The 54,864-nt window shown below is 65.9% G+C and carries 55 protein-coding genes and 3 riboswitches (1 of these 58 cut by a window edge); of the genes, 39 read left to right on the top strand and 16 right to left on the bottom strand.

The features are described from left to right. The 3 genes in view from EWH21_RS08355 to nadE are tightly spaced (at most 10 nt apart) and all read left to right on the top strand, a layout consistent with a single transcriptional unit that may run on beyond the window. Positions 1-209, top strand: the final stretch of a protein-coding gene (locus tag EWH21_RS08355; protein ID WP_047586569.1) for a nicotinamidase. It extends 436 nt beyond the left edge of the window; the window shows 209 of its 645 coding nt (coding positions 437-645); its start codon lies off the left edge, out of view; the stop codon is at positions 207-209. Next, the gene (gene pncB, locus EWH21_RS08350) at positions 206-1,405 is read left to right on the top strand and encodes a nicotinate phosphoribosyltransferase (RefSeq protein ID WP_037049097.1); all 1,200 of its coding nucleotides are present in this window, start codon (positions 206-208) and stop codon (positions 1,403-1,405) included. Before EWH21_RS08355 ends, pncB begins: the two co-directional genes overlap by 4 nt. Before the next feature lie 10 nt (positions 1,406-1,415). Next, positions 1,416-2,243: an ammonia-dependent NAD(+) synthetase gene (gene nadE, locus EWH21_RS08345; RefSeq protein ID WP_179553759.1), complete on the top strand. Its 828-nt coding sequence runs from the start codon at positions 1,416-1,418 to the stop codon at positions 2,241-2,243. A 56-nt stretch (positions 2,244-2,299) separates the two neighbouring features. Here nadE and dcd read toward each other — a convergent pair whose 3' ends face one another. Then, positions 2,300-2,866: a dCTP deaminase gene (dcd, locus tag EWH21_RS08340; RefSeq protein ID WP_013714599.1), complete on the bottom strand. Its 567-nt coding sequence runs from the start codon at positions 2,864-2,866 to the stop codon at positions 2,300-2,302. A gap of 301 nt (positions 2,867-3,167) precedes the next feature. Between dcd and EWH21_RS08335 the strand changes: the two genes are divergently transcribed. After that, positions 3,168-3,380, top strand: coding sequence for a cold-shock protein (locus EWH21_RS08335; RefSeq protein WP_037049100.1), 213 nt, complete (start codon positions 3,168-3,170; stop codon positions 3,378-3,380). A 362-nt stretch (positions 3,381-3,742) separates the two neighbouring features. Here the strand turns inward: EWH21_RS08335 and apbC are convergent, their stop codons facing one another. Continuing rightward, the gene (gene apbC / locus EWH21_RS08330) at positions 3,743-4,831 is read right to left on the bottom strand and encodes an iron-sulfur cluster carrier protein ApbC (RefSeq protein WP_277700272.1); all 1,089 of its coding nucleotides are present in this window, start codon (positions 4,829-4,831) and stop codon (positions 3,743-3,745) included. Between the two features lie 171 nt (positions 4,832-5,002). On the opposite strand from apbC, the gene metG reads away from it, so the two are divergent. The 10 genes from metG (at position 5,003) to EWH21_RS08280 (ending at position 15,302) form a co-directional block, all read left to right on the top strand. Continuing rightward, positions 5,003-7,039, top strand: coding sequence for a methionine--tRNA ligase (metG, locus tag EWH21_RS08325; protein WP_179553757.1), 2,037 nt, complete (start codon positions 5,003-5,005; stop codon positions 7,037-7,039). Positions 7,040-7,060: 21 nt separating this feature from the next. After that, complete coding sequence (locus EWH21_RS08320; protein WP_277700271.1) at positions 7,061-7,828, top strand: DUF4349 domain-containing protein; 768 nt, start codon at positions 7,061-7,063, stop codon at positions 7,826-7,828. A gap of 124 nt (positions 7,829-7,952) precedes the next feature. After that, positions 7,953-8,537 carry an electron transport complex subunit RsxA gene (gene rsxA, locus EWH21_RS08315; protein WP_037049106.1) on the top strand — a complete coding sequence of 195 codons (585 nt, stop codon included), beginning with the start codon at positions 7,953-7,955 and terminating at the stop codon, positions 8,535-8,537. Beyond that, positions 8,534-9,109, top strand: a complete 576-nt coding sequence (gene rsxB, locus EWH21_RS08310) for an electron transport complex subunit RsxB (RefSeq protein ID WP_134676336.1) — start codon at positions 8,534-8,536, stop codon at positions 9,107-9,109. Before rsxA ends, rsxB begins: the two co-directional genes overlap by 4 nt. Beyond that, entirely contained in the window at positions 9,106-11,757 is a 2,652-nt protein-coding gene (gene rsxC / locus EWH21_RS08305; RefSeq protein ID WP_277700270.1) for an electron transport complex subunit RsxC, read from the top strand. The genes rsxB and rsxC overlap by 4 nt, the downstream gene beginning before the upstream one ends. A gap of 143 nt (positions 11,758-11,900) precedes the next feature. Further along, a complete protein-coding gene (locus tag EWH21_RS08300; RefSeq protein WP_179553755.1) occupies positions 11,901-12,932 on the top strand; it encodes an RnfABCDGE type electron transport complex subunit D in 1,032 nt (343 codons plus the stop codon). Between the two features lie 2 nt (positions 12,933-12,934). Beyond that, a complete protein-coding gene (gene rsxG / locus EWH21_RS08295; RefSeq protein ID WP_037055496.1) occupies positions 12,935-13,570 on the top strand; it encodes an electron transport complex subunit RsxG in 636 nt (211 codons plus the stop codon). Beyond that, positions 13,567-14,274 carry an electron transport complex subunit E gene (locus EWH21_RS08290; protein WP_037055495.1) on the top strand — a complete coding sequence of 236 codons (708 nt, stop codon included), beginning with the start codon at positions 13,567-13,569 and terminating at the stop codon, positions 14,272-14,274. Before rsxG ends, EWH21_RS08290 begins: the two co-directional genes overlap by 4 nt. Positions 14,275-14,371: 97 nt before the next feature. Next, positions 14,372-15,010: an endonuclease III gene (nth, locus tag EWH21_RS08285; RefSeq protein WP_277700269.1), complete on the top strand. Its 639-nt coding sequence runs from the start codon at positions 14,372-14,374 to the stop codon at positions 15,008-15,010. A 112-nt stretch (positions 15,011-15,122) separates the two neighbouring features. Beyond that, positions 15,123-15,302 (top strand): hypothetical protein, encoded by a 180-nt coding sequence (locus EWH21_RS08280; RefSeq protein ID WP_004423730.1) that lies wholly within the window; start codon positions 15,123-15,125, stop codon positions 15,300-15,302. 52 nt (positions 15,303-15,354) lie between these two features. On the opposite strand, the gene gloA is transcribed toward EWH21_RS08280, so the two are convergent. From gloA to EWH21_RS08265, 3 genes are all read right to left on the bottom strand, one after another. Then, the gene (gene gloA / locus EWH21_RS08275; protein WP_037055490.1) at positions 15,355-15,747 is read right to left on the bottom strand and encodes a lactoylglutathione lyase; all 393 of its coding nucleotides are present in this window, start codon (positions 15,745-15,747) and stop codon (positions 15,355-15,357) included. A gap of 92 nt (positions 15,748-15,839) precedes the next feature. Next, positions 15,840-17,057 (bottom strand): argininosuccinate synthase, encoded by a 1,218-nt coding sequence (locus EWH21_RS08270; protein ID WP_037055488.1) that lies wholly within the window; start codon positions 17,055-17,057, stop codon positions 15,840-15,842. A gap of 178 nt (positions 17,058-17,235) precedes the next feature. After that, a complete protein-coding gene (locus EWH21_RS08265) occupies positions 17,236-18,129 on the bottom strand; it encodes an OmpA family protein (RefSeq protein WP_196250576.1) in 894 nt (297 codons plus the stop codon). Positions 18,130-18,323: 194 nt separating this feature from the next. Here EWH21_RS08265 and pyrC point away from each other — a divergent pair, with 194 nt between their 5' ends. The 3 genes from pyrC (at position 18,324) to EWH21_RS08250 (ending at position 20,441) form a co-directional block, all read left to right on the top strand. Beyond that, positions 18,324-19,370 (top strand): dihydroorotase, encoded by a 1,047-nt coding sequence (gene pyrC, locus EWH21_RS08260; RefSeq protein WP_277700268.1) that lies wholly within the window; start codon positions 18,324-18,326, stop codon positions 19,368-19,370. Continuing rightward, complete coding sequence (gene rnt, locus EWH21_RS08255) at positions 19,367-20,041, top strand: ribonuclease T (protein ID WP_047584482.1); 675 nt, start codon at positions 19,367-19,369, stop codon at positions 20,039-20,041. The genes pyrC and rnt overlap by 4 nt, the downstream gene beginning before the upstream one ends. 181 nt (positions 20,042-20,222) lie before the next feature. After that, positions 20,223-20,441 (top strand): bacterioferritin-associated ferredoxin, encoded by a 219-nt coding sequence (locus tag EWH21_RS08250; RefSeq protein ID WP_037055480.1) that lies wholly within the window; start codon positions 20,223-20,225, stop codon positions 20,439-20,441. Positions 20,442-20,548: 107 nt separating this feature from the next. On the opposite strand, the gene EWH21_RS08245 is transcribed toward EWH21_RS08250, so the two are convergent. Next, on the bottom strand, positions 20,549-20,917 hold the full coding sequence (locus tag EWH21_RS08245) for a DUF5064 family protein (RefSeq protein WP_047584483.1): 369 nt from the start codon (positions 20,915-20,917) through the stop codon (positions 20,549-20,551). Positions 20,918-21,008: 91 nt separating this feature from the next. Further along, positions 21,009-21,326 (bottom strand): DUF2288 domain-containing protein, encoded by a 318-nt coding sequence (locus tag EWH21_RS08240; protein ID WP_037055475.1) that lies wholly within the window; start codon positions 21,324-21,326, stop codon positions 21,009-21,011. A gap of 294 nt (positions 21,327-21,620) precedes the next feature. Here EWH21_RS08240 and EWH21_RS08235 point away from each other — a divergent pair, with 294 nt between their 5' ends. The 6 genes from EWH21_RS08235 (at position 21,621) to EWH21_RS08210 (ending at position 27,553) form a co-directional block, all read left to right on the top strand. Then, positions 21,621-22,742, top strand: a complete 1,122-nt coding sequence (locus tag EWH21_RS08235) for a branched-chain amino acid ABC transporter substrate-binding protein (protein WP_037055470.1) — start codon at positions 21,621-21,623, stop codon at positions 22,740-22,742. Between the two features lie 117 nt (positions 22,743-22,859). Beyond that, complete coding sequence (gene livH / locus EWH21_RS08230) at positions 22,860-23,783, top strand: high-affinity branched-chain amino acid ABC transporter permease LivH (protein ID WP_037055468.1); 924 nt, start codon at positions 22,860-22,862, stop codon at positions 23,781-23,783. Then, positions 23,780-25,048 carry a high-affinity branched-chain amino acid ABC transporter permease LivM gene (locus EWH21_RS08225; protein WP_277700267.1) on the top strand — a complete coding sequence of 423 codons (1,269 nt, stop codon included), beginning with the start codon at positions 23,780-23,782 and terminating at the stop codon, positions 25,046-25,048. The genes livH and EWH21_RS08225 overlap by 4 nt, the downstream gene beginning before the upstream one ends. Next, the gene (gene livG / locus EWH21_RS08220) at positions 25,045-25,812 is read left to right on the top strand and encodes a high-affinity branched-chain amino acid ABC transporter ATP-binding protein LivG (RefSeq protein ID WP_037055463.1); all 768 of its coding nucleotides are present in this window, start codon (positions 25,045-25,047) and stop codon (positions 25,810-25,812) included. Before EWH21_RS08225 ends, livG begins: the two co-directional genes overlap by 4 nt. 3 nt (positions 25,813-25,815) lie before the next feature. Further along, positions 25,816-26,517, top strand: a complete 702-nt coding sequence (locus EWH21_RS08215) for an ATP-binding cassette domain-containing protein (protein WP_037055462.1) — start codon at positions 25,816-25,818, stop codon at positions 26,515-26,517. A gap of 175 nt (positions 26,518-26,692) precedes the next feature. Then, a complete protein-coding gene (locus EWH21_RS08210) occupies positions 26,693-27,553 on the top strand; it encodes a DUF6279 family lipoprotein (RefSeq protein WP_277700266.1) in 861 nt (286 codons plus the stop codon). Positions 27,554-27,569: 16 nt separating this feature from the next. On the opposite strand, the gene ung is transcribed toward EWH21_RS08210, so the two are convergent. Continuing rightward, the gene (gene ung / locus EWH21_RS08205) at positions 27,570-28,259 is read right to left on the bottom strand and encodes a uracil-DNA glycosylase (protein WP_037055458.1); all 690 of its coding nucleotides are present in this window, start codon (positions 28,257-28,259) and stop codon (positions 27,570-27,572) included. A 140-nt stretch (positions 28,260-28,399) separates the two neighbouring features. Here ung and EWH21_RS08200 point away from each other — a divergent pair, with 140 nt between their 5' ends. After that, on the top strand, positions 28,400-29,212 hold the full coding sequence (locus tag EWH21_RS08200; RefSeq protein ID WP_277700265.1) for an HDOD domain-containing protein: 813 nt from the start codon (positions 28,400-28,402) through the stop codon (positions 29,210-29,212). Positions 29,213-29,308: 96 nt separating this feature from the next. Next, a complete protein-coding gene (locus tag EWH21_RS08195; protein ID WP_277700264.1) occupies positions 29,309-29,722 on the top strand; it encodes a PaaI family thioesterase in 414 nt (137 codons plus the stop codon). Between the two features lie 10 nt (positions 29,723-29,732). Here EWH21_RS08195 and EWH21_RS08190 read toward each other — a convergent pair whose 3' ends face one another. Next, positions 29,733-30,614 carry an AraC family transcriptional regulator gene (locus tag EWH21_RS08190; RefSeq protein WP_150608673.1) on the bottom strand — a complete coding sequence of 294 codons (882 nt, stop codon included), beginning with the start codon at positions 30,612-30,614 and terminating at the stop codon, positions 29,733-29,735. A gap of 124 nt (positions 30,615-30,738) precedes the next feature. On the opposite strand from EWH21_RS08190, the gene EWH21_RS08185 reads away from it, so the two are divergent. The 6 genes from EWH21_RS08185 (at position 30,739) to mmsB (ending at position 37,778) form a co-directional block, all read left to right on the top strand. Then, positions 30,739-32,235, top strand: coding sequence for a CoA-acylating methylmalonate-semialdehyde dehydrogenase (locus tag EWH21_RS08185; protein WP_152488213.1), 1,497 nt, complete (start codon positions 30,739-30,741; stop codon positions 32,233-32,235). 97 nt (positions 32,236-32,332) lie between these two features. After that, positions 32,333-33,580: an ABC transporter substrate-binding protein gene (locus EWH21_RS08180; RefSeq protein ID WP_047584491.1), complete on the top strand. Its 1,248-nt coding sequence runs from the start codon at positions 32,333-32,335 to the stop codon at positions 33,578-33,580. Positions 33,581-33,586: 6 nt separating this feature from the next. Beyond that, positions 33,587-34,750, top strand: a complete 1,164-nt coding sequence (locus EWH21_RS08175) for an isobutyryl-CoA dehydrogenase (RefSeq protein WP_277700263.1) — start codon at positions 33,587-33,589, stop codon at positions 34,748-34,750. A gap of 18 nt (positions 34,751-34,768) precedes the next feature. Continuing rightward, on the top strand, positions 34,769-35,587 hold the full coding sequence (locus EWH21_RS08170) for an enoyl-CoA hydratase (protein WP_047584493.1): 819 nt from the start codon (positions 34,769-34,771) through the stop codon (positions 35,585-35,587). 100 nt (positions 35,588-35,687) lie between these two features. Then, on the top strand, positions 35,688-36,791 hold the full coding sequence (locus EWH21_RS08165) for an enoyl-CoA hydratase/isomerase family protein (protein ID WP_277700262.1): 1,104 nt from the start codon (positions 35,688-35,690) through the stop codon (positions 36,789-36,791). A 102-nt stretch (positions 36,792-36,893) separates the two neighbouring features. Continuing rightward, positions 36,894-37,778: a 3-hydroxyisobutyrate dehydrogenase gene (gene mmsB, locus EWH21_RS08160; RefSeq protein WP_277700261.1), complete on the top strand. Its 885-nt coding sequence runs from the start codon at positions 36,894-36,896 to the stop codon at positions 37,776-37,778. A 99-nt stretch (positions 37,779-37,877) separates the two neighbouring features. On the opposite strand, the gene EWH21_RS08155 is transcribed toward mmsB, so the two are convergent. Together EWH21_RS08155 and EWH21_RS08150 are read right to left on the bottom strand one after the other, a co-directional pair. After that, on the bottom strand, positions 37,878-38,123 hold the full coding sequence (locus tag EWH21_RS08155; RefSeq protein ID WP_037055439.1) for a DUF1145 domain-containing protein: 246 nt from the start codon (positions 38,121-38,123) through the stop codon (positions 37,878-37,880). 124 nt (positions 38,124-38,247) lie between these two features. Beyond that, on the bottom strand, positions 38,248-40,035 hold the full coding sequence (locus EWH21_RS08150) for an alkyl sulfatase dimerization domain-containing protein (RefSeq protein ID WP_047584507.1): 1,788 nt from the start codon (positions 40,033-40,035) through the stop codon (positions 38,248-38,250). 96 nt (positions 40,036-40,131) lie between these two features. Here EWH21_RS08150 and EWH21_RS08145 point away from each other — a divergent pair, with 96 nt between their 5' ends. After that, a complete protein-coding gene (locus tag EWH21_RS08145; RefSeq protein WP_047584497.1) occupies positions 40,132-41,052 on the top strand; it encodes a LysR family transcriptional regulator in 921 nt (306 codons plus the stop codon). A 6-nt stretch (positions 41,053-41,058) separates the two neighbouring features. Here the strand turns inward: EWH21_RS08145 and EWH21_RS08140 are convergent, their stop codons facing one another. The 3 genes from EWH21_RS08140 to EWH21_RS08130 are packed head-to-tail and all read right to left on the bottom strand — an operon-like array spanning position 41,059 to position 41,862. Beyond that, a complete protein-coding gene (locus EWH21_RS08140; RefSeq protein ID WP_277700260.1) occupies positions 41,059-41,487 on the bottom strand; it encodes a hypothetical protein in 429 nt (142 codons plus the stop codon). A 43-nt stretch (positions 41,488-41,530) separates the two neighbouring features. Next, positions 41,531-41,683: a hypothetical protein gene (locus tag EWH21_RS08135; protein WP_172979134.1), complete on the bottom strand. Its 153-nt coding sequence runs from the start codon at positions 41,681-41,683 to the stop codon at positions 41,531-41,533. After that, positions 41,683-41,862, bottom strand: a complete 180-nt coding sequence (locus EWH21_RS08130; RefSeq protein ID WP_037055432.1) for a hypothetical protein — start codon at positions 41,860-41,862, stop codon at positions 41,683-41,685. The genes EWH21_RS08135 and EWH21_RS08130 overlap by 1 nt, the downstream gene beginning before the upstream one ends. 203 nt (positions 41,863-42,065) lie before the next feature. After that, positions 42,066-42,182, top strand: a riboswitch (guanidine-I (ykkC/yxkD leader). Positions 42,183-42,234: 52 nt separating this feature from the next. On the opposite strand from EWH21_RS08130, the gene EWH21_RS08125 reads away from it, so the two are divergent. The 3 genes from EWH21_RS08125 (at position 42,235) to EWH21_RS08115 (ending at position 45,419) form a co-directional block, all read left to right on the top strand. Beyond that, positions 42,235-43,296: a putative urea ABC transporter substrate-binding protein gene (locus EWH21_RS08125; protein ID WP_277700259.1), complete on the top strand. Its 1,062-nt coding sequence runs from the start codon at positions 42,235-42,237 to the stop codon at positions 43,294-43,296. Between the two features lie 173 nt (positions 43,297-43,469). Continuing rightward, positions 43,470-43,570: riboswitch (guanidine-I (ykkC/yxkD leader) on the top strand. Between the two features lie 179 nt (positions 43,571-43,749). Next, positions 43,750-44,565 (top strand): ABC transporter permease, encoded by an 816-nt coding sequence (locus EWH21_RS08120; protein ID WP_277700258.1) that lies wholly within the window; start codon positions 43,750-43,752, stop codon positions 44,563-44,565. 41 nt (positions 44,566-44,606) lie between these two features. Further along, positions 44,607-45,419, top strand: coding sequence for an ABC transporter ATP-binding protein (locus tag EWH21_RS08115; protein ID WP_277700597.1), 813 nt, complete (start codon positions 44,607-44,609; stop codon positions 45,417-45,419). 611 nt (positions 45,420-46,030) lie between these two features. Here EWH21_RS08115 and EWH21_RS08110 read toward each other — a convergent pair. Together EWH21_RS08110 and EWH21_RS08105 are read right to left on the bottom strand one after the other, a co-directional pair. Continuing rightward, positions 46,031-46,966, bottom strand: coding sequence for a hypothetical protein (locus EWH21_RS08110; protein WP_277700257.1), 936 nt, complete (start codon positions 46,964-46,966; stop codon positions 46,031-46,033). After that, the gene (locus EWH21_RS08105) at positions 46,963-47,988 is read right to left on the bottom strand and encodes a 2-oxoglutarate and iron-dependent oxygenase domain-containing protein (protein WP_277700256.1); all 1,026 of its coding nucleotides are present in this window, start codon (positions 47,986-47,988) and stop codon (positions 46,963-46,965) included. The genes EWH21_RS08110 and EWH21_RS08105 overlap by 4 nt, the downstream gene beginning before the upstream one ends. 333 nt (positions 47,989-48,321) lie before the next feature. Further along, positions 48,322-48,421, top strand: a riboswitch (guanidine-I (ykkC/yxkD leader). Positions 48,422-48,488: 67 nt separating this feature from the next. On the opposite strand from EWH21_RS08105, the gene EWH21_RS08100 reads away from it, so the two are divergent. The 4 genes from EWH21_RS08100 to uca all read left to right on the top strand — a co-directional run bounded on the left by EWH21_RS08100 (position 48,489) and on the right by uca (position 54,821). Beyond that, complete coding sequence (locus tag EWH21_RS08100) at positions 48,489-49,556, top strand: putative urea ABC transporter substrate-binding protein (RefSeq protein ID WP_277700255.1); 1,068 nt, start codon at positions 48,489-48,491, stop codon at positions 49,554-49,556. Positions 49,557-49,627: 71 nt separating this feature from the next. Beyond that, on the top strand, positions 49,628-50,356 hold the full coding sequence (locus EWH21_RS08095) for an urea amidolyase associated protein UAAP1 (RefSeq protein ID WP_277700254.1): 729 nt from the start codon (positions 49,628-49,630) through the stop codon (positions 50,354-50,356). A gap of 10 nt (positions 50,357-50,366) precedes the next feature. Then, on the top strand, positions 50,367-51,002 hold the full coding sequence (locus EWH21_RS08090; RefSeq protein ID WP_152488204.1) for an urea amidolyase associated protein UAAP2: 636 nt from the start codon (positions 50,367-50,369) through the stop codon (positions 51,000-51,002). Between the two features lie 192 nt (positions 51,003-51,194). Further along, on the top strand, positions 51,195-54,821 hold the full coding sequence (gene uca / locus EWH21_RS08085) for an urea carboxylase (RefSeq protein WP_277700253.1): 3,627 nt from the start codon (positions 51,195-51,197) through the stop codon (positions 54,819-54,821). The last annotated feature ends 43 nt before the right edge of the window (positions 54,822-54,864 follow it).

The following is a 54,864-nucleotide window of genomic DNA, read 5'->3' as shown; positions in this document are numbered from 1 at the left end:
GCGGCCTGGCGCTGGACTACTGCGTCAAGACCACCGCTCTGCAACTGCGCCGTGCAGGCTTCGAGGTGATCGTCTACCTGCCCGCCTGCCGCGCCATCGCCGAAGAAACGGCCGTGCCGGCCTGCCGCGCGATGAACGACGCCGGCATTACCCTCGCCGCCAGCCAGGAAGAGCTGGATGCGATCCTGACTCTGGAGACCCAAGGATGAGCGACAGCATTTTCGCCGACCGTATCGTGCAGAACCTGCTCGATACCGACCTGTACAAGCTGACGATGATGCAGGCGGTGTTGCACAACTACCCCAATGCCGAGGTGGAATGGGAGTTCCGCTGCCGCAACAGTGAAGACCTGACCCCCTACCTGGCCGAGATTCGCTACCAGTTCGAGCGCCTCAGCGAGTTGAGCCTGACGGTCGACCAGCTGGCCTTCCTCGAGCGCATCCCGTTCATCAAGCCGGACTTCATCCGCTTCCTCAGCTTGTTCCGCTTCAACCTGCGCTACGTGCACACCAGCATCGAAGACGGCCAGTTGAGCATCCGCCTGCGCGGCCCCTGGCTGCACGTGATCCTCTTCGAAGTGCCGTTGCTGGCCATCATCAGCGAAGTGCGCAACCGCTATCGCTACCGCGAAGTGGTGCTGGAGCAGGCCGCCGAGCGCCTCTACGAGAAAATCGACTGGTTGCGCAGCGAGGCCAGTGACGACGAGCTGGCCGGCTTCCAGCTCGCCGACTTCGGCACCCGCCGGCGCTTCTCCTACCGTGCGCAGGAGCAGGCCGTGCGCATCCTCAAGCGCGACTTCCCCGGGCGCTTCGTCGGCACCAGCAACCTGCACCTGGCCCGCGAGTTCGAACTCAAGCCCATCGGCACCATGGCCCACGAATGGCTGATGGCCCACCAGCAGCTCGGCCCGCGCCTGATCGACAGCCAGAGCGCCGCACTGGACTGCTGGGTCCGCGAGTACCGGGGCCAGCTGGGCATCGCCCTGACCGACTGCATCACCATGGACGCCTTCCTGGCCGACTTCGATCTGTACTTCGCCAAGCTGTTCGACGGCCTGCGCCACGACTCGGGCGACCCGCTGGTCTGGGCGGAAAAGGCCATCGCCCACTACGAGAAGCTCGGCATCGATCCGCTGAGCAAGACCCTGGTGTTCTCCGACGGGCTCGACCTGGAGAAGTCGCTGCGCCTCTACCGTGCACTTTCCGGGCGAATCCACGTAAGCTTCGGGGTCGGCACCAACCTGACCTGCGACATCCCCGGCGTCGAGCCGATGAACATCGTGATCAAGATGATCGCCTGCAACGGCCAACCCGTGGCGAAGATTTCCGACACGCCCGGCAAGACCCAATGCCGCGACGAGAATTTCGTCAGCTACCTGAAACACGTCTTTCGCGTGACCCAGTGAGGACCCAGACATGAGCAACCGCCAAGCCGAAATCGCCGCCGCCCTCGACGTGGTGCCGCCGTTCGCCGACGACGCCGCGCTGAACGCGGAAATCGAGCGACGCAAGACCTTCATCAAGCACGTGCTCAAGCAATCCGGCCTCAAGGTGCTGGTGCTGGGTATCAGCGGTGGCGTCGACTCCCTCACCGCCGGGCGCCTGGCGCAGCTTGCAGTCGAGGAACTGCGCACGGAAACCGGTGACAGCGCCTACCGCTTCATCGCCGTGCGCCTGCCGCACAACGCTCAGCACGATGAGCACGATGCTCAGGACTCGCTGAAATTCATCCGCGCCGACGAGGACGACACCGTGAACATCGCCGGGGCGGTCAACGGCCTCGGCGAGCAGGTCACCCACCTGCAGAAGCTGAGCGACGCCCGCCGCGACTTCGTCGTCGGCAACGTCAAGGCGCGCATCCGCATGGTCGCCCAATTCGCCATCGCCAACGCCAACAACGGCCTGGTGATCGGCACTGACCACGCAGCCGAGGCGGTGATGGGCTTCTTCACCAAGTTCGGCGATGGCGCTTGCGACCTTGCCCCGCTGTCCGGCCTGGTGAAAAACCAGGTACGCGCCATCGCCAGGCACCTGGGGGCGCCGCAACACCTGGTGATGAAGACCCCGACCGCCGACCTGGAAGAACTGCGCCCGGGCAAGCCGGACGAGGAAGCGCATGGCGTGACCTATGCCGAGATCGACGCCTTCCTGCATGGCGAGGCCGTCAGTGACGAGGCCTATGCCACCATCGTGCGCACCTACGACAACACCCGCCACAAGCGTGAGCTGCCTCTGGTGCCCTGAGCAACGGGCAGAAAAAAGCCGGGCAAGCGCCCGGCTTTTTCATGCCTGCGAAAACATCAGGCCTTGGGCAGTGTCACCCCGGTCTGGCCCTGGTACTTGCCACCACGGTCACGGTAGGAGACCTCGCAGGCCTCATCGGACTGCAGGAAAAGCATCTGCGCCACGCCTTCGTTGGCGTAGATCTTGGCCGGCAGGTTGGTGGTGTTGGAGAACTCCAGGGTCACGTGGCCTTCCCATTCCGGCTCCAGCGGCGTGACGTTGACGATGATGCCGCAGCGCGCGTAGGTGCTCTTGCCCAGGCAGATGGTCAGCACGTCACGCGGGATGCGGAAGTACTCGACGGTGCGGGCCAGGGCGAAGGAGTTCGGCGGGATGATGCAGACGTCGCTCTTGATGTCGACGAAGCTCTTCTCGTCGAAGTTCTTCGGGTCTACCACGGCGGAGTGAATGTTGGTGAACACCTTGAATTCATCCGCGCAGCGCACGTCGTAGCCGTAGCTGGAGACACCGTAGGAGATCACCCGGCTGGCGTCGGCGCCACGCACCTGGCGCTCGACGAAGGGCTCGATCATGCCGTGTTCCTGGGCCATGCGGCGAATCCACTTGTCCGATTTGATGCTCATGGCGAAGGGTCCTGAGTGGGCGATTACGAAAAAGTGAGCGCATCTTACCGATGCGCGCGCCACGCATCAAAGATTGCCCGCCGAGCGCTTGGTCATTATTTGCAAAAAAAGCTGCATCGACCATTCGCACTTGGCGATAAAAACACGTATGGTGTGCCCACTGTGCTGCATGTGTCACCGCGAATCGCTACTAGATGCCTAGATTTCGATCCAAACATCGTCCGACTCCTAGTACTCGTTGCACTCAGTCCCGGCCTGGGCTTTTCCAGGGCTGCTATTACTTTTGTTAGGAGACATCAACATGTCCAATCGTCAGACTGGCACCGTCAAGTGGTTCAACGATGAGAAAGGCTACGGCTTCATCACTCCGCAATCCGGTGACGACCTGTTCGTTCACTTCAAAGCCATCCAGGCCGACGGCTTCAAGACCCTGAAGGAAGGCCAGCAGGTTTCCTTCGTGGCTACCCGTGGCCAGAAAGGCATGCAAGCTGAAGAAGTTCAGATCGTTGGTTGATCTGCGCTTTTGAGCTGCTGAAAAAGCCCCGCCTAGTGCGGGGCTTTTTTGTGCCTGTTTGTACGCCCTGTGGGAGCGGATCGATGCGCGAGATTCGCGGCTGAAGCCGCTCCTACAAAAGCGGCAGCCCAGGGTGGCTGGGGCGAAGCCAATGGAGCGTCGGCGCTACCCTCTCCCGCTTGCGGGAGAGGGGCTGGGGGAGAGGGTGATGCTGGCGGCACCGCACTGCGGAAGTACCTACAGTGTTGTCCCCAGCGCCCCCGAACGGATGCGCCGACAAGCACGAGAGCCAAAACCGCTGCGCCGAGCGCCCTCTCCCATGAATGGGAGAGGGTCAGCAGATGGCCGCTGCGCAGCCGCTCTCAATCATCACTGATTTCGATGCTCGGCATGCTCGGCTTGCCGGCCTGGGCGATGCGCGCGCCCACCTTGCGTGCCAGCTCCTGATAGATCATGGCGATCTGACTTTCCGGATCGGCCACCGTGGTCGGCTTGCCGTCGTCGGCCTGCATGCGGATGGCCATCGACAGCGGCAGCGATGCCAGCAGCTCGACGCCGTACTGCGCGGCCAGCTTCTCGCCGCCGCCTTCGCCGAACAGATGCTCGGCATGGCCGCAGTTGGAGCAGATGTGCACGGCCATGTTCTCCACCACGCCGAGCACCGGGATGTGCACCTTGCGGAACATTTCCACGCCCTTGCGCGCATCCAGCAGGGCCAGGTCCTGCGGCGTGGTGACGATCACGCTGCCGGCCACCGGCACCTTCTGCGCCAGGGTCAGCTGGATGTCGCCGGTGCCCGGCGGCATGTCCACCACCAGGTAGTCGAGCTCGTTCCAGGCGGTCTGGGTGATCAGCTGCAGCAGCGCACCGCTGACCATCGGCCCGCGCCAGACCATCGGCGTGTTGTCGTCGGTGAGAAAGGCCATGGACATCACCTGCACGCCATGGGCTTCGAGCGGCACGAACCACTTCTGCTCCTTGACCAGCGGCCGGGTGCCCTCGGCGATGCCGAACATGATGCCCTGGCTCGGGCCATAGATGTCCGCATCGAGAATACCGACCCGCGCCCCTTCGCGGGCCAGCGCCAGCGCCAGGTTGGCGGCGGTGGTGGACTTGCCCACGCCGCCCTTGCCCGAGGCCACCGCGATCACGTTCTTCACCCCTTGCAGGGCCGGCACCTGGGCCTGCCCCTGGTGCGAGTCGATCACGCAATCGACCTGCACGCGCGCACTGTCGACGGCGTCGAGGTTCTCCAGCGCCATCTGCAGCATCTGCGCCCAGCCGTTCTTGAACAGGCCGGCGGCGTAACCGAGTTCCAGGCGCACGGAGACCCGCCCGCCCTGGATGTCGACCTCATGCAGACAGCCGGCGCTGACCGGGTCCTGATCGAGGTGGGGGTCGGTGAACTGACGCAGACAGGCTTCGACCGCTTCGCGGGTGACGGCACTCATGCAAGAACTCCAGAAGGCAGGCAGGAAATCAGAGCGTCATCTTAACAGCAGCCACGGGCCGCGAGCGTCACGCCGCGAGCAACAACGACGCTCGTTGTCGCTGGTGGCTTGCAGACTGTCGCTGCTTTATAGTTGCTGACTTCCCTCGTTTTACCAGTGCAGCCGATCACCATGACCGAAGCCCGCAAGATCCTCGTTACCAGCGCCCTCCCCTATGCCAACGGTTCGATCCACCTCGGCCACATGCTCGAGTACGTACAGACCGACATGTGGGTGCGCTACCAGAAACTGCGCGGCAACCAGGCCATCTACGTCTGTGCCGACGACGCCCACGGCTCGGCCATCATGCTGCGCGCTGAGAAGGAAGGCATCACGCCCGAGCAACTGATCGACGGCGTGCGCGCCGAGCACATGGCCGATTTCGCCGAGTTCGGCGTGGCCTTCGACAACTACCACTCGACCCATTCGGAAGAGAACCGCGAGCTGTCGTCCTCGATCTACCTGGCGCTGCGCGACAAGGGCCACATCGCCACGCGCGCGGTCACCCAGTACTTCGACCCCGAGAAGGGCATGTTCCTCGCCGACCGCTTCATCAAGGGCACCTGTCCGAAGTGCGGCACCGAGGACCAGTACGGCGACAACTGCGAGAAGTGCGGCGCCACCTACTCGCCGACCGAGCTGAAGAACCCGAAGTCGGCCATCTCCGGCGCCACCCCGGTGCTCAAGGAGTCGCAGCACTTCTTCTTCAAGCTGCCGGACTTCGAAGCCATGCTCAAGCAGTGGACCCGCTCCGGCGCCCTGCAGGAGGCGGTCGCCAACAAGATCGCCGAATGGCTCGACGGCGGCCTGCAGGAGTGGGACATCAGCCGCGATGCGCCCTACTTCGGCTTCGAGATTCCCGATGAGCCGGGCAAGTACTTCTACGTCTGGCTGGATGCGCCGATCGGCTACATGGCCAGCTTCAAGAACCTCTGCTCGCGCCGCCCGGAACTGGACTTCGACGCCTTCTGGGGCAAGGACTCCAGCGCCGAGCTGTATCACTTCATCGGCAAGGACATCGTCAACTTCCACGCCCTGTTCTGGCCAGCCATGCTCGAAGGCGCCGGCTACCGCAAGCCGACCGCCGTCAACGTGCACGGCTACCTGACCGTCAACGGGCAGAAGATGTCCAAGTCGCGCGGCACCTTCATCAAGGCGCGCACCTACCTGGACCACCTGAACCCGGAATACCTGCGCTACTACTACGCCAGCAAGCTGAGCCGTGGCGTCGATGACCTCGACCTGAACCTCGAGGACTTCGTGCAGAAGGTCAACTCCGACCTGGTCGGCAAGGTGGTCAACATCGCCAGCCGCTGCGCCGGCTTCATCCACAAGGGCAACGGCGGCCTGCTGGTCGCCGCCGACCCCGAGCCGGAGCTGTGGAACGCCTTCCGCGCCGCCGCGCCGAGCATCGCCGAGGCCTACGAGGCGCGCGACTTCTCCCGCGCCATGCGCGAGATCATGGCGCTGGCCGACCGCGCCAACGCCTGGATCGCCGACAAGGCCCCCTGGGCCCTGAACAAGGTGGAAGGCAAGCAGGCCGAGGTGCAGGAAATCTGCGCCCTGGGCATCAACCTGTTCCGCCAGCTGGTGATCATGCTCAAGCCGGTGCTGCCGCAACTGGCCGCCGATGCCGAGGCCTTCCTCAATGTCGCCCCGCAGACCTGGGCCGACCTGGCGCTGCCGCTGGCCAACCACCAATTGAACCCGTTCAACCCGCTGCTGACCCGTATCGAACAAGCGAAGATCGACGCCATGACCGAAGCCTCCAAGGAAGATCTGGCCGCCGAAGCCGCCAAACCACAGGGCAACGGCGAGCTGGCCAAGGACCCGCTGGCGGCCGAGATCAACTTCGATGCCTTCGCCGCCGTCGACCTGCGCATCGCGCTGATCGAGAAGTGCGAATTCGTCGAGGGCGCCGACAAGCTGCTGCGCCTGTCGCTGGATATCGGTGACGAGAAGCGCAACGTGTTCTCCGGCATCAAGTCCGCCTACCCGGACCCGAGCAAGCTGGAAGGCCGCCTGACCCTGTACGTCGCCAACCTGGCGCCGCGCAAGATGAAGTTCGGCATCAGCGAAGGCATGGTCCTGGCGGCCGGCCCCGGCGGTGAAGATATCTACCTGCTCAGCCCGGACAGCGGCGCCAAGCCGGGCCAGCGCGTCAAGTAATTCACACGCCAGGAGGCCTCGATGAAACCATGGATGGTGGCAACGCTTGCGTTCGTCCTGGCGGCTTGTTCAGACCCGTCGGGCCTGCCGCAGGGCGGCGCCCTGCAGGGCGAACGCAACAAGGCCGACAGCTACCTGGCCTATGAACACCATGTGGCCATCGAACTGCCCGCCGAGCGTATCGGCGAGCGTATCGCGGCTACCCGCGAGGCGTGCCTGAGCGAGCGCTTCGGCGCCTGCAGCCTGATCACGGCGCAACAGAGCAGCGGCCAGGCGCCGCGTGGCGAACTGACCCTGCGCATCGTCCCCGATGGCGTCGAGGCCATCACCCTGCTCGCCAGCGCAGACGGTGAACTGACCAGCCGCACCACCCACGCCGAGGACCTGGCCCAGGCGGTTGCCGACAACCGTCGCCAGCACGAGCAGTTGCTGCGCCAGCAGCGCACCCTGCAGCAGTTCGAGAAACGCGACGACCTCGCCGTCGCCGACCTGCTCGCCCTGGCCCGTGAACAGGCCGCCCTGGAAGTGCAGCTGCAGGCCATCGCCCAGGACGCCGCCCAGCAGCAACGGCGCCTGGACACCAACCTGCTGACCCTGCGCTTCAGCAGCCCCTACGAGCGTTCGCCCCTGGGGCGCATTGGCGAAGCGTTCTCGCGCCTGCAGGACAACCTCGCCGAAGGCACCGCCAACCTGATCGAGTTCATCGGCTACAGCCTGCCATTCCTCATCGTGCTGTTCCCCCTGGCCCTCGGCCTGCGCAAACTGTGGCGACGCCTCACCCGTCACTGAGTCCAGCTGTGACGAATGGTCGCCAAGTGCAGGCGATTCGCCGCATGCGGCTTGTATGGCCAGGGCTGCTTCCCGATAATAGGCGCCCTTTTCCTAAGGCCTTTGCGCATTCGACGGCAACCCGATGACCGAACTCGTCCTGATCATGGTCAGCGCCATCCTGGTCAACAACTTCGTGCTGGTGCAGTTCCTCGGCCTGTGCCCGTTCATGGGCGTGTCGAAGAAGATCGAAACCGCCATCGGCCTGTCGCTGGCCACCACCTTCGTGCTGACGCTGGCGGCCATGTGCAGCTACCTGGTGCAGCAATACGTGCTGAAACCGCTGGACCTGGAGTTCCTGCGCACCATCAGCTTCATCCTGGTGATTGCCGTGACCGTGCAGTTCACCGAGATGGTGGTGAACAAGACCAGCCCCCTGCTGTACCGCGTGCTGGGTATCTTCCTGCCGCTGATCACCACCAACTGCATCGTGCTCGGCGTGGCCCTGCTCAACGCCAACAAGAGCGAGTTCACCTTCATCACCGCCACCGTCAACGGCTTCGCCGCCGGCCTGGGCTTCTCCCTGGTGCTGGTGCTGTTCGCCGCCATGCGTGAGCGCATCGCCATCGCCGACGTGCCCAAGTCCTTCCAGGGTGCAGCCATCGGCATGATCACCGCCGGCCTGATGTCGCTGGCGTTCATGGGCTTCTCCGGGCTGATCAAGCTATGAGCCTGGTCCTGGTCGCGATCGCCGCGCTGCTCGCGCTGTGCCTGATCGCCGGCGCCATCCTCGGCTTCGCCGCCGTGCGCTTTCGCGTCGAGGGCGACCCCATCGCCGAGCAGATCAACGCCCTGCTGCCGCAGACTCAGTGCGGCCAGTGCGGCTACCCCGGCTGCAAGCCCTACGCCGAGGCCATCGCCGGCGGCGACAAGATCAACAAGTGCCCGCCCGGTGGCGAGGCGACCATCGCCGCCCTGGCCGACCTGCTCGACGTCGAGCCGGAGCCACTGGACGCGGTGGAAGGCGAGAAGCCGCAGATGGTCGCCTTCATCCGTGAGGCGGAGTGCATCGGCTGCACCAAGTGCATCCAGGCCTGCCCGGTGGACGCCATCGTCGGCGCGGCGCGGCAGATGCATACGGTGATCGTCAGCGAGTGCACCGGCTGCGACCTGTGCGTCGAGCCCTGCCCGGTGGACTGCATCGACATGCTCGAAGTCGGCAGCACGGTGCAGAGCTGGAAATGGGACAAGCCACTGGCGCCCGGCCAGCTGATTGCCAGTGACCGGGAGCAGGCCGCATGAGCGCCGTACTGAAAGACCCCATGAAGATCTGGGACATCCCCGGCGGCATCCATCCGGCCGAGCACAAGGACCTGTCCAACCGCACGCCGGTCCAGGCGCTGCCCCTGCCCAAGCGCCTGGTGCTGCCGCTCGGCCAGCATATCGGCGCCGCCGCCGAGCCCTGCGTGGCGGTCGGTCAGCGCGTGCGCAAGGGCGAGAAGATCGCCGAGGCCAACGGCTTCGTCAGCGTGCCGCTGCACGCACCGACCTCCGGCACCATCGCCTGCATCGGTGAGCAGCCCTACCCACATGCCTCCGGCATGCTGGCGCCGGCCATCGTCATCGACAGCGACGGCCTGGATGAGTGGCTGCCACTGACGCCCCCCGCCGACTACCGCAGCCTGGAGCCCGGCGAACTGCTGACGCTGATCCGCGAGGCCGGCATCAACGGCCTGGGCGGCGCCGGCTTCCCCACGGCGGTCAAGCTCACTGCGCGGCCGACGCAGAAGATCCACACGCTGATCATCAACGGCACCGAGTGCGAACCCTACATCACCGCCGATGACGTGCTGATGCGCGAGCGCGCCGCCGAACTGGTGGCCGGTATCGCCGTGCTGGCCCACCTGATCCAGCCGGAGCAGGTGCTGATTGGCATCGAGGACAACAAGCCCGAAGCCGCCGCCGCAGTGCAGGCCGCCTGCGCCGGGCACGATTTCCAGGTACGGGTGTTCCCCACCAAGTACCCGTCCGGCGGCGAGAAGCAGCTGATCCAGATCCTCACCGGCGTCGAGGTGCCCAGCGGTGGGCTGCCGGCCGATATCGGCATCCTCTGCCAGAACGTCGGCACCTGTGTGGCCATCCATGACGCCGTGCTGCTGGGCAAACCACTGATCTCGCGCATCACCACGCTCACCGGCGCCGCGCTGGCGCGGCCCGGCAACGTCGAGGCGCTGATCGGCACGCCTGTCCGCGAGCTGCTGGCCTTCGCCGGGCTCGACCAGGGCAGGCTCAATCGCCTGATCATGGGCGGACCGATGATGGGCTTCACCCTGCCCAGCCTCGACGTGCCGCTGATCAAGACCAGCAACTGCCTGCTCGCCAGCACCGCCGAGGAACTGCCGGCGCCAGCGCCCGCCATGCCCTGCATTCGCTGTGGCGAGTGTGCCGAGGCCTGTCCGGCCAGCCTGCTGCCGCAGCAGCTGCATTTCTTCGCCCTGGGCCAGGAACACGAGCAGCTCAAGGCGCACAACCTGTTCGACTGCATCGAATGCGGCGCCTGCGCCTACGTCTGCCCGTCGAGCATCCCGCTGGTGCAGTACTACCGCGTGGCCAAGGCGGAGATTCGCGAGCTGGAGCAGAAGCAGCTCAAGGCCGAACACTCCAAGCAGCGCTTCGAGCAACGCCAGGAACGCCTGCGCCGTGCCGAGGAGCAGAAGGAAGCCGAACGCAAGGCCCGCGCCGAGAAAGCCGCGCGCGCCAAGGCGGCGCAGGCCGAAGCACCTCCGGCAGCAGCGGCCTCGCCAGCGGATGAAGCGCTGAAGAAACTCAAGATCGAAGCCAGCATGGCCCAGGTCGCGCTGAAGAAGGCGGAAAAGCAACTGGCCGCCCACGACACCGCCGAGCTGCAGGCGCAGGTCGCCGAGCTGCGCCGTGCCGCCGAGGCCGCGCAGCAAGCGCTGGCCGAGGCCCAGGCTGCCGCCCCCGCGCCCGCACCGAAAGCCGCTGGCGACGAGGCGCTGAAGAAAGCCAAGATCGAAGCCGCGATGCTCAAGGCCCAGCTGCGCAAGCTGGAAAAGCTCGACAGCCCGGACGACGAACAGCAGGCCGAAATCGCCCGCGTGCGCCAGCAGCTGGAAGCTGCCGAGAAGGCCCTGGCCGCACTGGACAGCGAGAAGCCCGCTGTCGCTGCCAAACCCGCCGGCGACGAGGCGCTGAAGAAGGCCAAGATCGAAGCGGCCATGCTCAAGGCCCAGCTGCGCAAGCTGGAGAAGCTCGACAGCCCGGACGACGAGCAGCAAGCCGAGATCGCCCGCGTGCGCCAGCAGCTGGAAGCCGCCGAGAAGGCCCTGACCGAACTGGACAGCCCAAAGCCTGCCGCAGCCGCCAAGCCCGCCGGCGACGATGCGCTGAAAAAAGCCAAGATCGAAGCCGCCATGCTCAAGGCCCAGCTGCGCAAGTTGGAGAAGCTCGACAGCCCGGACGACGAACAGCAGGCCGAGATCGCCCGCGTGCGCCAGCAGCTGGAAGCCGCCGAGAAGGCCCTTACCGAACTGGACAGCCCAAAGCCTGCCGCAACCGCCAAGCCCGCCGGCGACGAGGCGCTGAAAAAAGCCAAGATCGAGCTGGCGATGAAGCGCGCCGAACTGAAGAAAGCCGAGAAGGCCGGCAGCGACGAAAGCGCGCTGCAACCACTGCGCGATGCCCTGGCCGCAGCCGAGCAGGCCCTGCATGCCGCCGAGGAAAACTCGGACAAACCGGCACCGCAGCTGGTACGCACCGAGCGCCCCGGCGTGGATGCCGAGCAGAAGGCGCTGAAGACCGAAGTCGCCTTCGCCCGCGCCGACCTGCGCAAGCTCGAACGTGACGACAGCGCCGCAGCCGATGCACTGGAGCAGGCTCGCAGCCGCCTGGCCGAGGCCGAACGCAAGCTGGCCGAATACCAGACGTAACGATCGCCCCGGACTATCTCAGGGGCGGGCAGCACAACGACAAAGCCCAGAGCATCCGGGCAACACAGACCACCGTAGCCCGGATGCAATCCGGGGAATGAATACCTACTGCGATCAACACGGACGCAGTAACAGGAGCGCCGATGGCCCTGCCCCGCATCACATCGCCCCACGCCACGGGCAGCAACCGTACCCAGCAGGTCATGCTGCAGGTGCTGCTGGCCACCGTGCCGGGCATCTTCGCCCTGACCTGGCTGTTCGGCATCGGCACCCTGTTCAATCTGGTCTGGGCCAGCCTCTGCGCACTGGGCTTCGAAGCCGCGCTGCTGGCCGCACGCAAGCGCCCGCTGGCGTTCTTCCTCAAGGACTACAGCGCCCTGGTCACCGCCGTGCTGCTGGCCGTGGCCCTGCCGCCCTACTCGCCCTGGTGGCTGACGCTGGTCGCCTGCGGCTTCGCTATCGGCTTCGGCAAGCAGCTCTACGGCGGCCTCGGGCAGAACCCGTTCAACCCGGCCATGGTCGGCTACGTGGTGGTGCTGATTTCCTTCCCCGTCGACATGACCAGCTGGCCCGCACCGCACGGCGTCGCCGCGCTGGACGGGATCAAGCACATCCTTGGCCTGGCCAGCCTGCCCGACGGCTGGGCGCAGGCCACCGCACTCGACGCCCTGAAGGTCAACAAGAGCCTGACCATCGACGAACTGTACGCCAGCAACCTGGCCTTCGGTCGCTTCGGCGGTGCGGGCAGCGAGGCGGTCAACCTGGCCTTCCTCGCCGGCGGCCTGTACCTGCTGCACAAGCGCCTGTTCACCTGGCACGCACCGGTGGGCATGCTCGCTGCGCTGTTCGTCATGAGCCTGCTGTTCTGGAACGGCAGCGGCTCCGACTCCAATGGCTCGCCGCTGTTCCACCTGCTCACCGGCGCGACCATGCTCGGCGCCTTCTTCATCGTCACCGACCCGGTGTCCGGCGCCACCAGCAATCGTGGCCGGCTGGTGTTCGGCATCGGCGTCGGCGTGCTGGTCTACGTGATCCGCACCTGGGGCGGCTACCCGGATGCGGTGGCCTTCGCGGTGCTGCTGATGAACCTCGCGGCCCCGACCATCGACTACTACACGCGGCCGCGCAGCTACGGCCATCGCAAGCCCAACAGCGGCTTCAAGCTGGGAGAATGAGCATGCTGCCGGAAATCAGCCGCTCGATGCTGAAGAACGCCCTGGTGCTTGGCCTGTTCGCCATCGCCACGGTGGGCAGCGTCGCCTTGCTGCAACAAGGCACCGCCGAGCGCATCGCCAACGCCGAGCGCGAGGCGCAAGTGCGCGCCCTCGCCGAAATCCTGCCGGCCGGCAGCTACGACAACCACCTGCTGGACAATCGCATCGAACTCGACGCGCCGGAACTGGGCCACCGCAGCCCGCAGTCGGCCTACCTGGCGTTCAAGGACGGCCAGCCCAGTGCACTGATCCTGCCGGTCACCGCGCCGGACGGCTACAGTGGCGCCATCCACCTGCTGGTGGGCATCTACGCCGACGGTCGCCTGGCCGGCGTGCGTGTGCTCAGCCATAAGGAAACCCCCGGCCTGGGCGACCGCATCGAGCTGGCCAAGAGCGACTGGATACTCGGCTTCGCCGGCAAGTCCCTGAGCGATCCCGACGAGGAAGGCTGGGCGGTGAAGAAGGATCGCGGCGACTTCGACCAGTTCGCCGGTGCCACCATCACCCCGCGTGCCGTGGTCAAGGCCGTGCACGGCGCCCTGCGCTACTTCGCCAGCCATCGCGCCCAGCTGCTGGGCCTGACGGAGGATGAACGATGACCAGCTATCGCGACATCACCCTCAACGGCCTGTGGAAGAACAACCCGGCGCTGGTGCAGCTGCTCGGCCTCTGCCCGCTGCTCGGGGTGAGCAACTCCACGGTCAACGCCCTCGGCCTGGCACTGGCCAGCGCCGTGGTGCTGATCTGCTCCAACACCGCCGTGTCGCTGGTACGTGGCGTGGTCAACACCGCCGTGCGCCTGCCGGCCTTCGTCATGATCATCGCCGCACTGACCACCTGCATCGAACTGCTGATGCAGGCCTACACCTACGAGCTGTACCAGATCCTCGGCATCTTCATCCCGCTGATCACCACCAACTGCGTGATCCTCGGCCGCGCCGACGGTTTCGCCGCCAAGCACGACCCGGCCCGCGCCGCCTATGACGGCCTGATGATGGGTCTGGGCTTCGGCGTGGTGCTGGTGCTGATCGGCTCGATACGCGAGCTGCTCGGCACGGGCGCCCTGTTCGCCAACATGCACCTGCTGTTCGGCCCGGTCGCCGCCGACTGGAAGCTCACCCTGGTGCAGGACTACCGCGGTTTCCTGCTGGCCATCCTGCCGCCGGGCGCCTTCATCGTCCTGGGCCTGCTGATCGCCGGCAAGAACCGCATCGACCAGATCGCCGCCGAACGGGCCAGGGCCGCTGCGCCCGAGGCGCCGGCACAGAGCCGCCGCGTGCGGGTCACCGGAGTCATCGAATGATGGCGCCCAGGTGAGCGACAAACCCTAGCCCGGATGCAATCCGGGAATGCCGAAACCACCCCGGATTGCATCCGGGCTACGCCAGAATCCCTGAGCCATGAACGCAGCCAAACGCCTGGAAATCTTCCGTCGCCTGCACGAGGACAACCCCGAGCCGAAGACCGAGCTTGCCTACAGCAACTCCTTCGAGCTGCTGGTGGCGGTGACGCTCTCGGCCCAGGCCACCGACGTCAGCGTCAACAAGGCCACGGCCAAGCTGTTCCCGGTGGCCAACACACCGGAGGCAATCTACGCCCTCGGCGTCGAGGGCCTGTCCGAGTACATCAAGACCATCGGCCTGTACAACAGCAAGGCGAAGAACGTCATCGAGGCCTGCCGCATCCTCATCGAGAAGCACGGCAGCCAGGTACCGGACAACCGCGAGGACCTCGAAGCCCTGCCCGGCGTGGGCCGCAAGACCGCCAACGTGGTGCTCAACACCGCCTTTCGTCAGTTGGCCATGGCCGTGGACACGCACATCTTCCGCGTCAGCAACCGCACCGGCATCGCCCCGGGCAAGAATGTGCTGGAGGTGGAGAAGAAGCTGCTCAAGTTCGTGCCCAGGGATTATCTGCTCGACGCCCACCACTGGCTGATCCTGCATGGGCGCTACGTCTGCACCGCGCGCAAACCGCGCTGTGGCGCCTGCCGCATCGAAGACCTGTGCGAGTACAAGGCCAAGACCTCGGACGATTGATCGACCATAGAATCCGGCGATCTTCTGATTGAAAAAATCTTTTTTACCCGCTCAATTTTTGCCGCTATAAGGTGCGCAAATGGCCCCTGGTAATGGGCCTGGAGTGGAATAGATGAGCACAGACAAAGAAGACCTCGAACTGGACGAAGACTTTGTCGCGGACGATGCAGACGATGCCGAGCCTGCGGTGGAAGTTGCCAAGACCAACCTGACCAAACGCCGCATCATCGACAACTTCCTCGAAGAGCGCCGCCTGCACAAACAGCTGGCCGAATACGACTTCGATATCTGAAGCCGCACGAAAAAGCCCCGCAGACGCGGGGCTTTTCTCATCGACGCAGCAATCAGTCGCGACGCGAGGGCGAGAGCAGCTCGACCTTGTAGCCGTCCGGGTCCTCGACGAAGGCCAGGATGCTCGTCCCATGCTTCATCGGCCCCGGCTCACGGGTGATCTTGCCGCCGCGCGAGCGGATGTCCTCACAGGCCTTGTAGACATCTTCCACTTCCAGGGCGATGTGGCCGTAGCCGCTACCCAGTTCGTAGCTGTCGACGCCCCAGTTGTGGGTCAGTTCGATCACGCTGTTGTGCGCCTCGTCGCCGTAGCCGACGAACGCCAGGGTGAACTGGCCGTCCGGATAGTCCTTGCGGCGCAGCAGGGTCATGCCCAGCACTTCGGTATAGAAGGCGATGGACTTGTCCAGGTCGCCGACACGCAGCATGGTGTGCAGCAGTCTCATGGCTGTTCTCCTCATCGGCCCGCTGTTGCCGGGCCCAGAATGACGAACCCCGGCGCGTGGCCGGGGTCGTTTGACACGCTGCAAGCAGTCTATCAGAGCAGCTTGCGGCCCTTGCCTGCGGCGATGCGCATGCGCAGGGCGTTGAGCTTGATGAAGCCCGCCGCGTCCTGCTGGTTGTAGGCGCCGCCGTCTTCCTCGAAGGTCGCGATGTTGGCGTCGAACAGCGAGTCGTCGGACTTGCGGCCGGTGACGATGACGTTGCCCTTGTACAGCTTCAGGCGGACAACGCCGTTCACGTTGGCCTGCGAGGCGTCGATCATCTGCTGCAGCATGACGCGCTCCGGGCTCCACCAGAAACCGTTGTAGATCAGGCTGGCGTACTTCGGCATCAGCTCGTCTTTCAGGTGCGCCACTTCACGGTCGAGGGTGATCGACTCGATGGCGCGGTGCGCCTTGAGCATGATGGTGCCGCCGGGGGTCTCGTAGCAGCCACGGGACTTCATGCCGACGAAACGGTTCTCGACGATGTCCAGACGGCCGATGCCGTTCTCGCCACCGATGCGGTTCAGCTCGGCCAGCACCTGCGCCGGGCTCATGTCCTTGCCGTCGATGGCAACGATGTCACCGCCGCGGTAGGTCAGCTCGATGTAGGTGGGGACGTCCGGCGCCGCTTCCGGCGACTTGGTCCAGCGCCACATGTCTTCTTCGTGCTCGGTCCAGGTGTCTTCCAGCACGCCGCCCTCGTAGGAGATGTGCAGCAGGTTGGCGTCCATGGAGTACGGCGACTTCTTCTTGCCGTGGCGCTCGATCGGGATGGCGTGCTTCTCGGCGTAGTCCATCAGCTTCTCGCGCGACAGCAGGTCCCACTCGCGCCACGGCGCGATGACCTTGACGCCCGGCTTCAGCGCGTAGGCGCCCAGCTCGAAACGCACCTGGTCGTTGCCCTTGCCGGTTGCGCCGTGGGAGATGGCGTCGGCACCGGTCTCGTTGGCGATCTCGATCAGGCGCTTGGCGATCAGCGGACGGGCGATGGACGTACCCAGCAGGTACTCGCCTTCGTAAATGGTGTTGGCACGGAACATCGGGTAGACGAAGTCGCGGACGAACTCTTCGCGCAGGTCGTCGATGTAGATTTCCTTGACGCCCAGCGCCTGTGCCTTGGCACGGGCCGGCTCGACCTCTTCGCCCTGACCGAGGTCGGCGGTGAAGGTCACCACTTCACAGTTGTAGGTATCTTGCAGCCACTTGAGGATCACCGAGGTGTCCAGGCCACCGGAATAGGCCAGAACTACCTTTTTGACGTCCGCCATGCCATCACTCCACGGGTTGTACGGTAAAACCCGTGATTCTACTGACCCTGCCGGTCAATTTACAGAGGCGCGACAGCTTGTGATGACGAAGCGACGAGGATAAGCGGTCATTTTCCGGCCGTGGACGCCGGCGGCCACCCTCGAGCGGACTCGCGGCCCCGCCGTGGTGCCGCATGTCTCAGGAGGGCGTGCTGCCCGCAGGGTCGGCAGCCGGACTCGCCGGCGTGGTCTGTGGCGCCGCTTCCGGCACGGGCACGCGGTCCAGGCGCAGGGTCGCCCGGCGATTCCTGGCACGGTTGGCCTCGCTGTTGTTCGGCACCAGCGGATAGCGCTCGCCGTGGAAGCGCACGGTAATCTGCTCGGCCGGGATGCCACCAGCCTTGAGATAGTCCTGCACGGCCAGCGCGCGACGGCGCGAGAGATCGCGATTGGTCAGGCGATTGCCGGTGTTATCGGCGTGGCCGTCGATCTGGAAGCTGTTGATGCTGGGGTCGGCCTTGACGAACTCGAGAACGATGTCGAGCTTGGCCCTGGCCATCGGATCCAGGTCGATGCCGCCGCCGGGGAAACCGATCTGCGCCTGGCGGATCTGGTCGAAGTTGACCGGCAGCAACTTGGCCGTACAGGCCTGGTAGTCATCGTAGGCCTGGTGAAACTTCACCGGCAGCAGGCGTACCTCCAGGCGCTCCCCGCCATTGAAGGTACGGTGGCGCACCACTGGGCTGCGCCCTTCCAGCAGGCCGCTGAGCAGGCGCGCTCCCTGCTCCTGCGAGGTGTTGAACGGCACCTCGCCCTGGCCGACGCTGACCACGCCCAGGTTGATGTCCTCGCGTCCGGGCTGCCACGGCGCCGCAGCCGCCAGCAGGGTCGCCGAGCCGGCGCCCATCCAGTGTTCACGCGCCTTCAGGCGGAACGTCACCTGCTCACCGGCGCGGCGCACGAACTCGCCGCTGCCGAAGTTGCTGATCGGCTGGCTCAGGCGGCACTCGAACTGATCACCCTCGACCTTCCACTCCACCTTCTCCAGCCGGGTCTGGAAGCTGATGGCATGCGCCGGCAGGCACAGAGGCATGCCAGCCAGCAGGCTGATCAGGATGAAATAGGGCGCACGCACGGCAGGCTCCAGGGCGGTTCACGGCATTCTCTGCTGATATCGGTCAGCCGCGCGAAAACTTGACCCCCGCTCGTGATTGTCGCGTCGGCGCAAGCGCGAACAGCTGCTTTTCAGGTACCATGCGGCCACGTTTTACCCGCCTGGAAGCCTCCATGTCCGACCGTCTGACTCTTCTGCGTCCCGATGACTGGCACATCCACCTGCGCGACGGCGCGGTGCTGCCACACACCGTCGGCGATGCCGCGCGCACTTTCGGCCGCGCCATCATCATGCCCAACCTGGTACCGCCGGTGCGCAATACCGCCGAGGCCGACGCCTACCGCCAGCGCATTCTGGCCGCACGCCCGGCCGGCAGCCGTTTCGAGCCGCTGATGGTGCTCTACCTCACCGACAACACCAGCCCCGAAGACGTGCGCGCGGCCAAGGCCAGCGGGTTCGTGCATGCGGCCAAGCTCTACCCGGCCGGCGCCACCACCAACTCCGACTCGGGCGTGACCAGCATCGACAAGATCTTCCCGGCCCTGGAAGCCATGGCCGAAGTCGGCATGCTGCTGCTGGTGCACGGCGAAGTGACCCGCGCCGAGATCGACGTGTTCGACCGCGAGAAGATCTTCATCGACGAGCACCTGAGTCGCGTGGTCGAGCGTTTCCCGACGCTCAAGGTGGTGTTCGAGCACATCACCACCCGTGACGCCGTGCAGTTCGTCGAGGCCGCCTCGGCCAACGTCGGCGCCACCATCACCGCGCACCACCTGCTGTACAACCGCAACCACATGCTGGTCGGTGGCATTCGCCCGCACTTCTATTGCCTGCCGATCCTCAAGCGCAACGTGCACCAGGAAGCCCTGCTCGACGCCGCCACCGGCGGCAACGCCAAGTTCTTCCTCGGTACCGACTCGGCGCCGCACGCCAAGCATGCCAAGGAAGCCGCCTGCGGCTGTGCCGGCTGCTACACCGCCTACGCCGCCATCGAGCTGTATGCCGAGGCCTTCGAACAGCGTGGCGCGCTGGACAAGCTGGAGGCGTTCGCCAGCTTCCACGGCCCGGACTTCTACGGCATGCCGCGCAACAGCGACCGCATCACCCTGGTGCGCGAGGAATGGACCGTACCGGCCAGCCTGCCGCTCGGCGAGAACAGCGTAGTGCCCCTGCGCGCCGGCGAAACCCTGCGCTGGAAGCTGCTGGAGGCCCAGGCATGAGCGAAGACAACTACGACGACGAACTGGACCCGAGCCTGCCGGCCGGCCCACGCTCGCCGATGGCAGCGCGCTTTCGTGGCTACCTGCCGGTCGTGGTGGACGTGGAGACCGGTGGTTTCAACAGCGCCACCGACGCGCTGCTGGAAATCGCCGCCACCACCATCGCCATGGACGAGACGGGTTTCCTCTACCCGGATCACACCCACTTCTTCCGCATCGAGCCCTTCGAGGGCGCCAACATCGAACAGGCGGCCCTGGAGTTCACCGGCATCAAGCTCGATCACCCGCTGCGCATGGCGGTGAGCGAGGACCATGCCCTGGGGGAAATCTTCAAGGGCATTCGCAAGTCGATCAAATCGGCCGGCTGCAAGCGCGCGATCCTGGTCGGGCACAACAGCAGCTTCGACCTCGGCTTCCTCAATGCCGCCGTGACGCGCTGCGGCATCAAGCGCAACCCGTTCCACCCCTTCTCCAGTTTCGACACCGCCACGCTGGCCGGCCTCGCCTACGGCCAGACCGTACTGGCCAAGGCCTGCCAGGCTGCCGGTATCGAGTTCGACGGCAAGGAGGCGCACTCGGCGCGCTACGACACCGAGAAGACTGCCGAGCTGTTCTGCGGCATCGTCAACCGCTGGAAGGAAATGGGCGGCTGGGACGAGTTCGACCACTGATCCCTGCCTCCGTACGCGTATCAAAAAAACCGGCACCTGCCGGTTTTTTCATGCCTGGAAAATGCGCGGCCTGCGCCGTTCGTCAGGAGGCACGAGCATTCGCAATCGATCTTTGACAAGCATTCTCATTAACATTAGTATCCGATTCATCGAACAGAACCACCAAGGCGAGCCTTGCCCCATGTACGTCTGCCTCTGTGAAGGTGTCACCGATACACAAATCCGCGATGCGGTTTACGAAGGCTGCTGCAGCTATCGTGAAGTCCGCGGCTCGCTCGGCATCGCCAGCCAGTGCGGCAAGTGCGCCTGCCTGGCCAAGCAGGTCGTTCGCGAGACCATCGCCGAAGTGCAAAGCAGCCAGGCCTCCCTCGCCTACCCTGCCGGCTTCGTCGCCGCCTGACACAGGCCCCGCACACAAAAAACCGGATCTCAGCATCCGGTTTTTTTATGGCCTGTGGTCAGCGAGCAGCCGCGTCGGTCGACGCAGATGCCCTCGCATCCGACGCGCTACAGACCATCACGCTCCAGGTGATCGAAGTTCACCGCATCCCCCGGTTTGGTATGCAGCTTGGCGCGAATGTCCTCGAAGATCGCGTCGTACTCTTCGTGCTCGCGCATGATCGGGCTGTGGTTGGGGTGCAGGCCGTGCTTGGCCACCAGGCGAGAGATCACGCTGGCGAAATTGAACGCCGTGTCGCGGTGCATTTCGAAGACTTCCTCGAAGGCCTTGCCGTCGATCTCGCCAGCCAGGCGTCCGTGCAGCATCGGGCCTTCCTGTGCGTCCTGACGCACCTCGTAGTGGAAGTCGATGCTGTAGCCGGGCTGGCCATCCAGACCAGGCAGCCTGCTGCGATGCAGATGACCGGGTTCGAACATGCTTGCTCTCCTTATCGGTTGCGCTGGCGAAGTACCGAGGAACGCGCCCGGACAGTCTAAACCGGGACCTGCAGCGCTGCCGCGCGACATTTCAGTGCAGCGTCGACTGCCCTGCCCTCTCCTGAACCAGCACCCAGGGCGCGACCACCACGGCCCAGAGCTGCGGATCACGCGTCAGCAGATCTTCGGCCTGTGCATCTTCGAGCTTGCTCAGCAGCCCCTGGTTCATCCACTCGGCAACCTTGGCCTGGTCGTTCTCCGCCACGGCCTGCGCGATCGCCACCAGATCCTGCGCCCCGTCGACCCAGAGCAGCGCGCCCCGGGCGAAGAATGGCTGCAGCTCCTGCCAGGTGATGGCCGCTGTCTCGCCGAGCAGCTTGGCATAGAGGGTGCTAGATTGTTCCGTCATGGTGTGCCCCGTGTCGATGGCGGTAAGTGCAGGCGCGCATGATAACGTCGAGCGTTGCCCTGGCAACTGCGCGACGCTCGCCAGCCGACCCAGGCCACGCCGTTTTTCTATACATTTCTTGCATTTAAGCGACAACCCCGTGTTTCGCCTCCCGCTGCCGGCTTTTCAAGGCGCAAATCCGCGCTCTACACTGTTCCGGTACAGTTGCCGGAGGCATTACCGGGATCAAGGACCCGGTTCTGCAGCTTCGGCCGCAAGAACTACAACAATGAAAAACACAAGACTGGAGCATTCATGAACAAGGCTACTAAGCAGATTTCCAAACTGTTCGCGGCAATGGCACTGGCGGGGGCGGCCAGCTACTCGATGGCAGCCGACACCATCAAGATCGGCCTGGCCGGTCCGGTGACCGGTGCCGTCGCACAGTACGGCGAGATGCAATTCATCGGTGCCAAGATGGCCATCGAGCAGATCAACAAGGCTGGCGGCGTGAACGGCGCCCAGCTCGAAGGCGTGGTCTACGACGACGCGTGCGATCCGAAGCAGGCCGTGGCCGTTGCCAACAAGATCGTCAACGACGAAGTCAAGTTCGTGGTTGGCCACCTGTGCTCCAGCTCCACCCAGCCGGCCTCCGACATCTACGAAGACGAAGGCATCCTGATGATCACCGCGGCTTCCACCAGCCCGGACATCACCGCTCGTGGCTACGAGCTGGTCTTCCGTACCATCGGTCTGGACAGCCTGCAGGGCCCGACCGCCGGTAACTTCATCGCCGACCACATCAAGCCGAAGAGCGTTGCCGTCATCCACGACAAGCAACAGTACGGCGAAGGCATCGCTACCGCGGTCAAGCAGACCCTGGAAGGCAAAGGCGTGAAAGTCGCCATGTTCGAAGGCATCAACGCCGGCGACAAGGACTTCTCCGCGCTGATCGCCAAGCTCAACCAGGCGGGTGTCGACTTCGTCTACTACGGTGGCTACCACCCGGAACTGGGCCTGCTGCTGCGCCAGACCAAAGAGCGTGGCCTGAACGTCAAGTTCATGGGTCCGGAAGGCGTGGGTAACAAGGAAATCTCGGCCATCGCCGGCCCGGCTTCCGAAGGCCTGCTGGTCACCCTGCCGAAGTCCTTCGACCAGGATCCGAAGAACCAGGCGCTGGTCGAGGCCTTCAAGGCCAAGAACGAAGACCCGAGCGGCCCGTTCGTGTTCCCGGCCTACGCTGCCGTTCAGGTCATCGCTGAAGGCATCGAAAAAGCCGGCGACACCGATACCGCCAAGGTAGCTGCCGCCCTGCGCTCCAACAGCTTCGACACCCCCACCGGCACCCTGGCCTTCGACGAGAAGGGCGATCTGAAGGACTTCAGCTTCGTGGTGTACGAATGGCACCAGGACGGTTCCAAGTCCGAAGCCAAGTAAGCTTCCCGCCTGAACCCAAAGCCCACTGCAGCCTGCAGTGGGCTTTGTTTATTAGAAGAATTCCGGCCTCGCGCTGCGCCACAAGCGCCGCTTTACGCGCTGCCCAGGAGTTAGGCTATGCCTGATCTTTATCACTACCTGCAACAGTTGCTCAATGGCCTGACCATTGGCAGCACCTATGCCCTGATCGCCATCGGCTACACCATGGTCTACGGCATCATCGGCATGATCAACTTCGCCCACGGCGAGGTTTACATGATTGGCGCGTACGTCGCCTTCATCGTGATTGCTGGTCTCTCCATGTTCGGTATCGAAGCCGTACCCGTGATCATGATCGGCGCGTTCGTCGTCACCATGATCGTTACCAGTGCCTACGGTTACAGCATCGAGCGGGTGGCGTATCGTCCCCTGCGCGGCGGCAACCGCCTGATTCCGCTGATCTCCGCGATCGGTATGTCGATCTTCCTGCAGAACGCCGTGCTGCTCTCGCAGGACTCCAAGGACAAGGCCATTCCCAGCCTGCTGCCCGGCAACTTCATCCTCGGTGAAAGCGCCACCAACGGCGTGGTCGTCTCCTACATGCAGGTGCTGATCTTCATCGTCACCTTCGTCGCCATGATCGGCCTGACCCTGTTCATCTCCCGCTCGCGCCTGGGCCGTGCCTGCCGCGCCTGCGCCGAAGACCTGAAGATGGCCAACCTGCTGGGTATCAACACCAACAACATCATCGCCCTGACCTTCGTCATCGGCGCCGCCCTGGCGGCCATCGCCTCGGTGCTGCTGGGCATGCAATACGGCGTGATCAACCCGCACCTGGGCTTCCTCGCCGGCATCAAGGCCTTCACCGCTGCGGTACTCGGCGGCATCGGCAGCATCCCCGGCGCGGTACTCGGCGGCCTCCTGCTCGGCGTGGCCGAAGCCTTCGGTGCCGATATCTTCGGTGATCAATACAAAGACGTGGTCGCATTCAGCCTGCTGGTCCTGGTGCTGCTGTTCCGTCCCACTGGCATCCTCGGCCGTCCGGAGGTGGAGAAGGTATGAGCACCTCCAGCGTGAAGAACCTCAAATCGGCGATTTTCAGCGCCCTGCTGGTGCTGATCATTGCCTACCCAGTCCTGGGTCTGAAACTCACCACCGTCGGCATCAGCCTGGAAGTGCACGGCGCCACCGCGTTCGAGCTCTGGTGCATCGGCGGCGCTGCGGCGCTGATCTTCGTGTGGCAACTGCTGCGTGATCGCATCACCCCGGCCTGGGCCAAACGACCGAGCTTGCCCAGCGGCGGCCAGGTCGGCAACTTCCTCACCCTGCCCTCCACCCAGCGCTGGATCATCCTGGCCATGCTGGTGGTCGCCCTGGTCTGGCCGTTCTTCGCCAGCCGTGGCGCCGTGGACATCGCCACGCTGATCCTGATCTACGTGATGCTCGGCCTCGGCCTGAACATCGTGGTCGGCCTGGCGGGCCTGCTCGATCTGGGCTACGTCGGTTTCTACGCGGTCGGCGCCTACAGCTACGCGATTCTCTCGCACTACTTCGGCCTGAGCTTCTGGATGTGCCTGCCGATCGCCGGGATGATGGCCGCCCTGTTCGGCTTCCTGCTCGGCTTCCCGGTGCTGCGCCTGCGCGGCGACTACCTGGCCATCGTGACCCTGGGCTTCGGCGAGATCATCCGTATCCTGCTGCGCAACCTCACCGACCTGACCGGCGGCCCGAACGGCCTGAGCATCGCCAACGAGAACAAGCCGACCCTGTTCGGTCTGTCCTTCGAGCGTCGTGTGCCGGCCGACATGCCCACCTTCCACGACTACTTCGAGATCGCCTACAACTCGCAGTACAAGGTGATTTTCCTCTACCTGATCGCCCTGCTGCTGGTGTTGCTGACCCTGTTCCTGGTCAACCGCCTGCTGCGCATGCCGATCGGTCGCGCCTGGGAAGCCCTGCGCGAGGACGAGATCGCCTGCCGCGCGCTGGGCCTGAACCCCACCGTGATCAAGCTCTCGGCCTTCACCATCGGCGCCAGCCTGGCCGGTTTCGCCGGCAGCTTCTTCGCCGCCCGTCAGGGTCTGGTGACACCGGAGTCCTTCACCTTCATCGAGTCGGCGATGATCCTCGCCATCGTGGTGCTCGGCGGCATGGGCTCGCAGCTCGGCGTGATCCTCGCGGCCATCGTCATGGTGATGCTGCAGGAGATGCGTGAGCTGAGCGAGTACCGCATGCTGATCTTCGGCCTGGTCATGATCTTCATGATGATCTGGCGCCCGCAAGGTCTGCTGCCGATGCAACGTCCCCACCTGGAGCTGAAGCGATGAGCCGCACGATTCTCGAAGTAAGCGGCCTGACCATGCGTTTCGGCGGCCTCCTGGCCGTCAACGGGGTGGGCCTGAACGTCAAGGAAAAGCAGGTGGTCTCGATGATCGGCCCGAACGGCGCCGGCAAGACCACCGTGTTCAACTGCCTGACCGGTTTCTACCAGCCAAGCTCGGGCAGCATCCGTCTCGACGGCGAGGCCATCGAAGGCCTGCCGGGCCACAAGATCGCCCGCAAGGGCGTGGTGCGGACGTTCCAGAACGTACGTCTGTTCAAGGACATGACCGCGGTGGAGAACCTGCTGATCGCCCAGCACCGCCACCTCAACACCAGCTACCTGGCCGGCCTGTTCAAGACGCCCAGCTTCCGTCGCAGCGAGCGCGAGGCGATGGACTTCGCCGGCTACTGGCTGGAGAAGGTCAATCTGGTGGAGTTCGCCAACCGCGAGGCGGGCACCCTCGCCTACGGCCAGCAACGCCGCCTGGAGATCGCCCGCTGCATGATGACCCGTCCGAGCATCCTCATGCTCGACGAGCCGGCTGCCGGCCTCAACCCGCGCGAGACCGAAGACCTGAAGGAGCTGATCGGCATGCTGCGTGACGAGCACAATGTCACCGTGCTGCTGATCGAGCACGACATGAAGCTGGTGATGAGCATTTCCGACCACATCTACGTGATCAACCAGGGCACTCCCCTGGCGGACGGCACGCCGGAGCAGATCCGCAACAACCCGGACGTGATCAAAGCCTATCTGGGGGAGGCGTAATCCATGCTGAGCTTCAACAACGTCTCCACCTTCTACGGCAAGATCCAGGCGCTGCACGATGTCAGCATCGATGTGCAGGCCGGCGAGATCGTCACCCTGATCGGCGCCAACGGCGCCGGCAAGTCCACCCTGCTGATGACCCTGTGCGGCAACCCGCGCGCCACCAGCGGCAGCATCCGTTACCTGGGTGAAGAGCTGGTGGGCATGGACACCCCCGAGATCATGCGCAAGAGCATCGCCATCGTGCCGGAAGGCCGCCGCGTGTTCGCCCGCCTGACCGTCGAGGAGAACCTGGCCATGGGTGGCTTCTTCGGCAACAAGGCGGACAACCAGGAGCAGCTGGACAAGGTCCTGCACCTGTTCCCGCGCCTGAAGGAGCGCTTCGCCCAGCGCGCCGGCACCATGAGCGGCGGCGAACAGCAGATGCTCGCCATCGGTCGTGCGCTGATGAGCAAGCCCAAGCTGCTGCTGCTCGACGAGCCGTCGCTGGGCCTGGCGCCGATCATCATCCAGCAGATCTTCGACATCATCGAGCAACTGCGCGAAGACGGCGTGACCGTGTTCCTGGTCGAGCAGAACGCCAACCAGGCGCTGAAGCTGGCTGACCGTGGCTACGTGCTGGAGAACGGCCATATCGTCATGCAAGGCAGCGGTGAGGATCTGCTCAACGACCCGAAGGTACGCGACGCCTACCTCGGCGGCTGAGCCGGACTGTCGTACCCGAAACCGCCCTCCGGGGCGGTTTTTTCATGCCTGGACGACAGGCCTGCAACGCGCGCACACCTGCCGGCCAGCGAACTGTTTAGCGGATATGTCCGCCCTCTTGCATCCGCTTCGCCGCGTATTAGTCTCAACCACTCTACCCAGGCGGCCCCCGCTCATGCGCAAGTCCCTGCTGCTGTTGCTCGCCCTCACCGTTGCCCTCGGCGCCTGCAGCCGTGCCGGCCTGGCCTACCGCAACCTGGACTGGATCATCCCCTGGAAACTGGGCGACTACGTCGAGCTGAGCAGCGAGCAGAGCGCCTGGCTGGAACCCAGGCTGCAGCAGCACCTGACCTGGCATTGCAGCGTGGAGCTGCCGCACTACCTCGACTGGCTGCAACGCAGCCGCCAGGCGCTGGCCGAGCGCGACGCCGAACTGATGCTCAGCCAGCTGGACGGCTTCGAGCAGGCGATGCAGCGCATCGCCGTGGAAATCACCCCGAGCACCGTCGAACTGCTGCGCGGCCTCAACCCGCTGCAGGTCGAGCGCCTGTTCGCCGAGCTGGAGGAGCAGAACCGGAAGCTGCGCGCGACCTTCCTCGAGCCGCCACTGGACGAGCAGATCAGCCTGCGCGCCGAACGCATGAACGAGCGCCTGCAGCCCTGGTTCGGCGACCTCGAGCCGGCCCAGCGCGAACGGATACTGGCCTGGGCCCGGAGCCTGGGCGCGCAGAATCAGGTCTGGCTGGACAACCGCCTGGCCTGGCAACAGGCACTGCGTGACGCCCTGGAAGCGCGACGCGGCGATGACTTCGCCGCGCGCATCAGCGCCTTGCTGCAACAGCGCGAACGCTTCTACACCGAGGCCTATCGCGCCAGCTACCAGAGCAACCGCGAGGCCATGGCCGGCATGCTCGTGGATATCGTCGCCACGGCGGACGCGCGCCAGCTGCAACGCGCCGACGAACGCCTGGACGCGCTGCGTGCCGACCTGGCCGCCCAGCAGTGCCGCAGCGACGACACGCTGGCCAGGCGCTAGGCGCTCTGGCAGCGCTTCAGAGCGCGGGCAGACGCCAGTCGATGGGGGTCATGCCGTTCTGGCTGAGGAACTGGTTGCAGCGGCTGAAATGACCGTTGCCGATGAAACCGCGATGTGCGGACAGCGGCGACGGGTGCGGCGAGCGCAGTACCAGGTGCTTGGTCGGGTCGATCAGGCGCTGCTTGCTCTGCGCATGGCTGCCCCAGAGCAGGAAGACCAGCTTGGGCTGCCGCTCGCTGACCAGCTCGATGACCCGGTCGGTGAAATGCTGCCAGCCCTTGCCCGCATGCGAACCGGCATTGGCGCGCTCCACGGTCAGCGACGTGTTGAGCAGCAGCACGCCCTGATCGGCCCAGCTCTGCAGGTAGCCGTGCGCCGGGATGTCGATGTTCAGGTCGCGCTTCAGTTCCTTGTAGATGTTCACCAGCGACGGTGGCGTCTGCACCCCCGGCTGCACCGAGAAGCACAGACCATGCGCCTGCCCCGGACCGTGGTAGGGGTCCTGGCCGATGATCACCACCTTGACCTGCTCCAGCGGCGTGGAGTTGAGCGCATTGAAGATCAGCGGGCCGGGTGGGTAGATCTCCTTGCCGGCCGCCTTCTCCGTTCGCAGGAACTCGCCCAGCTCCTTCATGTAGGGCTTGTCGAACTCGTCGCGCAGCGCCTCTTTCCAGCTGGCCTCGAGTTTGATGCGGTCATCGGTCATGCCTGTTTCCTGCCTGAATCCTTACAAGTGCAGGCACGCTAGAGAAGGGGCCAGGGCAAGTCAAGGAAGACGATTGCGGCAAGGCCGGGGATGCTTTGCTAGCCTTTCGAACACAGCCACTGACGAATGAATGGAACTCGATGCCAACCACCACCGATACCTTGCGCCTGGCACTCCTCAACCGTTTTCTCAAGGGCGAAGCCAAGATACCGCAGATGCCGGAGGCCGCCGTACGTATCCGCAAGCTGCTGGACGACCCGCACACCTCGCAGGAACAACTGGCGCGGGTGATCAACGGCGACCCGCCACTGGCGGCCTACCTGATGCAGTTCTCCGCCGCGCCGCTGCTGCGCGGCAACCGCCCCTGCACCTCGCTGCGCGACCTGCTCGGCCGCCTCGGCACCCGCCAGCTGGCCGACCTGGTGCTGGGTTTCAGCCTGCAGCACCTGTTCACCAGCGACGACGCGGCGCTGCAGCAGGCGTTTCGCACGCGCTGGCGCAACGCCCGTGAACGCGCCGCCTACTGCGCCGTACTGGCACAGACCGTCGGCTTCTCCATGGATGACGCCATGCTCGGTGGGCTGCTGCAGGATATCGGCAGCCTGCCCCTGTTGTCGGAGCTGGAGCACTGGCCGGAGCTGCCGCGTGACAGCGATTCGCTGAACGCCCTGTGCGAGCAGCTCTCCGGCGACATCGGCGCGCTGATCCTGACCCGCTGGCAACTGCCGTCGGCGGTCATCGAATGCGCCCGCCTGCATGGCCAGTGGCAGCGCGAGCACGAACGCAGCGCCGACCTGGCCGACCTGGTGCTGCTGGCCAGCGCCCTGCAGTCGGGCAGTACGCCGGATGGCCTGCTGCCGGCCCAGGTCAAGCTCGGACTGGAGCGCCCATTGGAGGAACTGCGCGCGGAACTGGCCGAAGGCCTGAAACTGTGGAAGCGCCTGCTCGCCTGACCCCCGGTCATGGCGCCTCATCAGGTCGGTGGATACAGCTTGCCCAAGCCCTGGGGCAGGTCGAGACTCTCCCGCACACCCCGTGCAGGAGGTCACATGAGCGATTCGAACGGCATCAGCCGCGAGCGTCTGGAACAGGCGCTCGCCCACTCCACCTTCGCCCAGTTGCTCGGCACCGAACTGCTCGAGTTCGCGCCGGGCCGGGTCAGCCTGCAGGTACCCAGCCGTCCCGACCTGTGCCAGCACCACGGCTACCTGCACGGCGCAGTGGTCGGTTTCATGGTCGACAGCGGCTGCGCCTGGGCCGCCGCCTCGATGGTCGGTGACGTGGTCACCAGCGAATACAAGCTCAACCTCCTCGCCCCTGCACTTGGCGAACGCCTGCTCTGCCGCGCGGAGGTGCTCAAGGCCGGCCAGCGCCAGGCGGTCTGCCGAGCGGACGTGTTCGCCGTGAAGGACGGCCAGGAAAAGCTGGTGGCTACCGGCCTGGCGACCATCGCACGGGTCTAGCAGGCCGCGACTACCCCAGGTGCAGCGCCCGGTAGTGACTGGGCGCCATGCCCACCACCTTGCGAAACAGACGCGAGAAGTAATAGGCGTCCTCATAACCCAGTTGCTCCGCGACCTGGCGCACCTCGACATCGCCACGGTCGAGCAGGCGGCAGGCCAGGGCCATCTTCAGCTGGATGAAATCCTGGATCGGCGCATGCCCGGTCAGGGCCCGATAGGTCTTGGCGAAATGGAAGCGCGAGAGGTGGAAGTGCTCGGCCAGCTCATCGAGGTTGAGGCTGCCGTGCAGGTGCTCGCGCATCACCGCGTGCACCGCCTCGATATCCAGTACCCGCCCCGACTTGAGATTGACCCGCGCCGGCAGCACCGCCAGCGAACTGAGCATCGCCTGCAGCCGATGCGCTGCATGGATGAATGGCAGGACGTTCAAGCCCTGCCGCTGCAGCCCCAGCAGCGCCTCGAAGTCCCCCAGCAGGCGTGGCTGGACGCCGATGCGGCGCAACGGCTGGCTACCCAGCAGGTCGAGGAAGTCCTGGCTGAGCGCCCCGTCGAAGTGCACCCAGTAGATGGTCCAGGGGGCGTCGGCATCGGCGCCGTAGGCATGCGCGGTGTCCCTGGGCAGCAGCAGCAGATCGCCAGCACCGACCTCGAATCGTCCATCCTCGCCGTGCAGCCAGCCTTTGCCCGAGCGGCAGTAGATCAGCAGGTCATCCTCCGGCTGCGCCCGACTCATGCGGTGCCCGACCGCTTCGGGGTAGAAACCGATGGCCAGCGGGTAGCAGCCAGCACTCAGCGGATGGCGCGCCAGCAGGCGGCGCAGACGCGGCGGCGTGATGAAGCGTTGCCCACCCAGCGGCAACGGCCAGTTGGAGGTTTCCACGCGCAAGCCCATGCTGATCGCATCCCGAGGCAGTCGACGAATCCCAAGATCGTCCATCCTTCGACCAAGATCGTCAATCCACAAGGCCGTTCCCAGCCGCTATAAAAGACCCGGACAAGAACAACAGGAGGCGAACATGCCCCAGACCCTGCCGCAACTGATCGACGGCCAATGGCGCACCAGTCAGGCTCACGAACTGATCGAAGTCACCGACCCGACCACCCAGGAAGTGATCGCCCTGGCGCCCAAGGCCACGGCCGAGGAAATCGAGACTGCGGTAGCCGGCGCACAGCAGGCCTTCCTCGCCTGGCGTGAAGTCCCGGTCTCGGAGCGAGCCCGCCTGATGCTGCGCTATCAGCACCTGCTCAAGGAGCATCACGACGAACTGGCGGAAATCCTCGCGCGGGAAACCGGCAAGACCTTCGCCGATGCCAAGGGCGACGTATGGCGGGGCATCGAGGTGGCCGAGCATGCCGCCAACATCGCCAGCCTGATGATGGGCGAAACGGTGGAGAACGTCGCCCGCGAGATCGACACCGCCAGCTGGATCCAGCCGCTGGGGGTGTGCGTCGGCATCACCCCGTTCAACTTCCCGGCGATGATTCCCCTGTGGATGTTCCCGCTGGCCATCGCCTGCGGCAACGCATTCATTCTCAAGCCGTCCGAACAGGACCCGATGACGCCCAACCGCCTGGCCGAACTGTTCCTCGAAGCCGGCGCACCGGCCGGCCTGCTGCAGGTGCTGCATGGTGCACGCGAGCAGGTCGATGCCCTGCTGGTGCACCCCCTGGTGCGCGCGGTGTCCTTCGTCGGCTCGGTGACGGTGGGCCAGCATGTGTATCGCACCGGCACCCAGCACCTGAAGCGCGTGCAGGCCTTCGCCGGGGCGAAGAACCACATGGTGGTCATGCCCGATGCGCCCAGGGAGCAGGTCATCAGCAACCTGCTCGGCGCCAGTTGCGGGGCCGCCGGCCAGCGTTGCATGGCAATCAGCGTGGCGGTGTTCGTCGGTGAGGCGAAACACTGGATCGACGACCTGGCCGAACAGATGGCCGCGCTGCGCCCCGGCCACTGGCAGGACAGTGGCGCCGCCTATGGTCCGCTGATCAGCCCGCAGGCCCGCCAGCGCGTGCTGCGCCTGATCGAGGAAGGCAAGGCCGAAGGTGCCGAGTGCCTGCTCGATGGTTCGCACTGCGTGGTCGACGGTTATCCGCATGGCAACTGGGTCGGCCCGACCCTGTTCCGCGGCGTGACCAGCAGAATGAGCCTGTATCGCGAGGAAATCTTCGGCCCGGTGCTGGTGTGCATGGAGGTGGACACTCTGGAAGAAGCCATCGCGCTGATCAACGCCAGCCCTTACGGCAACGGCACCAGCCTGTTCACCCGCTCCGGCGGCGCCGCTCGGCATTTCCAGCATGCGATCGAGGTCGGTCAGGTGGGCATCAACGTGCCGATCCCGGTGCCGCTGCCGTTCTTCTCCTTCACCGGCTGGAAGGGTTCGTTCTATGGCGACCTGCATGCCTATGGCAAACAGGCGGTGCGCTTCTATACGGAGACCAAGACGGTGACCAGCCGCTGGTTCGACGACACAGCGCTGGGCGACGGGCCGAACATGACCATTTCTCTGAAATGAGAACCGGGTAACGTGTCTTTAGACCAATAGACGATCACCCGAACTGGACAAGCGGCGTAAAAGGGTTCTCAGCAGAACAAGAACAAGGAGAACTGCAATGCGCCAACTGTCTGCCATTCTGGCCCTGTGGGCCGCTGTCACCGCCTGTGCGCAGGCTGCCGAGCCGATCACCCTGGGGCTCAACTACCCGCGCACGGGACCGTACAAGGAGGAGGGATTGGCGCAGATGCGTGGAGCCCTGCTGGCCATCGACGAGCTGAACGCCCAGGGCGGTGTGCTGGGCAGGCCCTTGCGCCTGTCCAGCAAGGACACCGCCTCGCGTCCGGCCAAGGCGGTGAAGAACGTCGACAAGCTGGCCGCCGAAGGCGCCGCGATGCTCTTCGGCGGCTCCTCCAGCGCGGTGGCCATCGCCGCCGGCAAGCGCGCCAAGGAGCACGGCCTGCTGTATTTCGGCACCCTCACCTACTCCAACGACACCACCGGCAAGGATGGCCAGCGCTACATGTTCCGCGAGTGCAACAACGCCTGGATGAGTGCCAAGGTGCTCGGCCAGTACCTGAGCAAGACCTTGCCCAACAAGCGCTATTTCTACGTGACCTCCGACTACACCTGGGGCCACACCACCGAGGCCTCGCTGCGGCAGGCCACGGGCACCGACAACGCCGGACAGCATGCGGGGGTGCGCGTGCCCTTCCCCGGCGCCCGCCTGGCCGACTATCAGGATGCCCTGACCCAGGCCGCCTCCAGCAATGCCGAGGTACTGGCGCTGGTGCTGTTCGGCGAAGACCTGGTGCGCGCCATGCGCATCGCCAAGGACCTGGGGCTGACCGAGCGCATGCAGATCATCGCGCCCAACCTGACCCAGAGCATGGTCGAGCAGGCCGGACCGGACCTGATGCAGGGCGTGATCGGTACCGAACCCTGGACCTGGCGCGTCCCGGCGCTGGAGAAGTCCACGCGCGGCGAAGCCTTCGTGCAGTCGTTCAAGACCCGCTACGAGATGTACCCGTCCAGCTCTGCCGCCTCGGCCTACAGCATCGTCCAGCAATGGGCCGATGCCGCCAAGCGCGCCAACAGCCTGGACAGCGAAGCGCTGATCAAGGCGCTCGAAGGCCACCGCTACAGCCTGCTGAAAGACGAGCAGCAATGGCGCGCCTTCGACCACCAGAACCTGCAGACCGTCTACGCGGTACGGGTCAAACCACGCGAGGACGTGCTCAAGGACCCGCTGAAACAGGACTACTTCGAAATCGTCGACCGCCTCGACGCCAGCACGGCGCTGCCCAGCCTCGCCGAGTGGCAGGCCGAGCGGCGCGCCGGCGGCCAACCCCTGACCTTGCAATGAGATGCCATGGACCTCGAACTCAGTGATGAACAACGCCTGCTGACCGACAGTGCCCGCGCCTTCGCCGCGCGGGAACTGGCGCCCTACGCCGCCGACTGGGATCGCGACCACCACTTCCCGGTCGAGGTGATCCGCCGCGCGGCCGAACAGGGCTACCTGGCCCTGTACATCGCCGAGGAGGACGGCGGCCTGGGGCTGTCTCGTCTGTCCAGCGCACTGATCTTCGAACAACTGGCGGCCGGCTGCGTGGCCACCACCGCCTACCTGACCATCCACAACATGGCCACCTGGATGCTCGCCAGCTTCGCCGACCAGGCGCTCAAGGACGCCTGGCTGCCCGGACTGGTCAGCGGCCGGTCGCTCGCCTCCTATTGCCTGACCGAGCCGGACGCCGGCTCCGATGCCGCCAACCTGCGCACACGGGCGCGGCGCGACGGCGACGACTACCTGCTCGACGGCAGCAAGTGCTTCATCTCCGGCGCGGGGGCCAGCGACGTGCTGATCGTCATGGCACGCACCGGCGAGGAAGGCGCCCGGGGCATCTCCTGCTTCCTGGTGCCGGCCGACGCCCCCGGCGTGCGCTACGGTCGCAACGAGGACAAGATGGGCTGGAAGGCGCAGCCGACCCGCAGCATCACCTTCGACGGCGTACGCATCCCCGCCGGCAACCGCATCGGCCCGGAAGGCGAAGGCTTCGTCTACGCCATGAAAGGCCTCGACGGGGGCCGCCTGAACATCGCCAGCTGCTCGCTTGGCGCCGCCCAGGCCGCGCTGGAGCAGAGCCTGCGCTACGTCGAGGAGCGCAAGCAGTTCGGCAAGACGCTGAGCGAGTTCCAGGCGCTGCAGTTCAAGCTGGCCGACATGCTCACCGACCTGACCGCCAGCCGGCAGATGGTACGCCTGGCCGCGCACAAGCTCGATCATGGCCACGGTGAAGCCAGCCTGTACTGCGCCATGGCCAAGCGCTTCGCCACCGACCACTGCTTCGGCGTATGCAACGAAGCCCTGCAACTCCACGGTGGCTATGGCTATCTGAATGACTATCCACTGGAGCGCTGGGTGCGCGATGCACGCGTGCACCAGATTCTCGAAGGCACCAACGAAATCATGCGGGTGATCGTCGCCCGCCGCCTGCTGCAGCAGAGCGGCATGCTCGATCGCCTGCTCTGAAACCTGCAGGAGCCCCTCATGACTACCGCAATCGAAACCTACAAATCCGGCATCTTCGACCTGACCCACAAGCTCACCGTGGAGAAGCACGGGCACACCGCGCTGATCACCATCAACCACCCTCCGGCCAACACCTGGGACCGAGATTCGCTGATCGGCCTCAAGCAGGTGGTCGAACACCTCAACCGCGACGACGAAGTCTACGCCCTGGTGGTGACCGGACAGGGGCCGAAATTCTTCTCCGCCGGCGCCGACCTGAACATGTTCGCCGACGGCGACAAGGCCCGCGCCCGCGAGATGGCCAGGCGCTTCGGCGAGGCCTTCGAGACCCTGCGCGATTTCCGTGGGGTATCCATCGCCGCGATCAACGGCTATGCCATGGGAGGCGGCCTGGAATGCGCCCTGGCCTGTGACATCCGCATCGCCGAGCGCCAGGCGCAGATGGCCCTGCCGGAAGCTGCCGTGGGCCTGCTGCCCTGCGCGGGCGGCACCCAGGCACTCCCCTGGCTGGTGGGCGAGGGCTGGGCCAAGCGCATGATCCTCTGCGGCGAACGCATCGACGCCGACACCGCCCTGCGCATCGGCCTGGTCGAGCAGGTGGTCGACAGCGGCGAAGCACGCGGCACGGCCCTGCTGCTGGCCGCCAAGGTGGCACGGCAAAGCCCGGTGGCGGTGCGCACCATCAAGCCGCTGATCCAGGGGGCCCGCGAACGCGGCTCGAACACCTGGCTGCCCGAGGAGCGCGAGCGTTTCGTCGACCTGTTCGACGCCGACGACACCCGCGAAGGCGTCAACGCCTTCCTGGAAAAACGCGACCCGCAGTGGCGCAACAAATAACCGCACAAATAGCTCGTAGGGTGGATGTCGCCTTTCACATCCACCATTACCCCATCCGGTGGATGGATAGAGCGCCATCCACCCTACGCGGGAAAACCTCATGAACCTGCAATTCGAAGAACGACCCAGCCTGCACGGCTATCGCATCGGCATCGCCAGCCTGGACGCCGAGAAAAGCCTCAACGCGCTGTCGCTGCCGATGATCGAGGCACTCGACGAGCGCCTGAAAGCCTGGGCCGAAGACCCGACCATCGCCTGCGTGATGCTGCGCGGCAACGGCCCCAAGGCCTTCTGTGCCGGCGGCGACGTGGTCCAGCTGGTGCACCAGTGTCGCGAGCACCCCGGTGAAGTCCCGCCCCTGGCGCGCCGCTTCTTCGCCGACGAATACCGCCTCGACTACCGCATCCACACCTTCCCCAAACCCTTCATCTGCTGGGCCCACGGCCATGTGCTGGGGGGCGGCATGGGCCTGATGCAGGGCGCCGGCATCCGCATCGTCACGCCGAGCAGCCGCCTCGGCATGCCGGAGATCAACATCGGCCTGTACCCGGACGTCGGCGGCAGCTGGTTCCTCGCCCGCCTGCCCGGCAGGCTCGGCCTGTTCCTCGGCCTCACCGCCGCCAGCATCAACGCCCGCGATGCGCTGGACCTCAACCTGGCCGACCGCTTCCTGCGCGATGACCAGCAGCAGGCGCTGCTCGAAGGGCTGGTGCAACTGAACTGGCGCGAGCAGGCCCAACTGCAGCTGCACAGCCTGCTGCAGGCCCTGGAGAACGAAGCCCGTGGCGACCTGCCGGCGGCGCAGTGGCTGCCTCGCCGTGAACGCCTCGACGCACTGCTCGATGTCGCCGAGCCAGGCGCTGCGGTCCAGGCCCTCAGCGCCCTGCAGGAGGACGACGATGCCCTGCTGGCACGGGCGGCGAAAACCCTGGCCGGCGGCTGCCCGCTGACCGCGCACCTGGTCTGGGAACAGATCCGCCGCGCCCGTCACCAGTCACTGGCCGACGTGTTCCGCATGGAGTACGCCATGAGCCTCAACTGCTGCCGCCACCCGGAATTTCCGGAAGGCGTGCGCGCGCGCCTGATCGACAAGGACCACAGCCCGAACTGGCACTGGCCGGATGTCGCCGCGATCCCCACTGCCGTGATCGACGCGCACTTCGCTCCGGCCTGGGAGGGCGAGCACCCATTGGCCGACCTGTAGCCAGAAGAAACACGTAGCCCGGATGAAATCCGGGGAGGCCGGACCGCCAGCCCCACCCGCACGCCTCGAACGCCGCACGGACAACAACAAGGAGATGCCAGAATGACCCAGATCGCCTTTATCGGCCTTGGCCATATGGGCCTGCCCATGGCTCGCAACCTGCTCAAGGCAGGCTACCCGCTGAAAGTCTTCGACCTGGTGCGCAGCGCCGTCGACACCCTTGCCGGCGAGGGGGCGATAGCCGCAGTCAGCGCCAGCGCCGCCGTCGATCAGGCCCAGGTGGTGATCAGCATGCTGCCAGCCAGCCGCCATGTGGAGAGCCTCTACCTGGGGCGCGACGGCCTGCTCGAGCAGCTGCCGGCCGGCACCCTGGTGGTCGAGTGCTCCACCATCGCCCCGGAGTCCGCGCGCAAGGTGCATGCGGCGGCGCGCGAACGCGGTATCGAGCTGCTCGATGCGCCGGTGTCCGGCGGTACCGCAGGCGCCGCCGCTGGCACCCTGACCTTCATGGTCGGCGGTGCCGCCGAGGCCCTGGAAAAGGCCCGGCCGCTGCTCGCGGTCATGGGCCAGAACATCTTCCACGCGGGCCCGGAGGGGGCCGGCCAGGTCGCCAAGGTGTGCAACAACCAGGTGCTGGCGGTGCAGATGATCGCCACCGCCGAAGCCATGGCCATGGGCGTGGCCAACGGCCTGGACCCCGCCGTGCTGGCCGAGATCATGCGGCAGAGTTCGGGTGGCAACTGGACGCTGGAGAAGTACAACCCCTGGCCTGGGGTGATGGAAAACGCGCCGGCGTCGAAAGGCTACAGCGGCGGGTTCATGGCCGAGCTGATGGCCAAGGATCTCGGCCTGGCCCAGGAAACGGCCAGCCACCATGGCAACAGCGCGCCGATGGGTGCGCTGGCCCTGCAGCTCTACCGCCTGCTGCTCAAGCAGGGCAAGGGCAAGCAGGACTTCTCGGTGGTGCAGCAGCTGTTCGTGGAGTGATGCCCTGCGGGAGCCGGCGTGCGAGTGAGGTCGCTCACCGGCACGTCGCCTCCCGCACGCAGCGCGATCACCTCAGGCGCATCCTCGTCGCGATCGCGTTCAACGCAAACGCTGCAGGTGCAACAGGCCGAACAGCAGCACCTGCAGGCGCTGCCACCAAGGCCCCGGCAGCCCGTGCAGACGCGCGCGGAACAGCAGCATCTCGGCAACGTGCGCCAGCAGTACCGCCAGCGCCAGCCAGTTGACCCAGGCGCCCAGCGGCGCAGCGAAGGGATAGAGCAGGTTGAGCAACGCCACCAGCCAGAACATGGCCAGGGCGCCCTTGGCGAAGGACAGCAGGTTCATCGTCAGTCTCCGAGTGGATGAACCCGGAGTGTGCCGGGCCTGACGCCGTGCGAACGCCCCTCTTTCGACTGGCGTGGCCCTGCCCCAGCGGCGATTCGCCGGGGCATGGCAGCAGCCAGATCGGCTAGCGCAGGGTCAGCCCGAAGGCTTCGTCGGTGAAGTCGAAGCAGCTGAGGAAGCGGCGGATGTCCAGCAGGTTGCCATCGACCTTCACATCCCCCAGCAGCGCGCCCTTGACCAGGCCCCCCTCGCCGGTCAGCAGGGTGTCCATGAAGCTCTTGTCCATCGACAGGCGCAGTTCGGTGCCCTCGGGAATGCCCTTGTGCAACTGCGCGACGCCACGCCGTACTTCCAGCGCCCACTGCTCTCCGACATCGGGGAAGCTGAAGCCCAGGGTCATTTCCACGTCGCCGGCCTTCTCCGGGTCGATGCGGGTCACCCAGTTCTGCAGGAAGCTCTGCGGGGTGAAGCTGCGCACCATGTCCGGCGAGAGGAACACCTTGCGCATCTCGATCGAGCGCTGGCTGATCTCGTCACCGTCGAGCTTGCCCTCCAGCTCCATGGCGCTCATCAGGTACCAGTTGCGCCAGTTGATGTTCATGCTGGCGTAGCCCAGCTTGCGGAAGCTACGCGCCTTGATGTCGCGCGCCAGCTGGTCGTCATGATCGACACGGATGGCATAGCCGGCCAGCTCGGCGGCCCACTGGTAATCACCCTTGAGGTAGGCGTTGCCGGCCTCCAGCAGCAGCTTCTCGCGCCCGCCCATCATGGCGATCAGGCGCTCGGCCTTCTGCCGTGGCGGCGTCGGGTCGAGGTCCACCGGGTCGCCCTGGAACCAGCCCAGGTAGCCGTTGTAGATCTGCCGCACGCTGTGCTTCACCGTGCCGTAGTACTCACGCAGGTAGGGCGTGTAGCCCGCCAGGTGCGGCGGCAGCTTGACCTTCTCCACCAGTTCGTCCGGCGTCAGCCCCTTGTTCATCCAGCGCACGGTCTGGTCATGGATGTAGGCGATGCCGTCGCGGGTCATGCGCAGTACTTCCTCCACGGCGTCCTGACCGCTGACCGGGCGACCGTGCAGCGGCACCATGTAGTCGGCCCGGTAGGCGCGCAGCTTGTCCAGGCTGTCGACCCACTGCACCGGGTCGCGGAACTTGGTGCCGCGCAAGGTGTGGATGTTCGGCAGCGTCGGCCCCTGGTCCACCTCGGCGCTGATCAGCACGCGATTGGCCGGCAGGTAGAGCACGATCTCGTCCGGCGCCTCGCTGGGAACATGCAGGAACTGCACGTCGAGCCCGGCGATGGTGGTGTCGAGCTTGTCCGCGAAGGTCACCGTCGGGGCGATGAAGGTGGAAGGCTCCGGAGTGACCAGCGGGCCGATGCCGCCGTTCATGTCCTGCTCGTCCTGCGCCTCGAGGAAGGAGCCGAAGCTGTAGGCCGAGCGCACACCGAGAATCGGCCCGACCAGTGCGCCCTGGGCCACGACGTTGGCCAGCAGGGTGTCGTGGGCGTAGATCTGCACGTCGCCGGACTCGACCTGCTCGCGCGTGACGAACGCCTGCACGCCGTTGATATGGTCCGGATGGAAGTGGGTGTAGACCACCGCCTTCACCGGCTTGTCGGTGATCTTGCGGAACTCGGCCATGATCTTGCGCGACTCGCTGACCGACTCGCCGGTGTCGACGATGATCAGCCCCTCCGGCGCCTCGATCATCACCACGTTGCCGAGCTGCCAGCCCACGGCGGAATAGACGTTGTCGGCGACGCGGTAGAGCTGCTGGGCGAAGACCTTGGTGTGGGCCGCCAGCTCGGCATTGATGCTGGGCTCGATGCGCTCGGCCGGCAGCTCGGCATAGGCGCTCAGGGGCAGGGAGGCGGCCAGCAGCAGGCCGCTCAAGCGAAGGAATGTGCTCATGGCGATGGACGTCTTGTTGTTGGAGTGCTGGCAGGTTGGCAAAGCCTGTTCGATAATTCCAATGCATTCGAATAAGCAAGTTGATGCACAACGCACATGAACGATCTACGCCAGCTTCGCCACTTCGTCGCGCTCGCCGAACACCAGCACTTCGCCCGTGCCGCTGCCGCCGTGCACCTCAGCCAGCCTGCCCTGAGCCGCAGCATCCAGGCCCTGGAGAGCCAGCTCGGCTGCACCCTGGTGGATCGCCACAACCGTGGCGTCACCCTCACCGCCCATGGCCGGCTGGTGCTGGAGCATGCCCGGCGCCTGCTGGCCGGCAGCCTGGCGTTGAGCAACGCGGTCAACCAGCTGGGCAACCTGCAGGCCGGCGAGCTGCGCCTGGGCGCGGGCCCCTACCCCGCCGCCAGGCTGGTACCGCAGGCGCTAGGCCAGTTGCTGCAGCGCTATCCGCGCGTACAGGTGAAACTGAACATCGCCAACTGGCTGGAACTGCGCGACGCGCTGCTGGAGTCGACCATCGAGCTGTTCGTCGCCGACATCCGCGAACTGCAAGACGATGCGCAACTGCACATCGAGCCGCTACGGGTACACCACGGCGTACTGTTCTGCCGCCCGGCTCACCCCCTGCTGCAACGGCGCGAGCTGAGCCTCGGCGACCTGCTCGACTTCCCCCTCGCCGGCACGCAGTTGCCGCACGTGGTCGAACGCAGCCTGAGCGCTGCCAGCGGCCGTCTGCAGCCGCTGAGCGTGGAGTGCGACAACTTTCTGGTGCTCAAGCGCCTGGTCGCGGGCAGCGACGTGCTGAGCATGGCGCCCTGGGACGTGATTGCCGAAGAAGTTCGCAGCGGTCAGCTCTGCCTGCTGCCCATGCAGGCGGAAGGGCTGCACCAGCACTCGGCCTATGGCCTGGTCAGCCGCGCCGGCCACAGCCTGTCGCCAGCGGCGCAGGCCATGGTCGAGGCGATTCGTCGGGTCGATGAGCAAACCCCGCACAGCGAAACCGTGCGGGGTTGAACGGGACTACCAGCGGCGCTCGTTGCTGCGCCGCTGCTCGCTGTAGCTGCGCCCATTGGAGTAGCGCTGCGGGGTGCTCCGTCCGGTGTCCCAGCCGCGCAGGACCTTGACGCCACGCTGTTCCTGGCGCCGCGCGTCACGCTGCCTGTCATGGCGTGGCTGCTCGTGACGCTTGTAGTCGTCGCGGTAGTGCGGCGCGTAGCCATAGCGTTGACGCGGTTGCGGCGCCGGCACATAGTGGGGTGGCGCCTGGTACTGGCGACGGCGGTCATCGTAGTAATAGCGCGACGTCACGTACACCGGTGGCGAATAATCGTGACGGTAGCCCTTGTAGTAGGCGTGATTGCGGTAGCCGCGATCGTGGTCGTAGCCATACACCGCACAGCCGCCGAGCGGCAGGATCAGTAACGTGGCAAGCAGGATTCTGTAGAACATGGGAGCCTCCACAGGGGAAGCGGGCCAGTGGCCCGGAAGCGGATCAGCAACGACCCTTCTTGGCCTGCCCCGGAGGGCAATGCGAAGGACCACCACCGTCACCGATATCGACGCCGATACCTGGCAACCGCAGGCTGCAGCCCGACAGACCAGTAGCCAGGCTGGCGGCCAGCAACAAGGTGCAGAGGGTTTTCATCAGCAACTCCCCTTCATGCGATGCCCCGGCGGGCAGAAGTAGCCGCCGTTGGAGTGGCCACGGCCATCCAGATCGACACGAATCACGTCAGGGTCACCTACCCGCGCATGCACGCCCGGCGCGCTGAAGCTGCAGCCGCCCAGCAGCAACGCCAATGTCATCACAGTCAAACCACGCATATTGGAATACTCCTCGATTTCCAGAAGGCTGCTGGACAGGCAGCGGCCCGGTGGTCACGGCGCTATTCAGCATGACGGTTCGACAATATGGACTGAGTCACGTTCCGTGCAGCCGAGTGACCAGGATCACAGGCCCGTCACGTTCGCTGGCACACTCCTCGCTTAGCATGGCCCGCAGCGGGAAAGCGTGGCGCTGCCTCAACACAATGGCCGACTAGGGTTCCGGCTCGTCCGATGACGAGTGGCTGGTCCGAGAGTGGGCGACCTCATCAGCGGCGGGGAGCCGCGAGGTTACACGGCGGGACAAAAGCCCGGGAGAACGCGCAGCACGGCTGTCTGCTTTCCCGCGTCCGCCAACCAACCGAGGTCCCTATGCCCATTCGCCCGCTACTCACCGCCCTGCTCTGCGCCTGCCTGCTCAGCGCTCCGACGGCCCAGGCCGCGCCGAAAACCTTCAAGCTCTGCTGGTCGGTCTTCGCCGGCTGGATGCCGTGGGACTATGCCGCCAAGCAGGGCATCGTGAAGAAGTGGGCCGACAAGTACGGCATCGACATTCAGGTGCAGGAAGTGCCGGATTACGTCGCTTCCATCGAGCGCTACAGCGCCGGCCAGTTCGATGCCTGCACCATGACCAACATGGATGCCCTGACCATCCCCGCCGCCGCCGGCACGGACAGCACCGCGCTGATCATCGGCGACTTCTCCAACGGTGCCGACGGCCTGCTGCTGCGCGGCAGCGGCAAGAGCATCCGCGACCTCAAGGGCAAGACCGTGCTGCTGGTGGAGAACTCGGTCTCCCACTACCTGCTCAGCCGGGCACTGGAATGGGGCCTGCTGGACGAGCAGGACGTGACCATCAAACATGTCTCCGACACCGAGATCGCCGACGCCTTTCTCTCTGGCCAGGGCGATGCGGTGATCACCTGGAACCCGATCCTCTCGGAAATCCAGCGCAAGACGCAGGTCAGCATGGTGTTCACCTCCAACCGGATACCGGGCGAGATCCTCGATCTCACCGTGGTCAACAGCCAGACCCTGGCCCAGCATCCCGAGTTCGGCCGCGCGCTGACCGGCGCCTGGTTCGAGACCCAGCGCCTGCTCGGCCTGCCGACGGCTGCCGGACGCGCAGCCCGAGCACAGATGGCCGCCGCGGCGGGCACCAGCGCCGAGGACTTCGAGGACCAACTGGGCACCCTGCGCTCGTTCTATTCGCCACGCAGCGCCCTCAACTTCGCCCGCACCGGCAAGATGCCGGACCTGATGCGACGCGTCGCCCACTTTGCCGATGCCCATGCCCTGCTGGGCAAGCGTGGCCAGGGCCTGACCAACCTGGGTATCGAGTTCAGCGGTGAAAAGACCATCGGCAACCCGCAGCGCGTCCTGCTGCGCTTCAACCACGCCTACATGCAGCTGGCCGCCGACGGCACCCTGTAGCGCCCCAGCAGGCGGCACGCCAGCCGCACCACGCACCAGCACGGCGCAGCCTGCCCTCGACGAGCCGCAGCGCAGCGCCAAGCGCCGCACCTTGCGGCGCATGGCACGATGTTCGCTAAGGACATCGGGTGCAGGAAAAACCCCGGCCAGCCGGGACTGCGGCACCACAATTTGCAATAGCCGGCTAGGGTTCCGGCTCGCCACAGGCGAGTGACTGGTCCGAGAGCTGGCGACCTCCAGCGAGGTTACACGGCGGGACAAAAGCCCGGGAGAACGCGCCCCATCCGTGGGGAACCGCCGCGAACTCCTGTCCGCCACCGTCAAACTGGAGGTTCATCATGGCTACGCCCCACTCGCACCAGCGGCACCCTGCCGCCTACCGGACAGCCGTCAGCGGCGTCGTCGCGCTCTAGCCGTGCCCGCCCTTCGCTACAGGCCCGACGAGGACTCTCCATGCGCCTGATCAACCGCCATCCGGACCGCAGCGGCCGCCTGCTGCTGATCCTGCTGCCCTTCGCCCTGCTGCTGTTCGTCTACTTCAGCACCTCGACCGCACGCCTGGCCGAGAACCCCAACGACAAGCTGCTGCCCAGCGCCAGCCAGATGATCGATGCCGTCGACCGCCTGGCCTTCAGCGAAGACAAGCGCACGGGCAACTACCTGTTCTGGCAGGACAGCGCCTCCAGCCTCACCCGCCTCGCCATCGGCCTCGGCGTGGCGGCGCTGGCCGGACTGGTGCTGGGCATCGCCGCCGGCAGCGTGCCGCTGTTCGGCGCGCCGCTGTCGCCGATGCTCACGGTGCTGTCGATGATCCCTCCCCTGGCCATCCTGCCGATCCTGTTCATCGTCTTCGGCCTGGGCGAGCTGTCCAAAGTGATGCTGATCGCCATCGGCATCACCCCGTGCATCGCCCGCGACATCGAACAGCGCGCGCGGGAGATTCCAGCCGAACTGCTGATCAAGGCTCAGACCCTCGGCGCCAACTCCTGGACGCTGATCCTGCGCCTGGTGCTGCCGCAACTGATGCCGCGCCTGTTGATCTCGCTGCGCCTGATGCTCGGCTCGGCCTGGCTGTTCCTGATCGCCGCCGAGGCCATCGCCAGCACCGACGGCCTCGGCTACCGCATCTTTCTGGTCCGTCGCTACATGGCCATGGACGTGATCCTGCCGTACGTCGTCTGGATCACCCTGCTGGCCTGGCTGATGGACCTGGGCCTGCGTCAGGTGCTGCGCCTGTGCTTCCCCTGGCACGAAGGAGGCAAGGCATGACCCTGTTCAGCCAACACATCGTCCCGCTGAGTGAACCCGCCATGAGCGAACCCCGTACCGACGCCAGCCCGTCGCCAGGCGCCTTCATCGAAGCGCGCCACCTGTGGCAGGAGTACAGCGACCAGGTGGTGCTGGAACGCCTCAACCTCAAGGTCGAAGAAGGCGAGTTCTGCACCCTGGTCGGCGCCTCCGGCTGCGGCAAATCCACCTTCCTGCGCATGCTGCTCGGCCAGGAACGCCCCAGTCGCGGCGAGCTCCTGCTCGGCGGCGCCCCGCTCCCCAACGAGCCGGACCCGAGCCGTGGCGTGGTCTTTCAGCGCTATTCGGTGTTCCCCCACCTGAGCGTGCTGGACAACGTCGCCCTGGGCCTGGAACTGCCACGCGCCCCCTTGCTGGGGCGCCTGTTCGGCGCAGCCAAGCGCGAGGCCCGCGAGCGCGCCGCCAGCATCCTCGCCCGGGTCGGCCTCGGCCATGCCCTGGATAAATACCCCAGCGCGCTCTCAGGCGGCATGCAGCAGCGCCTGGCCATCGCCCAGGCGCTGGTGATGCAACCGCGCATGCTGCTGCTCGACGAACCGTTCGGTGCCCTCGACCCCGGTATTCGCAAGGACATGCACGCCCTGCTGCTGGAGCTGTGGCAGGAAACCCGCCTGACGGTGTTCATGGTCACCCACGACCTGTCGGAGGGCTTCAGCCTCGGCACCCGCCTGCTGGTGTTCGACAAGGTGCGCCACGACCCGCAGGCCCCCAACGCCTATGGCGCGCGAATCACCTACGACATTCCGCTGAACGCCGCACGTCGCGCGCAGGCGCAGCTGCCCAGCGAAGTGGCCGAGCGTATTGCCGCACGCTGATCGTCCCTGAACATGTTGCCGATCAGCTCAACACCGTAGCCCGGATGAAATCCGGGGATTCACCGGGACATCGCCCCGGATTGCATCCGGGCTACAGCCGAGCGCCGTGCGCTGATCATCCGCAGGAGCCCGCTTGCGGGCGATCCAACGCTGATGCCGCCAATCGCCCGCAAGCGGGCTCCTACCCCAGGCACATTGCCGATCAGCTCATCACCGTAGCCCGGATGAAATCCGGGGAATCACCGGGACATCGCCCCCGGATTGCATCCGGGCTACCCAGCCGAGCGCCATACGCTGATCATCCGCAGGAGCCCGCTTGCGGGCGATCCATCGCTGGTACCGCAACTCGCCCGCAAGCGGGCTCCTACCCCAGGCACATTGCCGATCAGCTCATCACCGTAGCCCGGATGAAATCCGGGGATTCACCGGGACATCGCCCCGGATTGCATCCGGGCTACACAGCCGAGCGCCGTGCGCTGATCATCCGTAGGAGCCCGCTTGCGGGCGATCCGTCGCGGCTAAAGCCCCTCCCACAAATCGAGCGGCCCCCGCCCCGTGGGAGGCGCTTCAGCGGCGAGCTTTTCAGCGCCGCATCACGCAGGCACCGATGGCTAGCTCAACACCTCGAGATAACGCGCCAGCGTCTCCTGCTCCGTGGCGAACCACTGTTGCGCTTCGTCGCTGCTCGGCGTCGCGAGGTCGGCTCGCCAATCCGGGTCGAGGGTATCGACGATGAAGGTACGCACCCGCGCACGGCCATCCTGCGGATGGTGCAGGAACTGGCGGACGCGCCCCTGCACCGGCGGCTCGAAACCCTCCAGGGTCAGCACCTGCCCGACACGCGCCGGCACGGTGGACAGTTGCACGCGGTAGTCGCCCTGCGCATCGATGCCGGCCAGCGAGGTTTCGCAGTCGAGCAGCGCCGCCAGGGCCGCAGCATCGCCACAGGCCTGCGCCACCCGCTCACGCAATGCCATGCTCGACGGCCGCGGCTCCAACGCTCGCCCCTGCACCCAGCCAAGCTGCTCGCCGCAGACGATCAGGCCACCCCCACGACGCAACACCTGGCCGGTTTCGCCGTCGCATTCTTCCAGCAGGCGCAGGCCGATCAACGGTCCCCTGCCGGCCTGCAGGCGCCAATCCTCGACATAGGCGCCCGTGGTGCCGAACTCGATCATGCAGTTGCCGATGCGCTGCAGCCGCGCCGGCTCCGGCCAGCGGTTGTGCAACTGCAGCGAGACCCCGCCGCGCCAGCTGAGCATGCCGCCCTCCCAGAGGCTGTCGGCCACCCAGCCTTCGTGATTGGCCAGCACGCGCAGCTCGGTGGCGTCATAGTCCTGCCAGGCGCGCCCCGGCAATGGCGGCCCCTCCGGCAGACGCAGGTCGATGGTGAAGGTGCGGCTCTGCAACCAGTGCACCTGGGTGCGTTCGTCGCTGCGGCCATCGGCGAAACTGATGGTGCGTCGGCGAAAGTGCCCGAGCATCCAGTCCGGCACGCCGCCCTCGACGCGCATCGGGTGGCGTGCCGCCAGTTCGAACAGGTTCATGCCGTCACCTCCCGGCGCCCCTGGCCGAAGCTGGACAGGCCCAGCGTGCCATCGGGGAGCTGCAGCGTGCCGTCTTCCAGGCGCTCGCGCAGGTAACGAAAGGTCTGCGCGGTCTGCGCGAACAGGTGATCGCCGCAGCTCACCGACTGGTACACCCGCTCACCCCGGGGCGCCAGGCCGGCAATCGGCGCGATGCGCGTCGGGTAGTCGCAGGCGCAGAACAGCGGGAAGGCGAAACGCTCCTCGCTGACCTTGCGCACGCGGTGCGAGGTGGCGACGAACTGGCCGTTGCTGAGCACCTCGAGCATGTCGCCGATGTTGATCACGAAGGCGTCCTCGATCAGCGGCACGTCGATCCACTGCCCGTCGCCGTTGAGCACCTGCAGTCCCTCGGCAGTCGGCAGCAGAATGGTGAAGCACTCGTAGTCGGTGTGCGCGCCGATGCCAGGGCGGTCCGCCACCGGGTCAGGGTCGAGCGGATAGTGGATCATGCGCAGCTGGCTGGTGGGGTGGCGGGTGATCCCGGCGAAGGTGTCCTCGGCCAGTCCCAACGCCAGGGCGAAACCGCGAAACAGCGTGTCGCCCAGCGCCAGCGCGGCGCGGTAGTAGGCGCTCACCTCGCGCTTGAAGTCGGCCGAGTCCGGCCACTGGGTCGGCCCCAACAGCGGGTAGACCTGCGCCGCTTCGGTGTAGTCGTAGTTGACGTCGTAGGCTTCCTTGAGGTCCTGGCTGCCACCGGCGAACTGCTCCTCGCCTTCCGGCACGTAGCCACTGTGGTTGCTCGACTGACCGATGTAGAAGCGCATCTTTTCCGCCAGTGGCCGGGCGAAGAAGCTGCGCGCCTGGCGGATCAACCCCTGGCGCAGCTCGCGGGCAATACCGTGCCCGCTGATCTGCAGAAAGCCGACGTCGCGCGCAGCGCGGCCGAGCTCGTCGGCCACGCGCTGGCGTGCGGCCAGGTCGGCACAATTGAGCCCGGAGATATCGACAAGCGGAATGGACGTGAAATGGGTATGCGCCATGGCAAGCTCCCTTGAACAAGTGAGTTACCTGGTCGTCCAGACAAGCAGCGGAGTCGGGTCGTCCCGAAGGCGCCGGCGAGGCCGCCTCTGCAGCCAGGCTGGTAGCGATTTCCATGCCACCGCGCTGGGGCGCCGGGAAGCGCATTTCACGCGTCGCCCGCCCTCGAACGGTGCAGTGGACGCATCAACGGCCCCATCAGGCAGCACCGATGCCGCCTTGCCCGGCCGCCAACCCGCGGTTCACCGCGTTTGCCGACCTGGCACGCAATTCGCTACGACCTCAGCGTGCAGGTTCCAACCGGGATTTCCCGGAATCGCGGCACCACAATTTGCGAAATGGATGACTAGGGTTCCGATCCGCCCAGGCGGGTGACTGGTCCGAGAGTCATCGACCTCCGATGAGGTTACACGGCGGGATAAAAGCCCGGGAGAACGCGCCTTTCGAACGCTTCGAAACGTGCCGCGACTCCTGCCCGTACTCATCAAGACTGGAGGTTCCAATGCGCAAGTACCGTCTGCTCTCCTTCGCTGCCGCCGGCCTGGCCGCAGTACTCAGCTTCAGCGCCCACGCCGAGAAGAAAGACAGCTTCAGCGTCTGCTGGACGCTCTACGCCGGCTGGATGCCCTGGAGCTATGCCAGCACCTCCGGCATCATCGACAAATGGGCGAAGAAATACGGCATCGACATCGACGTCGTGCAGCTCAACGACTACGTCGAGTCCATCAACCAGTACAGCGTCGGCCAGTTCGACGGCTGCACCATGACCAACATGGACGCCCTGACCATTCCGGCCGCCGGCGGCGTCGACTCCACCGCGCTGCTGGTCGGCGACTACTCCAACGGCAACGACGGCCTGCTGATCAAGGGCGAAGGCAAGACCCTGGCCGACCTCAAGGGCATGCCGGTCAACCTGGTCGAGCTGTCGGTCTCCCACTACTTCCTCGCTCGCGCCCTGGAAAGCGCCGGCATGAGCGAGCGCGACGTGACGGTGGTGAACACCTCCGACGCCGACATCATCGCCGCCTACACCACGCCCGGCGTGGAGGCCGCCGCCACCTGGAACCCGATGCTGGCGGAAATTCTCGCCCAGCCGGGCAGCACCCAGGTCTTCGACTCGTCGAAGATTCCCGGCGAAATCCTCGACATGATGGTGGTCAACACCCAGACCCTGAAAGACAACCCGGACTTCGGCAAGGCCCTGACCGGCGCCTGGTTCGAGATTCTCGAACTGATGCAGGCCGGCACCGCCGAGAGCAGTGAAGCGCTGAGCGAAATGGCCAAGGCCTCCGGGACCGACCTCGCCGGCTACCAGTCGCAGCTGGCCACCACCAAGCTGTTCTACACGCCGCAGGACACCCTGGACTTCATCACCAGCCCGGCGCTGCCGGAGACCATGACCAAGGTCGCCAGCTTCAGCTTCGACCACGGCATCCTCGGTGAGGGCGCACGCAGCGCCGATGCCATCGGCATGACGTTCGCCGGCGGCGTCAGCACGGGCGACAGCGCCAACATCAAGCTGCGCTTCGACCCCAGCTACGTGCAGATGGCCGTCGACGGCAAGCTCTGACGCCATCCCATCGCAACGATGATCAGGCGCCCTCTGGCGCCTGACGCTCCGGCTTTGATCCCGAGGTTCCCATGCACACTGCCCTTACCCTGCGCCCGAGCCTGTACGAAGAGACCGTACCTGGCGGCGGGCATACCTCCTTCATCCTCAAGCGCGGGCAATTGCTGCGCATCACCGACATCGAGGGCGGCGCCAACGTCAGCCTGCTGCTGTTCAACGCCGGCGAAAAGAGCGAGCGCCTGAACCTGCCGGACACCCTCAAAGGCCAGCACACCGCCAAGCTCACCGCCGGCCATTGCCTGTACTCGGACATGGGCAGGGTCCTGGCCGCGATCACGGCCGATACCTGCGGCTGGCACGACAGCTTCGGCGGCGTGCTCAACGCCGCCGAGACGCTGGAGAAGTACGGCCAGGGCCGCTACCAGGAACTGCGCAACGGTTTCTTCCGCAACGGCATGGACAACCTGCTGGTGGAGATGGGCAAGTGGGACCTGAACCTGCAGGACCTGCTGATGAACCTCAACCTCTTCAGCCGCGTGGATGTCGACGCCGCCGGGGCCTTCCACTTCCGGCCCGGCAACAGCCAGGCCGGCGACTACATCGAACTGTACGCGCCGATGGACACCCTGGTGGTGCTCACCGCCCTGCAACACCCGATGGACCCAAACCCGCAGTACGCGCCCAAGCCCGTGCAGCTGAGCTGGAGCAAGGTCGCCAGCGACGGCATCAGCGTACTCTGCCGCACCTCGCGCCCGGAGAACGGTCGTGCCTTCCACAACACCGAACGCCAGTACATCTGAGGGTGCCGACATGAGCCTGACCGCAAGCAACCTGCATCCCGAAACCGCCGTCTATCGCCACACCATCCCGGCGGGCGAGCCCTACCTGTTCGAGGTCAGGGCCGGACAGACCCTGCGCCTGCACGACCTGGAAGGCAACCAGGCGATCGACACCCTGTTCTTCGCCGCCGCCAACCCGCGCGAGCGCTTCGACCCGCAGCGCACCCTGCGCAAGCAGAACCGCGTCTACCTGAGCACCGGCACCGTGCTCTACTCCAACCTCGGCAACCCGCTGCTGACCATCACCGCCGATACCTGCGGGCGTCACGACACCCTCGGCGGTGCCTGCGCGCAGGAGAGCAACACCGTGCGCTACGCCCTGGACAAGCGCTACATGCACAGCTGCCGCGACAACTTCCTGCGCGCCAGCCTGCACGACGGCCGCCTGAGCAAACGCGACATCGGCGCCAACATCAACTTCTTCATGAACGTGCCGGTCACGCCCGAAGGCGGCCTGACCTTCGAGGACGGCATCTCCGCGCCCGGCAAGTACGTCGAGATGAAGGCCGAGACCGATGTCATCGTGCTGATCTCCAACTGCCCGCAGCTGAACAACCCCTGCAACGGCTGGAACCCGACGCCCGCCGAAGTGCTGGTGTGGGATTGATTGATGCACTCCCCTCTCCCGCTTGCGGGAGAGGGGCCGGGGGAGAGGGTCATGTCATCAACCGCCCCTCTCCCCAGCCCTCTCCCATGAATGGGAGATGGAGACAAGCCACCCGGATTTTCCGTCACGGACGACCGTGGCGCATGACCAATGACGGCGGGACGGCCCGCCATGACCTTCGAGGGTCACCCCATGTTCGAAAAACTGCTGATCGCCAACCGTGGCGCCATCGCCTGCCGCATCCTGCGCACCCTGCGTGAACTGCAGGTCGGCGGCGTGGCCGTGTACTCCGAAGCCGACGCGGCCAGCCTGCATATCCAGCAGGCCGACGAGGCCTTCTCCCTGGGTGAGGGGCCGGCGACGCAGACCTACCTGGTGGTCGACAGGATTCTCGCCATCGCCAGGGCCAGCAGCGCCACGGCGATCCACCCCGGCTACGGCTTTCTCTCCGAGAACGCCGCCTTTGCCGAAGCCTGCGCAGCGGCAGGCATCGCCTTCGTCGGCCCGACGCCCGAGCAACTGCGCGTGTTCGGCCTCAAGCACACCGCCCGCGCGCTGGCCAGGCAACACGGCGTACCGATGCTCGAAGGCACCGAGCTGCTGGAGAACGTGGCGGCGGCGCTGGCCGCTGGCGAGCAGGTCGGCTACCCGGTGATGCTGAAAAGCACCGCCGGTGGTGGCGGCATCGGCATGCGCGTCTGCCGTTCGGCCGAGGAGCTGAGCGACGCCTTCGACGCCGTCAAACGCCTGGGGCAGAACAACTTCAGCGACAGCGGCGTGTTCATCGAAAAGTACATCCAGCGTGCCCGTCACCTGGAGGTGCAGGTGTTCGGCGATGGCCAGGGCGAGGTGATTGCCCTCGGCGTGCGCGACTGCTCGGTGCAGCGCCGCAATCAGAAGGTGCTGGAAGAAACTCCGGCGCCGAACCTGCCCGCCGGCATGGCCGATGCACTCTGCGCGGCAGCGATCAAGCTGGCCAAGGCGGTCGACTACCGCAGCGCCGGCACCGTGGAGTTCGTCTATGACAGCGAGGCGCAGCGCTTCTACTTCCTCGAAGTGAACACTCGCCTGCAGGTCGAGCACGGCGTCACCGAACAGGTCTGGGGCGTCGACCTGGTGCGCTGGATGATCGAACTGGCGGCCGGTGACCTGCCGCCGCTGAGCGAGCTGGCCGCCGGGCTGCGCCCCAGTGGGCATGCCATCCAGGCGCGCCTGTATGCCGAAGATCCGGGCCGGGACTTCCAGCCCAGCCCAGGTCTGCTCACCGCCGTGGCCTTCCCGCCCGCCGATGGCAAGGCGCTGCGCATCGACACCTGGGTCGAAGCCGGCTGCGAGATTCCACCCTACTTCGACCCGATGATCGCCAAGCTGATCGCCTGGGCCCCGACCCGCGCACAGGCCAGTGCCGCGCTGGACCAGGCCCTGACGGATTCCGTGCTCTACGGCGTGGAATGCAACCGCGACTACCTGCGCCAGATCCTGGCCGACGCCCCCTTCGCCAGCGGCTCACCCTGGACACGCTGCCTGGAGGGCCTGGTCTACCAGGCCAGCACCTTCGACGTGCTCAGCGCCGGCACCCAGACCAGCGTGCAGGACTACCCCGGCCGCCTCGGCTACTGGGCCGTGGGGGTGCCACCCTCCGGGCCGATGGACGACCGCGCCCTGCGCCTGGGCAACCGCCTGCTCGGCAACGACACCGCAGCAGCCGGCCTGGAAATCACCATGAGCGGCCCGACCCTGCGCTTCAATTGCGACGCCGTGGTGGCCGTCACCGGCGCCGATATCCCGCTGACCGTCGACGGCGCCGCGCAACCGATGAACACAGCCCTGCTGATCCACGCGGGCAGCACCCTGGCCCTCGGCACCATTGCAGGCAGCGGCGCGCGCAGCTACCTGAGCGTTCGCGGCGGCATCCAGGTGCCGGACTACCTGGGCAGCAAGAGCACCTTCACCCTCGGCCAGTTCGGCGGCCACGGCGGCCGCGCCCTGCGCGCCGGCGACGTCCTGCACATCCCGACGCTGAACGAACGCAGCGCAGGCGCACGACTGCCTGCCGAGCTCTGCACGGCCCTGCCAGCGCTGCGCGAACTGCGGGTGATCTACGGCCCCCACGGCGCGCCGGAATACTTCACGCCGGCCTATGTCGACAGCTTCCTCGCCACCGACTGGGAAGTGCACTTCAACTCCAGCCGCACCGGCGTGCGCCTGATCGGGCCGAAGCCCGAATGGGCGCGCGACAGCGGCGGCGAGGCCGGCCTGCACCCGTCGAACATCCACGACAACCCCTACGCCATCGGTGCGGTGGACTTCACCGGCGACATGCCGGTGATCCTCGGCCCGGACGGCCCCAGCCTGGGCGGTTTCGTCTGCCTGGTGACCATCATCGAGGCCGACCTCTGGCAGCTCGGCCAGCTCAAGGCCGGCGACAAGGTGCGCTTCGTGCCGGTGGATATCGCCACGGCACGGGAGCTTGCCAAAGCCAGTGCAATCGAGTGCACCACACTCCGTAGGAGCGGCTTCAGCCGCGATATAGCTGGCACACCAATCGCGGATAAATCCGCTCCTACAGGCTCCCCCATCGTGCTCGACCTAGGCGAAGCCGACACCCGCCTGGTCGCGCGCCTGTCCGGCGACACCCACCTGCTGCTGGAGATCGGCCAGCCGGAGCTCGACCTGGTCCTGCGCTTTCGTGGCCACGCGCTGATGCAGGCACTGGAGGCCAAGCGCCTCGACGGCGTGATCAACCTCACCCCGGGCATCCGCTCGCTGCAGCTGCACTACCAGCCGGAAACCCTGCCCCTGCAGACACTGCTCGACATCGTCGCCGGCGAATGGGACGCGGTCTGCGCCGCGCGCGATCTGCAGGTGCCGTCGCGCATCGTCCACCTGCCGCTGTCCTGGGACGACCCGGCCTGCCAGCTGGCCATCGAGAAATACATGACCACCGTGCGCAAGGACGCCCCCTGGTGCCCGAGCAACCTGGAGTTCATCCGCCGCATCAACGACCTGCCGAACCTCGACGAGGTGTATCGCACCGTATTCGACGCCAGCTACCTGGTCATGGGCCTGGGCGACGTCTACCTGGGGGCACCGGTGGCCACGCCGCTCGATCCACGTCATCGCCTGGTCACCACCAAGTACAACCCGGCACGCACCTGGACGGCGGAGAATTCGGTGGGCATCGGCGGCGCCTACATGTGCGTGTACGGCATGGAAGGCCCCGGCGGCTACCAGTTCGTCGGCCGTACCCTGCAGATGTGGAATCGCTACCGCGAGGTCGCGGCCTTCGACGGCAAGCCCTGGCTGCTGCGCTTCTTCGACCAGATCCGCTTCTACCCGGTATCGGCCTCCGAGCTGCTGCGCATCCGCCGCGACTTTCCGCTCGGCCGCTTCGACCTGCGCATCGAGCACAGCGAACTGGCGCTGGCCGACTACCAGCAGTTCCTCGCGGATGAGGCCGATGGCATCGCCGCCTTCCGCCACCAGCAGCGTGCAGCCTTCGACGCCGAGCGGCAGCGCTGGATCGACAGTGGCCAGGCGCATTTCGAGGTCGAGGAAGCCGCACCGGAGCAGGCGGAAGACGCTCCGCTCGGCGTCGGTCAGCACGCCATCGAAAGCCACGTGGCCGGCAACCTCTGGCAGGTGCAGGTCAGCGAAGGCGCGCAGGTTCAGGCAGGTGACGTACTGGTGATTCTCGAATCGATGAAGATGGAGATCCCGCTGACCGCCCCCATGGCCGGCACCGTACGCGAAGTGCGCGTGCAACCGGGCTCGCCGGTGCGCGCCGGGCAGCGCGTGGTGGTCCTGGACGAAGCCTGAGATTCGCCGCTGAAGCACCTCCCACAGCCCCCTGTGGGAGGTG

It is taken from the genome of Pseudomonas sp. REST10, assembly GCF_029542605.1.
GTDB lineage: Bacteria > Pseudomonadota > Gammaproteobacteria > Pseudomonadales > Pseudomonadaceae > Aquipseudomonas > Aquipseudomonas khazarica.
Note: the sequence above shows the minus strand (reverse complement) of the source record. Positions and strands in the feature narration are given on the sequence as shown.

What these genes read in the sequence shown, in the direction of transcription:
- pncB (WP_037049097.1), top strand. Translation starts at nt 206, where the DNA reads ATGAGCGACAGCATTTTCGCCGACCGTATCGTGCAGAACCTGCTCGAT.
- nadE (WP_179553759.1), top strand. Translation starts at nt 1,416, where the DNA reads ATGAGCAACCGCCAAGCCGAAATCGCCGCCGCCCTCGACGTGGTGCCG.
- dcd (WP_013714599.1), bottom strand. Translation starts at nt 2,866, where the DNA reads ATGAGCATCAAATCGGACAAGTGGATTCGCCGCATGGCCCAGGAACAC.
- EWH21_RS08335 (WP_037049100.1), top strand. Translation starts at nt 3,168, where the DNA reads ATGTCCAATCGTCAGACTGGCACCGTCAAGTGGTTCAACGATGAGAAA.
- apbC (WP_277700272.1), bottom strand. Translation starts at nt 4,831, where the DNA reads ATGAGTGCCGTCACCCGCGAAGCGGTCGAAGCCTGTCTGCGTCAGTTC.
- metG (WP_179553757.1), top strand. Translation starts at nt 5,003, where the DNA reads ATGACCGAAGCCCGCAAGATCCTCGTTACCAGCGCCCTCCCCTATGCC.
- EWH21_RS08320 (WP_277700271.1), top strand. Translation starts at nt 7,061, where the DNA reads ATGAAACCATGGATGGTGGCAACGCTTGCGTTCGTCCTGGCGGCTTGT.
- rsxA (WP_037049106.1), top strand. Translation starts at nt 7,953, where the DNA reads ATGACCGAACTCGTCCTGATCATGGTCAGCGCCATCCTGGTCAACAAC.
- rsxB (WP_134676336.1), top strand. Translation starts at nt 8,534, where the DNA reads ATGAGCCTGGTCCTGGTCGCGATCGCCGCGCTGCTCGCGCTGTGCCTG.
- rsxC (WP_277700270.1), top strand. Translation starts at nt 9,106, where the DNA reads ATGAGCGCCGTACTGAAAGACCCCATGAAGATCTGGGACATCCCCGGC.
- EWH21_RS08300 (WP_179553755.1), top strand. Translation starts at nt 11,901, where the DNA reads ATGGCCCTGCCCCGCATCACATCGCCCCACGCCACGGGCAGCAACCGT.
- rsxG (WP_037055496.1), top strand. Translation starts at nt 12,935, where the DNA reads ATGCTGCCGGAAATCAGCCGCTCGATGCTGAAGAACGCCCTGGTGCTT.
- EWH21_RS08290 (WP_037055495.1), top strand. Translation starts at nt 13,567, where the DNA reads ATGACCAGCTATCGCGACATCACCCTCAACGGCCTGTGGAAGAACAAC.
- nth (WP_277700269.1), top strand. Translation starts at nt 14,372, where the DNA reads ATGAACGCAGCCAAACGCCTGGAAATCTTCCGTCGCCTGCACGAGGAC.
- EWH21_RS08280 (WP_004423730.1), top strand. Translation starts at nt 15,123, where the DNA reads ATGAGCACAGACAAAGAAGACCTCGAACTGGACGAAGACTTTGTCGCG.
- gloA (WP_037055490.1), bottom strand. Translation starts at nt 15,747, where the DNA reads ATGAGACTGCTGCACACCATGCTGCGTGTCGGCGACCTGGACAAGTCC.
- EWH21_RS08270 (WP_037055488.1), bottom strand. Translation starts at nt 17,057, where the DNA reads ATGGCGGACGTCAAAAAGGTAGTTCTGGCCTATTCCGGTGGCCTGGAC.
- EWH21_RS08265 (WP_196250576.1), bottom strand. Translation starts at nt 18,129, where the DNA reads ATGCCTCTGTGCCTGCCGGCGCATGCCATCAGCTTCCAGACCCGGCTG.
- pyrC (WP_277700268.1), top strand. Translation starts at nt 18,324, where the DNA reads ATGTCCGACCGTCTGACTCTTCTGCGTCCCGATGACTGGCACATCCAC.
- rnt (WP_047584482.1), top strand. Translation starts at nt 19,367, where the DNA reads ATGAGCGAAGACAACTACGACGACGAACTGGACCCGAGCCTGCCGGCC.
- EWH21_RS08250 (WP_037055480.1), top strand. Translation starts at nt 20,223, where the DNA reads ATGTACGTCTGCCTCTGTGAAGGTGTCACCGATACACAAATCCGCGAT.
- EWH21_RS08245 (WP_047584483.1), bottom strand. Translation starts at nt 20,917, where the DNA reads ATGTTCGAACCCGGTCATCTGCATCGCAGCAGGCTGCCTGGTCTGGAT.
- EWH21_RS08240 (WP_037055475.1), bottom strand. Translation starts at nt 21,326, where the DNA reads ATGACGGAACAATCTAGCACCCTCTATGCCAAGCTGCTCGGCGAGACA.
- EWH21_RS08235 (WP_037055470.1), top strand. Translation starts at nt 21,621, where the DNA reads ATGAACAAGGCTACTAAGCAGATTTCCAAACTGTTCGCGGCAATGGCA.
- livH (WP_037055468.1), top strand. Translation starts at nt 22,860, where the DNA reads ATGCCTGATCTTTATCACTACCTGCAACAGTTGCTCAATGGCCTGACC.
- EWH21_RS08225 (WP_277700267.1), top strand. Translation starts at nt 23,780, where the DNA reads ATGAGCACCTCCAGCGTGAAGAACCTCAAATCGGCGATTTTCAGCGCC.
- livG (WP_037055463.1), top strand. Translation starts at nt 25,045, where the DNA reads ATGAGCCGCACGATTCTCGAAGTAAGCGGCCTGACCATGCGTTTCGGC.
- EWH21_RS08215 (WP_037055462.1), top strand. Translation starts at nt 25,816, where the DNA reads ATGCTGAGCTTCAACAACGTCTCCACCTTCTACGGCAAGATCCAGGCG.
- EWH21_RS08210 (WP_277700266.1), top strand. Translation starts at nt 26,693, where the DNA reads ATGCGCAAGTCCCTGCTGCTGTTGCTCGCCCTCACCGTTGCCCTCGGC.
- ung (WP_037055458.1), bottom strand. Translation starts at nt 28,259, where the DNA reads ATGACCGATGACCGCATCAAACTCGAGGCCAGCTGGAAAGAGGCGCTG.
- EWH21_RS08200 (WP_277700265.1), top strand. Translation starts at nt 28,400, where the DNA reads ATGCCAACCACCACCGATACCTTGCGCCTGGCACTCCTCAACCGTTTT.
- EWH21_RS08195 (WP_277700264.1), top strand. Translation starts at nt 29,309, where the DNA reads ATGAGCGATTCGAACGGCATCAGCCGCGAGCGTCTGGAACAGGCGCTC.
- EWH21_RS08190 (WP_150608673.1), bottom strand. Translation starts at nt 30,614, where the DNA reads ATGGGCTTGCGCGTGGAAACCTCCAACTGGCCGTTGCCGCTGGGTGGG.
- EWH21_RS08185 (WP_152488213.1), top strand. Translation starts at nt 30,739, where the DNA reads ATGCCCCAGACCCTGCCGCAACTGATCGACGGCCAATGGCGCACCAGT.
- EWH21_RS08180 (WP_047584491.1), top strand. Translation starts at nt 32,333, where the DNA reads ATGCGCCAACTGTCTGCCATTCTGGCCCTGTGGGCCGCTGTCACCGCC.
- EWH21_RS08175 (WP_277700263.1), top strand. Translation starts at nt 33,587, where the DNA reads ATGGACCTCGAACTCAGTGATGAACAACGCCTGCTGACCGACAGTGCC.
- EWH21_RS08170 (WP_047584493.1), top strand. Translation starts at nt 34,769, where the DNA reads ATGACTACCGCAATCGAAACCTACAAATCCGGCATCTTCGACCTGACC.
- EWH21_RS08165 (WP_277700262.1), top strand. Translation starts at nt 35,688, where the DNA reads ATGAACCTGCAATTCGAAGAACGACCCAGCCTGCACGGCTATCGCATC.
- mmsB (WP_277700261.1), top strand. Translation starts at nt 36,894, where the DNA reads ATGACCCAGATCGCCTTTATCGGCCTTGGCCATATGGGCCTGCCCATG.
- EWH21_RS08155 (WP_037055439.1), bottom strand. Translation starts at nt 38,123, where the DNA reads ATGAACCTGCTGTCCTTCGCCAAGGGCGCCCTGGCCATGTTCTGGCTG.
- EWH21_RS08150 (WP_047584507.1), bottom strand. Translation starts at nt 40,035, where the DNA reads ATGAGCACATTCCTTCGCTTGAGCGGCCTGCTGCTGGCCGCCTCCCTG.
- EWH21_RS08145 (WP_047584497.1), top strand. Translation starts at nt 40,132, where the DNA reads ATGAACGATCTACGCCAGCTTCGCCACTTCGTCGCGCTCGCCGAACAC.
- EWH21_RS08140 (WP_277700260.1), bottom strand. Translation starts at nt 41,487, where the DNA reads ATGTTCTACAGAATCCTGCTTGCCACGTTACTGATCCTGCCGCTCGGC.
- EWH21_RS08135 (WP_172979134.1), bottom strand. Translation starts at nt 41,683, where the DNA reads ATGAAAACCCTCTGCACCTTGTTGCTGGCCGCCAGCCTGGCTACTGGT.
- EWH21_RS08130 (WP_037055432.1), bottom strand. Translation starts at nt 41,862, where the DNA reads ATGCGTGGTTTGACTGTGATGACATTGGCGTTGCTGCTGGGCGGCTGC.
- EWH21_RS08125 (WP_277700259.1), top strand. Translation starts at nt 42,235, where the DNA reads ATGCCCATTCGCCCGCTACTCACCGCCCTGCTCTGCGCCTGCCTGCTC.
- EWH21_RS08120 (WP_277700258.1), top strand. Translation starts at nt 43,750, where the DNA reads ATGCGCCTGATCAACCGCCATCCGGACCGCAGCGGCCGCCTGCTGCTG.
- EWH21_RS08115 (WP_277700597.1), top strand. Translation starts at nt 44,607, where the DNA reads ATGAGCGAACCCCGTACCGACGCCAGCCCGTCGCCAGGCGCCTTCATC.
- EWH21_RS08110 (WP_277700257.1), bottom strand. Translation starts at nt 46,966, where the DNA reads ATGAACCTGTTCGAACTGGCGGCACGCCACCCGATGCGCGTCGAGGGC.
- EWH21_RS08105 (WP_277700256.1), bottom strand. Translation starts at nt 47,988, where the DNA reads ATGGCGCATACCCATTTCACGTCCATTCCGCTTGTCGATATCTCCGGG.
- EWH21_RS08100 (WP_277700255.1), top strand. Translation starts at nt 48,489, where the DNA reads ATGCGCAAGTACCGTCTGCTCTCCTTCGCTGCCGCCGGCCTGGCCGCA.
- EWH21_RS08095 (WP_277700254.1), top strand. Translation starts at nt 49,628, where the DNA reads ATGCACACTGCCCTTACCCTGCGCCCGAGCCTGTACGAAGAGACCGTA.
- EWH21_RS08090 (WP_152488204.1), top strand. Translation starts at nt 50,367, where the DNA reads ATGAGCCTGACCGCAAGCAACCTGCATCCCGAAACCGCCGTCTATCGC.
- uca (WP_277700253.1), top strand. Translation starts at nt 51,195, where the DNA reads ATGTTCGAAAAACTGCTGATCGCCAACCGTGGCGCCATCGCCTGCCGC.